Origin of the sequence: Mycoplana rhizolycopersici, assembly GCF_013378445.1 — a bacterium.
Lineage (GTDB): Bacteria > Pseudomonadota > Alphaproteobacteria > Rhizobiales > Rhizobiaceae > Mycoplana > Mycoplana rhizolycopersici.
This window is the reverse complement of the sequence record NZ_JABXYK010000003.1, coordinates 394,567-442,888: the sequence shown is the minus strand read 5'-3', so window position 1 is coordinate 442,888 and position 48,322 is coordinate 394,567. Positions and strand designations below refer to the sequence as shown.

The following is a 48,322-nucleotide window of genomic DNA, read 5'->3' as shown; positions in this document are numbered from 1 at the left end:
GCAAGACACTTAACCGAAACCTGTCGGCTTCAATGTGCCCGCATCTCCTAGAAGAACCTTAGAGCGAGTTCGTCGGTCGCCAGCAGCGCCGCCGCCCTCGTTGGTGAGGCGGTTTCTACGGCCCAACCCGAAACAAGTCAACAGCCCAAATGACAGTTTTTTGAAATTTTTCCCCACACCAAATCCAAAACCCCGGTTTTCCAGCATTCCAACACCCAAAAATTCTCAAACAGGACCAAAACAACGAAATCGGTCGCCGAATACCGGCTCAAAGCACGCCCGTAATCCGGCGCCAGAACGCGAAAAGGGCGCCGGCGGTATCCCGCGGCGCCCTTTCCAGGTCTTCACCCATCCATCAGCGGACAGGTCAGGCCTTGATCTTCAGCTGGGCCATGATCCTCTCGAGGTAGCCGAGCAGGACCGCCGAGATGACGAAGGCGAGATGCATGAAGGTCAGCCACATCAGCTGCATGTCGGTATATTGCTGGGCATTCAGGAACACCTGCAAAAGGTGGATCGACGAGATGGCCACGATCGACGAGGCCACCTTGATCTTCAAGCTGCCGGAATCGAGCTTGCCGAGGAAGGAAACGTCGGCTTCGGCCTCGTCGAAGCGGCTGACGAAATTCTCGTAGCCGGAGATCATCACCATCAGGATAAGGCTTGCCACCAGCGCGGCGTCGATCAGCCCCAGCATGGCAAGGATCATGTCCGCGTCGTCGAAGACGAAGGCATTCTTAGCGACCTTGATGAGCTTGTAGGCGAAGGACACGGCATAGACCGCAAGCGCTGCCACAAGCCCCAGATAGAACGCGACGAGAATCCATCGGCTGGAGAGGATGATCCGTTCGACCAGGATTTCGAGGGACTTCATGGACGGCTCCGTCTGTGATTTTCGATGTGACGCCAGTGATTAACCAATGGCTCGAAGACCGGCAAGTGGTGCTGGAGACCGTCTCCCGCAAGAGCGGACCGCCGGTTTGCGACGCTTCAGCGGGCAACCGCCCTGGCAAGCAGATCGACGAACGCAGTCCCGGCAACCTCAAGCGGGCCGCTGTTGTCAATGGTGACGCCGTCGACCGGCAGCTCCGGCATGCGCGGCTGGCGCTCCAGGCGTCCGGCGATGGCGTCACCGCTTTCCCGCCCACGCCGCGCCAGGCGTTCGGCGCGAACCTCGGCATGGGCGGTGATGGTCACCACCGTCAACCTCGAAAAGGCGGCGACGAAGGCAGGCAGCGCCTGTCGGCTGCCGTTCACCAGCACCACCCTACCCTGTTCCACTTCCGCCTGCACCTTGGCGGGGACGCCGTAGCAAAGTCCATGCGCCTCCCATGCAACGCAAAAGGCCCCCTCGCCCTTCATCCGGGCAAAGGTCGCCTCGTCGACGCCGATATGGGCCTCACCGCCGGCATCGGCAGGGCGGGTAATGACGCGCCTTGCAAAGACGAAGCGATCGTCACCTGCGAAATGCCGCGCGGCATGGGCCATGACGCTATCCTTGCCCGCCCCGCTCGGTCCGACAACCACGATCACCATGCCCCCTCCCAGCTCAGTTGCCGGCGTGATCCCGCCTGCAGCCGTTTCTACCGCTGCCGTCATGCCACGCGCCGCCCCTGGCGCCAGACGGAACGGACGACCGGAACGCCGTCCGGACGGCGGACGCGGACGAGATCGGCGCGCAGACCGGGGGCAATGCGCCCGCGGTCGTCAAGGCCGACAGTCCGGGCCGGGGTGGCCGAAACCATCGCGATCGCCTTCGGCAGGCCGATCGCCTTGTTCTCGTCAGCGAGAATGAAGGGCGCCTGGATCAGGCTCAGCGGCACGTAGTCGGAGGAGAGCACGTCGAGCACGCCCATGGTGGCGAGATCGCGGGCGGCGATGTTGCCGGAGTGCGACTTGCCACGGACGATGTTCGGCGCGCCCATCAGCACGCTCATGCCGGCGCCGTGCGACGCCTTCGCCGCCTCGACGCTGGTCGGAAACTCGGCAAGGCGGATGCCGTAGCCGATCGCCTCTTCCACATGCTCGAGGGTGGCGTCGTCATGGCTTGCCACGGCGATGCCGCGCGCGGCGCAGTGGGCGGCGATCGCATCGCGATGCGGCTTGGCGTAGCGGGCGGACAGCTCCTGCTGGCGCCGGCAGAACTCCGCGAAGGCCTCGTCGGACAGGCCGCGCTTGGTCTTGTAGTACAGCGTATACTGCTCCATCGTCTGGAACTGGCGCTGGCCGGGGGCGTGATCCATCAGCGAGACGAGACGCACCTGCGGGTCGTTCTCGAACTCGCCGAAGTGTTCGAGCACGTTGTCGGTGGAAACCTCGCAGCGCAGGTGGATCAGATGGTCGGCGCGCAGGCGATCGTCGCGGCTGGCCTCGGCAAGCGCGTCGGCCATGCCGCGCATCTCGCCCTTCTCGAAACCGCCGTCCTCGTCCGAGCCCATGCGCAGGCAGTCGAAGACAGTGGTGATGCCGGAGGAGGCCACCTGGGCGTCATGGGCCTGGATCGCAGCGGTCGTGTTCCAGCGTACGCCGGGACGCGGCGAATAGTGGGCCTCGAGGTGATCGGTGTGCAATTCGACCAGACCGGGCAGCAGGTAGTCGCCGCCCATGTCCTCGCCGGCGACAGTCGGCGTGTCGGAAATCTCGGCGATCAGGCCGTCGCGGATCAGCACCGCGCCGTGGACGATCTCGTCCTCGAGCACGATTTTAGCATTGGTCAGGGTCAGTTCGGTCGACATGTCAGGCGATCTTTCTGTTGGCGGTTCCGCCCGTCAGCGGAAACAGCGAATGCACGATAAAATCTGCGCCGCGGGACGGCTCGCGGAAAAGGGCGAGGCCCGAAATCGCAAGCGGGCGCGCATGGAACTCGGAGAAATGCTGCAACAGCGCCTCCTCCATTGCCGGTGCTTCGGCGGCGGCGACCCGTCCGGTCAGGGTCATGTGGAAGCGGAACGTGTCGAACACGTAAGGGTAGCCCCATTGCACCAGGTTCTGGCGTTCCTCGCTGGAAAGCTCGTCCGGCTTGCGCCGCGCAATGTCCGCCGACGACAGCGGCGCGCGAAAATCCTCGAAACAACGAACGACCTCACCCGCGAAGGCTTGCAGCGGTTCGCATTCATCGGCGGGAATCAGGGCGAAGAAGGAACCGAGGCGGCCGACGACCACCTCGGGAATCTCGAAGCTTTCCATGGCGGCGGCGAAACGGGCAACCTCGGCGACGAGGTCGGCCTCACTGCGGCCTTCGGCGAGCTCGAACGGCGCCTTCAGGGTCGCGTGGAAACCGTAGCGGCGCGGATCGGCCGTCAGGGACGCAAGCGCCGGCGGCTCGAAGCCCGCGACTGCCGGCTGAACCAGCGGCGCACCGTTAAACGCGTTGCGACCGAGCCACCGGGCTGCGGCAAGCGTGAGGCCATCGCTGGCGGCCGGGGTGAAATAAAGGGCATATCGCACAATCAAACTTCCTGTTCAGTTCCGAGGCGCCCAAAGGCGCGACCGCGACCGTAAAAGGGATTCGTGTGGCAGCATCATGCCATTGCCACCAGCGAATTCCATTCCATTCAATGGCGGGCCAATCAACGGTCGGCCGCTCAATGGTGGTTCCGTCCGATCAATCGCGACCGCAGGGCATTCGAAATGCCGTCGAAGACGAATACGACGATCAGGATCAGCACCACCATATAGGCAACGTTCTCCCAGTCCGAATTGGTCCGCATCGCTTCCCACAGTTTCAGGCCGATGCCGCCGGCGCCGACCGCACCGATGATCGTGGCCGAACGCGTATTGGATTCCCAGAAATACAGCGCCTGCGAAACGAACACGGGCAGGACCTGCGGCACCACGCCGAAGCGCTGGACGGCGACGGATGGCGCGCCGACGGACTTGATCCCTTCGCGCTGCTTGTCGTCGATGTTCTCCAGTGCCTCGGAATAGAGCTTTCCTAGCGTTCCGGTATCGGTGAAGAAGATGGCCGACATGCCCGCAAGCGGCCCCGGCCCGAAGGCGCGGGTGAAGAACAGCGCCCAGATCAGCATGTCGACGGAGCGAAGGAAGTCGAAGAAGCGCTTCGTCAGCTGGTTGGAAATCCAGCTGCGGGTGATGTTGCGGGCAGCGACGAAGGCCAGCGGGAAAGCTAGAAGGGTTGCCAGCACCGTTCCGACGAACGCCATTACGATCGTCTGCAGAAGCTTGGTCCAGACGTCGAGATGCTGCCATTCGGAATTGTAGAGGATGTTGTTCCAGGCCAGCGACAGGTTGGAGCGGGCGGGATCGATGCGGTCGCCCCAGGCGATCAGCGAGAACACCTCCGAGACCGACTTGTCGAAGAAGGGCGAGCGCGTGTCGAAGACGAAGTTCGCCCAGCCGAGGAAGCGCTTGCGGATGCTCACCTCGTCCGGCTCGATCTCCGCCCACCCGGCGATGCCAAAGGAGAGAACGACCTTCTCGCCGGGCCGCTTCTGGGTCGCCCATTGAGGCAGGGGCTGGGTTTCGGGTGTCACGGTGCTGCCGTCGATGGCGACGCGCAGGCGTTCGTCGCCGTGCTGCACGGTCACCTCGCCAGGCAGCACCTCGATCCGGGTGGAGCGGCCCATGGTGACCTCGGCACGGGTGACGACGTCCTCCGTGCGCGTCTCGGTCGCAGGCGGAGCCGCCGTGACCGCCTCCGCGGCGGCGCTGCCCAGTGCTGCGCCCGGTGCCATGAAACTGGTCGTCGACTTGGGCGCTGTGGTGCGCGCTGCCGCCGGCACCTCGATAGTGCGGGTCACCGTCTGACGTTCGGCCGTCAGCCAGTCGGGGTTCGGATTTTCGCCAAGCGGCGAGAACCGCGGATAGACGATCTTCATCGTGCCGTGATCGTCCATGCGGATTTCCGGGCGTACCTCGTAGGAGACCCAGTCGGCAAGATAGGTCCCGGCCAGCGACCAGTTGGCATTTCCGAGCACCGCGCCGATGGCAAAGAACCACCAGCAATAGACCCCGTAGAGCACTGCTGCGAGCACGATCAGCGGCATGCGGAACCGCGCCCACAAGGAGGTCCGGAAGATTTCCGGATGCCGGGCCGCGATCTCTTCCATCTCCGACACGTGAAGCTTGGTCATCGTCTCTTTCCTCACTGTGCGAGCTGGAAGGCCTGGTCGCCGACGAGGCGGCGCCTTGCCCAGGCGGATAGCTGGTCGACGGCGACGATGGTGCAGAAGAGCAGGAGCACGATCGCAAGCGTCTTTGCCTGGTGGTTCTGGCCGATCGAAAGGCGGAGCAATTCGCCAATGCCGCCACCGCCAACGGCACCGATGATCGTGGAAGCGCGCACGTTGATCTCGAGTCGCAGCAGGAAGTAGCTGATGAAGTTCGGCATGACCTGCGGAACGATGGCAAACCAGACGCGCTCGATCCAATTGGCGCCGGCCGCCCGCAGCCCCTCCTCCGCCTTCATGTCGGCATTCTCGACGACCTCGAAGAAGAGCTTGCCGAGGGCGCCGATCGTGTGGATCGAAACCGCAATCACGGCCGGCAGCGGCCCGAGCGACAAAACGGCCAGGAAGAAACCTGCAAGCACAACCTCGGGGAAGGCGCGCAGGATCTCCATCGTGCGGCGAACGAAGCCGCGCACGAACCAGTTGGGCATCAGATTTCGGGCGGCGAGGAAGCAGAAGAGGAAGCCGAAGACCGTGCCGACGATGGTGGAGAAGATCGCGATGTTGAGCGTCTCCAGCATCTTGTAGAAGTATTCCGGCACATAGAAGCTGTCGGTGAGATAGTGCCGTCCTTCGGGATAATTGTATTTGAAGCTGCCGTCGTAATAGGGTGACGGCAGGTCGAACAGCGCCCGGAAGATCTCCAGGCCGTCACGCGGGATCATGTCGCCGACGAAATCGAAAAGATGCGGCAGGCGGTCGAAGAACTTGCCGGCATTGGTCTCGTTGGCAAACCAGAGCGAGCCGCCGAAGGCTATGGCGAATAGGCCGAGGCCGAGCCAGGTATAGAGGCGGCGCTTGGCGGCCAGTTCCTGCCAGTGGCGCTCGATCAGCGCACCGCTCTCACTGAAGTCTTTCGGAAGCGTATTCACAGCCATGCCGCCGTCCCGCGTTCGCTTGTATCACTGGAAATGGAGACGCCGGCCAGAGGTCCGGCCGGCGTCCGGATGGGTCACGGTCGGATCAGCCGCCGATCGTCGCCTTGCGGGCGTCGATGATCGGCTTGTAGAAGTCGACATTGACTTCCGTGAACGCGGTGAAGTCGCCGCCCATGACGGCGGAGAAGCAGGCAGCGTCCTTCTTCGGCAGGTCGAGCATGAACTGCTTGAACTTTGCCTTCATGTCGTCGGCCATCGAGGTGCGCACGACGATCGGGCCGTTCGGGATCAGCGGCGACTTCCAGATCTCGACGACATCGTTCATGTCGAGGATGCCCTTCTCGACCATCTTGTGCAGGTTGCCGGAGGTGTAGCCGTCCTTCCATTCGCCAACGCCCGAGCCGAAGGTCGTGCCGGCATCGAAGGTGCCCTTCATGACTTCGAGGACGAGGTTCTCATGGCCGCCGCCGAAGCCGGTCTCGCCGAAATATTCCTTCACCGGCGCGCCGATCGCTTCCGGCAGGGTGACGAGCGGGACGAGATAGCCGGAGGTGGAGTCCGGATCGGCGAAGCCGAGCTTCTTGCCCTTCAGGTCTTCCAGCTTGGTGATTCCGCTGTCCTTGCGGGCGACCATGATCGAGTGATAGCCGGTCGAGCCGTCGGTCTGGACGGTCGTCAGGATCGGCTCGACGGCATCGGCCTTGGCGAGATAGATCTTGGCGAAACCGGAGGCGCCGAGTTCGGCATAGTCCAGCGTGCCGCCGAGCAGGCCCTGGATGACGCCGTCATAGTCGGCAGCCGGGAAGAACGACACTTTCTCGAAGCCGAGTTCGGCCTTCAGTTGGTCGCCGAGGCACTGATAGTTGCGCAGGCGGTCGGCTTCGTTCTCGCCGCCGATGATGCCAACGCGGAATTCCTTCAGGTCTTCCGCCTGGGAGTGGCCGACCAGCGCCAGAAGGGCGACGGCGCCGAAAAGAGCTTTCTTCAACATGGACTTCTCTCCTGTTTGACCGGCCCCCGCCGGCTTTGAGAATGATGGCGGCCCTTGACGCGGGCCGTTCGATCCCGGCAAGGCTCAGATGCCTGCCAGTGCCAGCGGCGTAACGCCGGCGGATTCCTTCACGTTGTCCTGTACGAGCCCGGCACTGCCCTTGATGCTCGTCGAAGTCACGGTCTCGTCGATCTCCGCGCCATCGGCGCCCGTGCCATAGATCGCCCGCACCGCCGCCGCATCGAGGTCGCGCGGGGCACCGTCGAAAACGATCCGGCCGGCCGACATGCCGATGATGCGCTCGCAATAGTTGCGGGCGGTATCGAGCGTGTGCAGGTTGGTGATCACGGTGATGCCCTCGCGCTCGTTGATATCGCGCAGCGCATCCATCACCACCTTGGCGTTCAGCGGATCCAGCGAGGCGATCGGCTCGTCCGCCAGGATCATCTTCGGCTGCTGCATCAGCGCACGCGCGATCGCCACGCGCTGCTGCTGGCCGCCCGAAAGCGTGCCCGCCTTCTGCAGCGCCGTCTGCTCGATGCCGAGGCGCTCCAGTGCTGCGATCGCCATGATGCGCTCCTCGCGGGTGAACATGTTGAGGATACTGAGCGCGGTCGAGCGGTGGTTGAGGCGACCGAGCAGGACGTTGGTCAGCACATCGAGGCGCGGCACCAGGTTGAACTGCTGGAAGATCATGGCGCAGTCGCGCTGCCAGTTGCGCAACGCCGCACCACGCAGCGACGAGACCGCGACATCGCCGAAATGGATCGAGCCCTCGCTCGGGTCGACGAGCCGGTTGATCATCCGCAGCATGGTCGACTTGCCGGCGCCAGAGCGGCCGATAACGCCGACCATCTGACCTTGCGGAATATCGACGCTGACGGCGCTGACTGCGGCCTTGCCGCCGAACCGGCGCGTGACGTTCTTCAGGCGAAACATGGCTTGCCCTCTCGAGGCTTGTTCATTGACACTGCTGCGGCTTTAAAGGCGGTCAATGAATGCGGAATGTCAGTTTCATGTCCGTTTGATAACAATCCACAAAGCGCGGATTGCCAGGGTTTTGCGCGACGTTCAGGCGCCGTATTTGACAAGGAAGGCATCAGCATCGAGTGCACGGAAATCCTCAAGGGCGACACGCAGGCGCGCGTGGTCCCAGTCCCACCAGGCAAGCCTTTCGAAGCGCTCGGCAATATCGCGACCGAAGCGTTCGCGGATCAGCTTCGCAGGAACGCCACCGACGATGGTGTAGGGGGCGACATCCTTCGTCACCACCGCGCCGGAGCCGATGATGGCGCCATTGCCAACGGTAACGCCGGGCAGGACGGTCGAGCCGTGACCGATCCAGACGTCATGGCCGATGGTAACGCGGTGGGCTCGCCGCCAGGCGAAGAAATCCTCTTCCCTGTCGGCGTCCGGCCAGTAGTCGGCGGCGCGATAGGTGAAATGGTGCAGCGTCGCTCGCCACATCGGATGGTTGGTGGCGTTGATGCGGACGGAAGACGCAATGTTGGCGAACTTGCCGATCGTCGCGCACCAGACCGAGCCGTCTTCCATGATGTAGGAATAGTCGCCGAGTTCGGTCTCTGCGATGCGGCAGCGCTCGGAGATCTCCACGAAACGGCCGAGGGTGCAATCGACCACCGATGCCGTGGCGTGGATGAGTGGGGTGCGTTCCGAAAGCCTGGTCATGCGGCGATCTTTCGCGGGGAGAAGGCGGAGACGTCGATGACGCGATCGGCGACCCGGACGCGCACGTCATCGTCATGGAAGATGCCGAGCAGGGCCACGCCCGCCCGCTTCTTCTCCTCGATCATGTCGACGACGATCTCGCGGTTCTTCGCATCCAGCGAAGCCGTCGGCTCGTCGAGAAGGAGGATGCTGTGGTCGGTGATGAAGCCGCGGGCGATGTTGACGCGCTGCTGCTCGCCGCCGGAGAAGGTGGCGGGTGGCAATTGCCAGAGTTCGCGCGGCAGGTTGAGCCGGTCGAGCATGGTTTCCGCCTTCTCCCGGGCGACCGCGGGGATCGCGCCATCCGCGACCAGCGGTTCGGCCACGACGTCGACGGCGGCAACCCGCGGCACGACGCGCAGGAACTGACTGACATAGCCGAGCGTCACCCGGCGGACGGCAAGCACGCTGCGCGGATCAGCAGTCGCCAGATCGACGAACTGACCCTCGTGTTCGACAAGGATCTGGCCGGCGTCGACGCCGTAGTTGCCGTAGACCATCTTCAAGAGCGAACTCTTGCCGATGCCCGAGGGACCGCCAAGGACGACGCATTCGCCGGCCTTGATGGAGAAATTGACGTTGGAGACGACAGGCAGGCGGATACCGTCCCTCAAGTGCATGGTGAAGCTCTTTGCGACTTCGGATACGACGAGTGGCGTCGCCATGATCGATTTCCTTCTAAGCTGGGCGTATTGTCGGAGGCAGCCGGTCAGACCTGCAGGATGGAGGAGACGAGAAGCTGGGTGTAGGCTTCGCGCGGATCGTCGAGGACGCGGTCGGTCAGGCCGTGCTCGATTACGTGTCCGTCCTTCATCACCATCATCCGGTGCGACAGAAGACGCGCGACGGCGAGGTCGTGGGTGACGATGATCGCCGACAGGCCGAGGTCGTGGACCAGGCCGCGAACGAGGTCGAGCAGGCGCGCCTGCACCGAAACATCAAGACCGCCGGTGGGCTCATCCATGAAGACGAGGCGGGGTGCGGTGACGAGATTGCGGGCGATCTGCAAGCGCTGGCGCATGCCGCCGGAAAAGGCGCGCGGCTGGTCGTCGATGCGGTCGATGCCGATCTCGACGCGACGCAGCCAGTCGCCGGCCGTCTCGCGGATGTTGCCGTAGTGGCGTTCGCCGACCGCCATCAGCCGCTCGCCGACATTGGCGCCGGCCGAGACCGTCATGCGCAGCCCGTCGGCGGGGTTCTGGTGGACGAAGCCCCAGTCGGTGCGCATCAGGAAGCGGCGCTCGGCCTCGCCCATGCGGGCGAGATCGCGCATCTGGCCGTCGCGTGTGCGGTATTCGATGGTGCCGGAGGTCGGCATCAGCCGGGTGGCGAGGCAGTTCAGCAGCGTCGTCTTTCCGGAGCCGGACTCGCCGACGATGGCCAGCACTTCGCCCGGCCAGAGGTCGAAGGAGACGTTCTGGCAACCGATACGGGCGCCGTAGAATTTCGAGATGTCGCGGGCTCTAAGAAGCGGTGCGTCGGTCATTGGGCAGCCCCCTTGTTGTAGGCCAGCATCGTGCCGCAGTGGCCGTGGTCGCGGCGATCCTCGCAATGGTCTGTGTCGGAGCAGACGAACATCCGCCCGCCGCGGTCGTCGAGCACCACTTCATCGAGATAGACGTTCTCCGCGCCGCAGAGCGCACAGGGCTTGTCAAAGCTCTGGACCTCGAACGGATGATCCTCGAAGTCGAGACTGACGACTTCGGTGAAGGGGGGCACAGCGTAGATGCGCTTCTCGCGGCCCGCACCGAACAACTGGAGCGCCTCCGACATGTGCATCTTCGGATTGTCGAATTTCGGCGTCGGCGACGGGTCCATGACGTAGCGGCCCTCGACCTTTACCGGATAGGCATAGGTTGTCGCGATATGGCCGTTCCTGGCGATGTCCTCGTAAAGCTTCACATGCATGAGGCCGTATTCTTCCAGCGCATGCATCTTGCGGGTCTCGGTCTCGCGCGGCTCGAGGAAGCGCAGGGGCTCGGGGATCGGGACCTGGTAGACGAGCGTCTGGCCGGTCGTCAGCCTTTCCTCGGGGATACGGTGGCGCGTCTGGATGATCGTCGCCTCGCGGGTCTTCGTCGTCACCGCGACATCGGCGACCTTCTGGAAGAAGGCGCGGATGGAGACCGCGTTCGTGGTGTCGTCCGCCCCCTGGTCGATGACCTTCAGAACGTCCTCCGGCCCGAGGATCGCCGCCGTCACCTGTACGCCGCCGGTGCCCCAGCCATAGGGCATCGGCATTTCGCGCGAGGCAAACGGCACCTGATAGCCGGGGATGGCGATCGCCTTTAGGATCGCGCGGCGGATCATGCGCTTCGTCTGCTCGTCGAGATAGGCGAAGTTGTAGGTCGCCAGTTCGCTTGCTGCCGTTGTCATTCTGCGGCCTCCGGAATGTCGCTATCGGTTTTGTCGCCGCGTGCCGCTTCATATTCCCGGCGCATGCGGCGGACGAGATCGAGTTCAGCCTGGAAGTCCACGTAATGCGGCAGTTTCAGATGCTCGACGAAGCCGGTCGCCTGCACATTGTCGGAATGCGAGATGACGAATTCCTCGTCCTGCGCCGGTGCCACGACATCCTCGCCGAATTCGCCTGCCCTCAGCGCCCGGTCGACGAGCGACATGGCCATCGCCTTCCTCTCGCTCTGCCCGAAGACGAGGCCATAGCCGCGGGTGAACTGCGGGGGGGTCTTCGCGGAGCCCTTGAACTGGGCGATCATCTGGCACTCCGTCACCTGGATACGGCCAAGCGAGACGGAGAAGCCAAGTTCCGGCATGTCCAGCTCGACTTCCACCTCGCCGATGCGCACTTCCCCAACGAAGGGGTGGGTGCGGGCATAGCCGCGCTGGGTGGAATAGCCGAGCGACAGAAGGAAGCCCTCGTCGCCACGGGCGAGCGCCTGCAGGCGCAGGTCGCGGGGCATCGGGAACTCAAGCGGCTCGCGGGTCAGGTCGCCGGGAACGTGCCCTTCCGGCAGCGCGCCGTCATCCTCGACCAGATCCTCACCCGCCAGGATATCGGCAACGCGCATGATGGGCTCCTGCCCGCCCTCGCGCTGCAGGGCCTCGTCGACAGGGGCATCGTGCAGCAGCGACGGATCAAGCAGCCGGTGGGTATAGTCGAAGGTCGGGCCGAGCAGCTGGCCGCCCGGCAGGTCCTTGTAGGTGGCAGAAACGCGGCGCTCGACCTGCATCTCGGCGGTCTCGAGTGGAACCGAATAGCCGAAGCGCGGCAGGGTGGTGCGATAGGCGCGCAGGATGAAGATCGCCTCGATCATGTCGCCGCGCGACTGGCGGATGGCGAGTGCAGCGATGGCGCGGTCGTAGAGCGAGGCCTCCGCCATCACCCGGTCGACGGCGAGACCGAGCTGGGCGACGATCTGCTCGATGGTGATCGACGGTAGCGCGCGATCGCCGCGGCGACGGTCGGCGAGCAGACGGTGGGCGTTGGCGATGGCGGCCTCGCCACCCTTGACGGCAACATACATGGGCTCAGGCCTCCCTGTTGTTGATAACGGTGGTGCGTGGCAGGCAGAGAATGCGGTCGCCGGCTACGAGGATCAGGTCCACTCCGCGTGGGAACATCGCCCGGTTGGCTCCGGCCAGTGCGACGAAGGTGTCCGGTAGGCCCTGCGGGCCGACCATCGCCTCGTCGCGGATGCCGGGGCCGGTCAGCACCAGCGGCCGGCCGCCCTCGAGGCTTTCGATCTCGATCACCAGTGTCGCCGAACGGTCCGGATATTCCTGGGTGCCCTGCGCAAACAGGCCGAAGCCCGGAACGACGGCGCCCTTTTCGACGAAGGCGAAGCGGGCGTCCTGCTTCTCTGCGGTCACGGCGGCACCGGCATGGAACGACAGCCAACCGGGCAACTTCGACTTGGCAAGCTGCGGCGTCAGCCAGACCGGAGTGTCATGGTCGCATAACGTGAGCGCGATCGCGCCCGCTGCCGCTCCGAGCGGCTGCGGTGGCCTTGCCGTTGCGGCAATCGTCCCGATCGTGCCCGGCCGGGCCATGCAGTCCATCACCGTGCGGAAAACCGACTGGGCGGCGAATACCGGTTCGGCGAAAGCGCCGGAAAAAATCTGGGTGTCGGGCATCAGTCGTCTCCCCTGACCATGGTGAAGAAATCGACACGGGTGGCGGCCGTCTCCCGGATCCGCTGCGCGTCTTCAGCCTCGATGCGTGCCGACACCTTGGAAAGCAGACGCTCGACTGTCGGCGCATGCTCGGGCAATTGAAGGAGCGCGTCGAAGATCGCCGCAAGCCGCGCCTTCTCGCCGTCGGTGCCGAGCGACTGCCCATGACCGACGGTGCCACCCTCAAGGCGGACGCTGGCGCGCGTGGCCGTCACTTCACCGAGGTTGAAGGGCGCGCCGCCGCCACCGATGCGGCCGCGGACCATGACAAGCCCCGTCTCCGGCCCGCGAACCGGCACGGCCTCGGGCCGCTGCGGCAGGCCGTTCCAGGCCTGCTCCAGCTCAAGCCGTGTCGCCTTCGCCAGCACCCCCATCGCCTGCCTGCGCCTTTCCGGCCCGGTGCCCGGATGCGGCTGGTGTCCGTCTGGTGCCATTGCAAATCTCCCAATGCGCTCTCGAAATTTGTCTATTGATCTAGACAACTAGACATCGTATGGTCTGGTCATACCGGGTCAAAATGACAGGCATGTGACGAGTCATGCCACAGGAGCGGAAATGATCGAGCGGCGATCGGGCGTGGCGCTATGGCGGCAGATCGCCGACAGGATACGCCTTGCGATCAACAGCGGCGACTACGACGCAACGGGCATGATGCCGGCGGAGACGGTTCTCGCCGAACGCTTCGGCGTCAACCGCCATACGGTGCGCAGCGCCCTTGCCGCCCTTGCCGAAGAAGGCATGGTGCGAGCCGTGCAGGGTGTGGGCACCATGATCGAACGCCGCGACCGCCTGACGTTTCCGATCTCGCGGCGCACCCGATTTTCGCAAGGGCTCGGCGATCAGGCGCGGGAGATCGAGGGGCGGCTTGTTCGCCAGGGGGTGGAACGGGCCTCCCCCGCCGTTGCCGCAGCGCTCGGGATTGCGACGGGAACCGACTGCGTGCGCCTGGAGACCTTGGCCCTTGCCGACGGCAAGCCTATCTCGCTCGCCACAAGCCATTTTCCGGCAGCACGGTTCGAGGGCATAGGCGATCAATACCGAAAGACCGGATCGATCACCAAATCGCTTTCGGCGCTGGGCGTGGCCGATTATGTGCGTCGCTCAACGGAGATTTCGGCCGTTCATGCCGAGGGCGAGGATGTCCGCCTGCTCAAGCTTTCCCCCGGGGCCATCCTTCTCGTCACGACGGCGATCAATGCGGATGCGGGAGGCCAGGCGATCCAGTACTCGCGTTCGCGGTTTGCGGCCGACCGGGTCAAGTTCTTCGTGGAAAGCTGAAATGAAAAAGGGCGGAGCCAGCGCCCCGCCCTTTCATCTTCATTCGTCTGTGATGGTTCAGACGCGCCGCGACCAGCCAAACAGCAGCGAGACGACCAGCAGCACCAGGAAGACGAAGAACAGAATCTGTGCGATGCCTGCCGATGCGCCTGCTATGCCGCCAAAGCCCAGCACGCCAGCGATCAACGCGATGACCAGAAACACAACAGCGTAGTAAAGCATACCAGCAACTCCTTTTTTATCATCGACAGGAGAACGAGGCTGCCGAAAAAAAGTTCCGTTGCAGAGAATTTCTATCGAGCGCGCCGACATTTACTCACATAGCAAAGAAAAACACCGCTGCGCATGAGCGCAACGGCGTCTTTCGGGCATGCCATAGGCATGAAGGTCTTAGTGGTGACGGGACCAATCGTCGATTTCGCGCTCGGCCTCATCCTTCGCCATACCGTAGCGCTGCTGAAGCTTGCCAGACAGTTCGACCCGGCGTCCCTTGATTACGTCGAGGTCGTCATCCGTGAGCTTGCCCCACTTCGCCTGGGCCTTGCCCTTGTACTCGTTCCACTTGCCTTCAATGATGTCCCAATTCATGTGAATCTCCTTTCGGCTTGTGTTGCCGATAGACAAACGCACCCGGCCAACGAACGTTCCGCCGTGCAGGCGGGTAAATTCAACTGCTGGCGATTGTTGCGAAAATTCGCACCACCCCTGGAACAATCGTTCATGACGCGCATTTTCCTGCCAACGGATTTAGCTGCGTTTTCGCAGGGAGGTGCTTGATGCTTGGAACGATTCTTCTCATTGTCCTTATTCTGCTTCTGATCGGGGCATTGCCGAACTGGGGCTACAGCAGCGGCTGGGGTTACGGGCCATCCGGTGGTATCGGCCTGATCGTCGTCATTCTGCTGATCCTGCTCCTCATGGGGCGCATTTGACCGATTTTCGCCTTTGAAGAGGACTAGACATTATGAGAAATCTTATCGTTGCCGGCGTCATCGCTCTTTCCGCCTTGGGCGTCAGCTCGTGCACCCAGACTGAGAAGGGTGCCACCATCGGCGCCGCGTCTGGCGCGATCATCGGCGGTGCTGCGACCAACAGGGTCGGCGGCGCTGCAGTCGGCGCCGTTGCAGGCGGCGCCATCGGTGCCCTGATCGGCAACGCCAGCGAGCCCGGCCGCTGCATCTACCGCGATCGATACGGACGGCGCTATGAAGCTCCCTGCCGCTGAGCAACATCCCACTGAACTCAGAAACGGGCCGCTGGCCCGTTTCTTTGCGTGTTTCGTCACACGGCGCGTTCCGTCAGGTCGGCTTGGCCTTCCGCTCGGCCTCGTCCAGCTTGTCCAGCAGATCGAGCAACTGCTCCGGCAGCGGCTCGGTTTCGATCGAATCGTAATAGGATCTCAGCTTGCGACCAACGATGCCGTTAGAATCGAGAGCGCTCGTCGTACCATCCGATTTTCGGCCGCGCGTAGCGGGCTTGGTCATCGCTATCTGCTCCTTCGCGCCGGTCCACCAACTTTGTTTGGCCCCAAAGTCAGCCTATCCATTGGGGTTTGATTTCGCACCAAAATCGTTTCCGTGAAATGAATTTACAGGAAACTGACCGATTTCGGTACCAATTCAGGGAGAAGTATATGTCGCTATCCACCCGTATTGCACCCCATTTGCCGTTGTTGCGGCGCTTTTCGCGTGCGGTAACCGGTTCGCAGACCTCAGGAGATGCATATGTGGCAGCGATGCTGGAAGCGCTCGTCGAAGACATAACGCTTTATCCCGAGCGATCGAATGACCGCATCAGCATCTTCAGGCTCTATTGCTCGCTGTTCGACAAGGTGCAGGTGCACATTCCGCCGAGTTCGGAATCGCCCTTCGGCTGGGAACGCCAGGCCGCCGCCAACCTTGCCCATGTCACGCCGCTGGCCCGCAAGGCCTTTCTCCTCGTTGCCGTAGAAGGCTTCGAGCTGGCCGAATGCGCCGACATCCTCGGCATTTCGGAGGAGGAGGCGAAGGCGGCCCTGCACCAGGCGTCGCGCGAAATCTCCGAGCAGGTCGCAACCGACATCCTCATCATCGAGGACGAACCGCTGATCGCCATGGACATCGAGGACATGGTCACCGCGATCGGCCACCGCGTCACCGGCATCGCGCGCACTCATTCCGAAGCGATCGAACTGTACCGGCGCTCGCCGCCCGGCATGGTCCTGGCCGACATCCAGCTTGCCGACGGCAGCTCGGGCATCGACGCGGTCAACGACATCCTGAAGACGAGCACCATTCCGGTGATCTTCATCACCGCCTTCCCGGAGCGGCTCCTGACCGGCGAGCGGCCCGAGCCGGCGTTCCTCGTGACCAAGCCGTTCAATCCGGACATGGTCAAGGCGCTGATCAGCCAGGCGCTGTTCTTTGATGAGCATTCGCGGCTGGCCAAAAGCGCCTGACGCCGTCCTCGAAAATCCAGATGCAAAAGGGCGGGCCGCCACGCGGCCCGCCCTTTTTCATTTTCCGTCACGTCGAACCGCGCGTGTCACGGCGGACGGCAGACTTTACCGATCGAGGATCAGGCCTGTGCGGCGGTGATGATGATCTCGACCAGATATTCCGGGCCGGCCAGCTTGGATTCACCCGTGGCGCGTGCCGGTGCGTTGCCCTGCGGCACCCAGGCGTCCCAGACGGCGTTCATCTTCTGGAAATCGGCCATGTCGGCCAGCCAGATCTGAGCGGAAAGGATGCGGGTCTTGTCCGAGCCGGCGAGCGCCAGCAGCCGGTCGATCTCGGCCAGAACCTGCTTCGTCTGCGTCGTGACGTCGGCACCCGGTTCACCCACCTGGCCGGCCAGGTAGATGGTGCCGTTGTGCACGACTGCGCCGCTCATGCGGGCGCCGGTTTCAAAGCGAGTAATGGTCATCGGTTCGTTCCTGTCTTTGGTGTTCGAGCCCTGTGGCCGGCCAAACAGAGGCGGCAGCCACCCGCCGGCGGGTATCTGGAGCGGCATCAGGTCTATACGATTGCCGCAGGCGCATTGCCAGCATGATTGTGCCAGCGGAAATTGTGCCTGCGCTGTGCGCTCCCCAGAGCCGTCCTATCGGTCCTGTCCCCACAGCACAGAAAGCTGTCTCAGGCTCGCGGCAATGACGTCTGCGACCGGTGCATCGATGTCGACCGTCACCACGCCCGGCTCGCCGGACGGGTCCTCAAGGGCGGCGAGTTGACTGTCGAGCAGGCTCGCCGGCATGAAATGGCCCCTCCTCTCCCCCATCCGCGCCAGCAGAAGCGCGCGGCTGCCGCTCAGGAACACGAAGGAAAGACCGGTTTCGGCGCCCGACCGCAGGCGGTCGCGGTAGGTGCGCTTCAAGGCGGAGCAGGAGACGACGATCCCCTGCCCCGATGCCGCGGCGTCGCGCATCCGCTCGCCGATCCGCTCCAGCCAGGGCCAGCGGTCCGCATCCGTGAGCGGGATGCCCTTCGACATCTTGTCGATATTGGCCTGCGGATGCAGCTGGTCGCCTTCGAGGAAGGAATAGCCGAGGCTTGCGGCAAGACCTTCCGCGACGGAAGTCTTGCCGCAACCGGATACGCCCATCACGACGATCGCCCTGCCGCGCTTCACGAACGAGGTCCTCAGGCGCGCTTGCGCCGCTCGAGGCGGGCCTTGATCGCCTCCACGTCGACGCGCGGCGTGGCGGCAAACAGTGTCTTGGTATAGCTGTGCTGCGGATCGTTGAAGACCTGGTCGCGGCTGCCGTATTCGACCGCCTCGCCGAAGTACATCACCATCACGTCGTCGGAGATGTGGCGCACCACCGAAAGGTCGTGGCTGATGAAGACATAGGTGAGGTGGAACTCTTCCTGCAGGTCGGCGAGAAGGTTGAGCACCTGCGCCTGGACCGACAGATCGAGCGCCGAGACCGGCTCGTCCAGCACCAGAAGGCGCGGGTTGAGCATCAGGGCGCGAGCGATCGCCACGCGCTGGCGCTGGCCACCGGAGAACATGTGCGGGTAGCGGCTATAGTGCTTTTCCTCAAGCCCCACCTTCTTCAGCATCGCCATCGCCCTGTCACGGCGCTCCGCGGCGGGTATCTTGGTGTTGATGATGAGCGGTTCGGTCAGGATGTCGCCGATTTTCTTGCGCGGGTTCAGCGAACCGTAGGGGTTCTGGAAGACGATCTGCACCTTGCTGCGCATGTCGGACGACAGCGGCTCGGCGGCGATGTCCACCTTTTGCCCGTCGATCAGCATCTCGCCGGAGGTAACCGGGTCGATCATCGTGACCATGCGGGCAAGCGTCGACTTGCCGCAGCCGCTTTCGCCGACGATCGAGAGCGTCTTGCCCTGCTCGACCTTGAAGCTCACGCCTTTGACCGCATGGACGGTCTTGCCCTTCTTAAGAAGGCTTCCGGGGATGTGGTAGTCGCGCTTGAGATTGCGCGCCTCGAGAACGGGGGTCATCGAACGGCTCCCTCGAAGATCTGTTGATCGGTGAGCTTTTCCGTGATCGTCGGCAGGCGGCCGCCCACGGCATTTTCCGGCAGGGCGGACAGCAGCGCCTTCGTGTAGACGCTCTTCGGACTCTCGAAGAGCGAGAGCACGTCGGCCTCCTCGATCTTCCTGCCCTTGTACTGCACGATCACGCGATCGGCGGTCTCGGCGACTACGCCCATGTCGTGCGTGATCATGATGAGGCCCATGCCGTGCTCGGCCTGCAGCTTCATCAGAAGGTCGAGGATCTGCTTCTGGATCGTCACGTCGAGCGCCGTCGTCGGCTCGTCGGCGATGAGAAGCTTCGGATTGCAGGCAAGCGCTGTCGCGATCATCACGCGCTGGCACTGGCCGCCCGACATCTGGTGCGGATAGTGGCCGAGGCGCTCCTCCGGGTTCGGAATGCCGACCAGCTGGAACAGCTCGATCGCCCGGTCCCATCGCGCCTTGCGATCGAGATCGGTATGCACGCGCAACACCTCCTCGATCTGGTAGCCGACGGTAAAGCAGGGATTGAGGCTGGCGACCGGCTCCTGGAAGATCATGGAGATCTCCTTGCCGATGATCTTGCGTCGGTCGCGGTCGCTCATGGCCTGCAGGTCGCGACCGTTGAACAGGAGCTTGTCGGCGGTGACCTTGGCGGTCCAGGGCAGAAGACCCATGGCGGCAAGCATGGAAACGGACTTGCCCGAGCCGGATTCGCCGACGATGGCGAGCACCTCGCCCTCATCGACTTTCAGCGAGACACCGTCCACAGCCCGGAAGGGGCCGGAGGCCGTCTGGAACTCGACGACCAGGTTCTGGATTTCGAGGAGCGACATCACGACCTCTTCAATTTTGGATCAAGAGCATCGCGCAGGCCGTCGCCCATCAGGTTGATGGCAAGCACGGTGATGAGAATGGCAAGGCCCGGGAACGTGACGACCCACCAGGCGCGCTGGATGAATTCGCGCGCTTCGGCAAGCATTGTGCCCCATTCCGGCGTCGGCGGCTGGGCGCCCATGCCGAGGAAGCCGAGGGCTGCCGCGTCGAGGATCGCCGCCGAAAAGGCCAGCGTCGCCTGCACGATCAGCGGCGCCAGGCAGTTCGGCAGAATGGTCAGGAACATCAGCCGCAGAGTGCCCGCACCCGCCACCTTCGAGCCGACCACGTAGTCCTTGGTCCGCTCCGTCATCACGGCCGCACGCGTCAGGCGCACGAAGTGCGGCTGGTTGACGAGCGAAATCGCGATCATCGCATTCAGCAGGCCCGGTCCGAGCACGGCAACCAGCACAAGTGCCAGCAGCAGCGAGGGAAACGCCAGGATGATGTCCATGATGCGCATGATGAAGGTATCGACGCGCCCGCGGAAATAGCCGGCGACGAGACCGATCAGCACGCCCGAGATCACCGACAGCGTCACGACGACAAGGCCGATGAAGAGCGAGAAGCGCGCACCGTAGATCAGGCGCGATAGGATGTCGCGGCCGACTGCGTCGGTGCCGAGGATGTGCCCCCAGTTGCCGCCCGCCTGCCAGACCGGCGGCACCAGCAGCATGTCGCGGTTCTGGACGCTCGGGCTGTGTGGTGCGACGAAGGGCGCGAAGATCGCAACGAACAGGATGATCAGGAAGATCACCAGGCCGATAACTGCGCCCTTGTTGCGCGAGAAATAGAACCAGAATTCGGAGAGGCCAGACGGCGGCGCCTTGCCCTCGGCGAGCTTCGGATCGGCGGCCTTGCTTTCGATTACAGTCATTTCAGCCACCTCCTAGTGCCGGATCCGCGGGTTGATGAACCCGTAGAGCAGATCGACGATCAGGTTCACCAGCATGATGACGCCGGCGATCAGCATCAGGCCGCCCTGCACCACAGCGTAGTCCCGCTTGAACACCGAATCGACCATCCACTTGCCGATGCCCGGCCAGGAGAAGATCGTTTCCGTCAGAATCGCGCCGGCCAGCAGCACGCCGACCTGCAGGCCGATCGTGGTGATGACCGGGATCATGGCGTTGCGCAGCGCATGGACGCCGACGACGCGCAAGGGTGCAAGCCCCTTGGAGCGGGCGGTGCGGACGTAGTCTTCACCCAGCACTTCGAGCATCGCCGAGCGCGTCTGACGGGCGATGACGGCGAGCGGAATCGTCGCCAGCACGATCGTCGGCAGGATCAGGTAGCTGACCGCCGACTTGAAGGCGCCGGCCTGCCCGGACAGCAGGCTGTCGATCAGCATGAAGCCGGTGACGGGCGGGAAGAAATACATCAGCGAGATGCGGCCAGAGACGGGCGTCCAGCCGAGATAGCCGGAGAAGAAGATGATCAGCAGCAGGCCCCACCAGAAGATCGGCATCGAATAGCCGACGAGGGCTGCCCCCATCACCGTCTGGTCGATCCACGAACCGCGCTTCACAGCCGCCAGCACGCCTGCGGGGATCCCGAGGCAGACGGCGAGAATGATGGCGCAGAGCGACAGTTCAAGGGTCGCGGGGAAAAGCTGCATGAAGTCGTCCAGAACCGGACGCTTGGTGACGATCGAACTGCCGAAGTCGCCGGTCAGCAGCCCGCCCAGGTAATCGAGATACTGGGCGTACATCGGCCGGTCGAGACCGAGCTGGTTCATCAGTTCGGCATGGCGTTCGGGAGACATGACCCGTTCGCCGGACATCAACATGACCGGGTCACCGGGAAGAAGTCGGATGAACGAGAAAGCAATGATCGATACCCCGATGAACGTAGGTATCAGGACGGCGAGCCGTCCGAGAATGAAGCGTAGCATGGGAGCCAATCCCTGTTGGAAAAACCGACGGCCCGAATGTCTTCGGGCCGCCGGCAATGCACACTCTTTGTCGGCGTGCTTTTCTTGTTGGTATTTTACTCGGCGATGTCCACACCGTCAAAGCGGTGGATGCCGAGCGGGTCCATCACGAAGCCTGTGACCTTCTTGTTCATCGGCACAGCGACGAGCGAGTGGTCGATGGTGTTCCAGGGGGCTTCCTTCTTGAAGATCACCTGGGCTTCTTCGTAGTACTTCGTGCGCTCCGCAACGTCGGCGGTTGCCTTCGCCTTCGTCATCAGGTCGTCGAACTCCTTGTTGCACCACTGCGCGCGGTTGTTGCCGCCGACGGCGTCGCAACCAAGCAGCGTGTCGAGGAAGTTGTCCGGATCGCCGTTGTCGCCGGTCCAGCCGAGGATGACGGCACCGTCGCGGTTCTTGTCGGAGGAGAGCTTGAGGTATTCGGCCCACTCGTAGGAGACGATCTCGACCTCGACGCCGATCTTGGCAAGGTCGGCCTGCATCAGCTCGGCAGCGCGGCGCGCGTTGAGCATGTAGGGACGAGCGACCGGCATGGCCCAGATCTTCATCTTCAGGCCGGAAACGCCTGCGTCCTCGAGCATCTTCTTGGCTGCTTCCGGATCGTACTTGTCGTCTTCGACGGCGTCATTGTACGACCACATGGTCGGCGGGATCGGGTTCTTGGCAACCGTTGCCGCGCCCTGGAACACAGCATCGACGATGGCCTGCTTGTTGACGGCCATGTTGAGCGCCTTGCGGACCTCGACCTTGTCGAACGGAGCCACCAGCGTGTTGTAGGCGAGGTAGGCGACGTTCAGGCCTTCCTGCTCCAGAACCGTCAGGTTCGGGTCTTCCTTCAGGCCGGAAACGTCAGCGGCGTTCGGATAAGGCATGATATGGCATTCGCCGGCCTTGAGCTTCTGGGCGCGGACGGCGGCGTCGGTCGTGATCGCGAAGACGAGGTCGTCGATCTTCTGCGCGCCGCCCCAGTAGTCCGGGTTGGCCTTGTAGCGGATGGCGGCGTCGGCCTGATAGGCAACGAAGGTGTAGGGGCCGGTGCCGAGCGGCTGCTGGTTCATCAGCTCCATCTTGCCGTCGGCTTCGAGCTTGTCGGCGTACTCCTTCGACAGGATCGAGGCGAAGTCCATGCCGAGATTGGCGAGGAACGGCGCTTCCGGGCGGTTGAGGGTGAACTTGACCGTGAGATCGTCAACCTTCTCGATCGACTTGATCAGTTCCGGGAAGCCCATGCCGGCAAAGTACTCCCAGGACGCGCCCGCGACGTACTTGTTCCACTTGTTGTCTTCCTTGTACTGGCGCTCGAACGAGAAAATGACGTCGTCGGCATTCAATTCGCGCGTCGGCGTAAAGAACTCGGTCGTCTGGAACTTCACGCCCGGACGGAGCTTGAAGGTATAGACGGTGCCGTCGTCGGAAACGGTCCAGCTTTCGGCGAGGCCCGGTTCGATCTCCGTGCTGCCGTGCTTGAATTCAACGAGGCGGTTGTAGACCGTGCGCGACGATGCGTCGAACGTCGTACCAGCGGTATACATGCCGGGATCGAAGCCTTCCGGCGATCCTTCGGAGCAATAGACGAGGGTCTTGGACCAGGCGGCAGACGCCATCATGGACGCAAGCGCGGTCGCCGCGAGGAGAGTAGTCAGCTTTTTCATAGCGAGCTTCCCAGATTTTTACTTTTTGTTTGTTTCGGTCGCGGGTGCGCAAGTCGGGCCCCCGGCCTTGCGCGGATGGAACGATATTTGCCGCGCGATTGCAATAAGCCCGCGAATAAATTTATCCAGATGTAAAACAATAGAGAAAAATCATCCGCAGAAGGTATTTTACGGCCAATTTCATCTGCATCTCGGCCATTGTCGGCCAACGACGCATACCGGGAACGAATTGAACGGATGCAACCGCCGACAGGCTTGGCTGAAATGCGGGCGAACGTGCGAAATTGCTTCCAGAAACTGCCTTTTGCGTGCAGATCAGGCAAATCCTCACGGAAAAATGTGTCCCACCGCAAAAAAACGGGCGCAATACTCTTTGCTCACGCTTATTGCGCGGCTACAGTCCTGCGCCAGATGGTTGGGGAGCCGCGTGGCCGCACTTTCACCGCATCATCGCCGATATGATTTCGAATGCGATTTGGACAAGGCTCTCAATCGTGTCGATTTCTTTCGCCTGTTTCACGGCACGGCGCTGCGTTTCGGCTTCGAACATTTCTGCGTCATTCAGTTGGGGGCGGATCAAGAAGGCGGCAGCCTTTCGAGCAAGCTGGTGCTGCACGACCTGTCCGCCGGTCTCGCGGAAACCTACGACAAGCGGCACCGCTTCCATGAATCCGACGTGGCGAAAAGCCTTTACCGCTCGGCCATACCTACGGTCTGGCGCGCAGGGGACCTGCCGGTCGAGTTGGGCGATGGCGCGACGCACAGCCTGCTCACGCAACTCGGCTTCGAGTTGGCGGCGGTCGTTCCCGTACAGGCCACGTCGGGTGCCCGCCATGCGGTGATCTACCTTGGCGACAACAACGACATCCATCGCCAGCAGCACATGGAACTTTGCTACGAGACCGCTTGCGTCTTCGACTACTTCTCCCGCGCCGTCCTGTCGATCAAGACCGGAACAGGCCTGACGCCGCGTGAGACCGAAATCCTGCGGTGGATATCCTATGGCAAGACGGCGAGCGAGATAGCCCTGATCGTTTCGGTCTCGGAGCACACCGTCAACTCCCACACAGCAACGATCCTGAAGAAGCTCGACGTGGTGAACCGCACGCAGATGGTCGCCAAGGCGATCCGGGAACAGATTATCCAGTAGGCCGGGCCGTCGGGAAAGGTGCACAATTGCAAAACGGGGGGTTGTGGTAGACTGTTTGTTGAACCAGAGTGAAGCAAATATGGCGGGACGCTACCGCGGCTTCCCGACGACGTCGTTCGCTACCAACCAGTCCACATGCAACATATGCAACGGGTTCACGCCCAGTCCGAGTTCGCCATGACCGTCACCGTAAACATCCTGCTCGTTGACGACGACCCCGCCGAGAACGTCATCATGCGCGCCTTGATGCGCAAGGTACCGAACGTCGATGTCAAGCTGCACTATGTCGAGACGGTGGAGGCTGCCCTCAATTTCATTCGTGCCGGCGAACCACGCCTCGACATGATCCTGATGGACAACCGCCTGCACCCCCAGGCGGACTTCCGCGAGACGGTCCCGGAACTGCGCCAGAACGGCTATATCGGCCCGATCGGCGTGATTTCATCGTCGATCGCAGACGCCTACTTCCAGAACATCGACGACTATGGCGTCGACTTCCGCATCGACAAGTCGGAACTGGATCCTACCGCGATCGGCTTCATCATTCAGGAATTCGTCGACAAGGGAATGGGCACCTTTCAGTAGCACCGCACGAAAAAGCCCCGCGACCGGAGGGCACGGGGCTGGCTCAGACCGAAAACAGTTGTCAGGCCGCAGGCTGGCGCTCGGCAGGCGGACCTTCAAGCCCAAGCAGGAAGCCGATCTGCGGACGCGCCTTGACCAGATCGTCAATCGTGTACTGCTGCAGCACATCGAAGAACGCGTTCAGCGCCTTGCGCAGCGCCGCGTTCAGACCGCAGCTGTCGACCAGCGGGCACTCGATTTCGCCGGCCTCGAAACACTCGGCCATGGCGAAGGAATCCTCGGTTACGCGCACGACGTCGAACAGCGTGATCTCGGAGGCGGGCTTGGGGAGACGGACCCCACCGTTGCGGCCGCGCACCGTTTCCACCAGTCCCGCACGCGTCAACGGCTGAAGAATCTTGAACAGGAACAACTCCGAAACGCCATAAGCCCTGGCGATTTCGGGGATGCGGCTCAGCTTTTCGCCGTTCGCAGCGCAGTACATCAGCAGCCGCACGGCATAGTTGGTCTGTTTCGTCAGGCGCATTGCCGGCTCCGAATCCGATAAGGTTGGCTCTACATATAGGCTCTATCAAAGTTTGGAACAATTCCAAAAAACCGGAAAATCAAATTCATGTTATGACCAGCCGCGGCAATTGACTGCCGACCACACCCCGCTAAACGTGACTACGCCAGTTAAGATATAAGGAGGACCGTCCCATGGCAAATTCATGGAAGATCGCACTTGCCTTTGCGCTTGCCGCGGGCACCGCCGCGCCGGCGCTGGCGGATGGGGAAGTAAACATCTATTCCTATCGCCAGCCGGACCTGATCAAGCCGCTGCTCGACCGCTTCACCCAGGAGACCGGGATCGCGACGAACGTGCTTTTCCTCGACAAGGGTCTTGTCGAACGCATCCAGGCGGAAGGCGAGAATTCGCCCGCGGACATCATCCTGACCGTCGACATCAGCCGCCTCACCGAAGCCAAGGACGCCGGCGTCACACAGCCGATCAAGAGCGCCGTCGTGGACACCGATATCCCGGCACAGTATCGCGATCCCGATGGCGCCTGGGTCGGCCTGACCACGCGCGGCCGCGTCGTCTACGCCTCCAAGGACCGCGTCGCGCAGGATACGATCACCTACGAAGAGCTTGCCGACCCGAAGTGGAAGGGCAAGATCTGCATCCGCGATGCACAGCACTCCTATAACGTCGGTCTGATCGCATCGCTCATCGCCCATGAGGGCGAGGCAAAGGCGGAAGAGTGGCTGAAGGGGCTGAAGGCCAACCTTGCCCGCAAACCGGATGGCGGCGACCGTGACCAGGCCAAGGCCATCTTCGCCGGCGAATGCGATATCGCCCTCGGCAATACCTACTATGTCGGTCTGATGATGACCAACGACAAGGAGACGGAGCAGAAGGACTGGGCCAACTCGATCAAGGTCCTGTTCCCCAACTCCAACGATCGCGGCACGCATGTGAACGTCTCGGGCGTCGCCTTGGCGAAGAACGCGCCGAACAAGGAGAATGCTCAGAAGCTGATCGACTTCCTCGCTTCCGGCGAAGCCCAGGAAATCTATGCCGAGCAGGTCTTCGAATATCCTGTCATGCCGGGCAAGGAGCCCACGGACATCGTGAAGTCGTTCGGCACCATCAAGCCGGACACGCTGCCGCTCGCAGAGATCGCCGCCAATCGCAAGAGGGCTTCGGAACTGGTCGACAAGGTCGGCGTGAACGACGGCCCTGCCAACTGATCGATCCAGGCGATTTCCTAAAAAGCGTACGGCGGCCGAAAGGCCGCCGTTTTCTTTTGGTCAGTGGGCCCTGCAATCAAGGCCCTCTATCCAAGCTTACTTCATCGTCGGCATGACGAACTCGGCGCCATCCTTGATACCCGACGGCCAGCGACTCGTGACCGTCTTGGTGCGCGTCCAGAACTTGATCGAATCCGTGCCGTGCTGGTTGAGATCGCCGAAGGAAGACGCCTTCCAGCCGCCGAAGGAGTGGTAGGCAAGCGGAACCGGGATCGGCACGTTGACGCCGACCATGCCGATGTTGATGCGGGAGGCAAAGTCGCGGGCCGCATCGCCGTCGCGGGTGTAGATCGCGACGCCGTTGCCGTATTCGTGCTTCATCGGGAGCGAAAGCGCTTCCTCGTAGTTCTTGGCGCGCACGACCGACAGGACCGGCCCGAAGATCTCGGTCTTGTAGATGTCCATGTCGGGCGTGACGTTGTCGAACAGGCAGCCACCGACGAAGTAGCCGTCCTCATAGCCCTGAAGCTTAAAATCGCGCCCGTCGACGACGAGCTTCGCGCCCTCTTCCACACCGCGGTCGATCAGGCCCTTGATGCGCGCCTGGGCTTCCTTGGTGACGACCGGGCCGAGATCGGCCTTCTCGTCGGTATACGGACCGATGCGCAGGCTCTCGACCATCGGCGTCAGCTTGTCGATCAGGCGATTGGCGGTTTCCTCGCCGACCGGGACGGCGACCGAGATCGCCATGCAGCGTTCGCCGGCGGACCCGTAGCCGGCACCCATCAGCGCGTTTGCGGCCTGGTCGAGGTCGGCATCGGGCATGATGATCATGTGGTTCTTGGCGCCGCCGAAGCACTGGGCGCGCTTGCCGTTCGCCGCCGCGGTGCCATAGACGTAGCGGGCGATCGGCGTGGAGCCGACGAAGGATACCGCGCCAATGTCCGGATGGGTGAGGATCGCGTCGACCGCGCCCTTGTCGCCGTTGACGACGTTGAGAACGCCGGCAGGCAGGCCGGCCTCGATCATCAGCTCCGCAAGGCGGATCGGAACGGAGGGGTCACGTTCGGAAGGCTTGAGGATGAAGGCGTTGCCGCAGGCGATCGCGGGTGCAAACATCCACATCGGAATCATCGCCGGGAAGTTGAACGGCGTGATGCCGGCGCCGATGCCGACGGCCTGGCGGATCGAATACATGTCGATATTCGGGCCGGCGCCTTCGGTGAACTCGCTCTTGGCGAGATGGGGGATGCCGATGACGAACTCGCAGACCTCAAGACCGCGAACGATGTCGCCCTTGGCGTCCTCGATGGTCTTGCCGTGCTCCTTCGAGAGCATCTCGGCCAGGTCGTTCATGTTCTCGTTCAGGAGCTGGACGAACTTCATGAACACGCGGGCGCGGCGCTGCGGATTGGTCGCAGCCCAGGCGGGCTGGGCGGCCTTGGCCACTTCAACGGCGGCGGCGAGCTCGGCATCGTTTGCGAGCGCGACCTTTGCCTGCACTTCGCCGGTGGCGGGGTTGAATACGTCGGCCGTGCGGCCGCTCTTGCCGGCAACGTGCTTGCCGCCGATGAAATGTCCGATCTCACGCATGGGATTTCCTCCAAGTGTTTATGAAAGCATGATCGCACTACAAATTGCTCAACTCAATCGCCTGATGTAAGCAACCGTTGTGCATAAATTATAGCCCAAACCGGGATCGAAGGCGAAATCATGAACTGGGATGACGTTCGCATGTTTCTCGCGGTTGCCCGCACCGGACAACTGCTGGCCGCCTCCCGCCGGCTCGGTGTCAACCACGCGACCCTCAGCCGCCGCGTCAGCGCGCTGGAAAGAGAGATGAAGACGCGGCTTCTGGTGCGGCGCACCAACGGCTGCGACCTCACGGCGGAGGGCGAAGTGTTCCTCCACGCCGCCGAGCGGATGGAGACGGAAATGCTGACCGCCCAGGCCAGCATCGGCCGCATCGATGCGGCGGTTGCCGGCACGGTGCGCATCGGCGCGCCGGACGGCTTCGGCGTGTCGTTCCTGGCGCCGCGTCTCGGCCGGCTGACCGCGCGCCACCCGGAACTGAAAATCCAGCTCGTGCCGGTCCCGCGCTCCTTCTCCCTTTCGCAGCGCGAAGCGGATATCGCCATCACGCTCGAGCGGCCCGATCAGGGCCGGCTCGTCTCGTCCAAGCTGACCGACTATACGCTCGGACTCTATGCAAGTCGCGGCTATCTTGCCGGCAACGGCGAACCCGGCGACGTCGAGGCGCTGAAAGCGCATCGACGCATCGGCTATGTGGAGGACCTGATCTTCACTGCCTCACTCGACTTTACCGGCGAGATTCTGCGCAACTGGAACGCTTCCTTCGAGATATCGAGCGCCACGGGCCAGACGGAAGCCGTGCGTTCCGGTGCCGGCATCGGCATCCTTCACAACTATATCGCCCGGCAGGACCCGGAACTCGTGCGCATCCTCCCGGACACCACGATCCGGCGGGCTTACTGGACCACCTATCATGAAAGTGCCCGGGATCTTGCCCGGGTGCGCACGGTGACAGCCTTCGTCCAGGAACTGGTCGATCAGGAACAGGGAATCTTCGTCTGATGCGGGTCCGGCCGCGTTCCCGCGGCACGAGAGGCAGCACATGACCGGGCCATGGCGAGGACCCGGTCATGTATGTTCAAATCAAGCCTCAGCAGCCCTGCCGAGGCATCACTGCGAAGCCTGAAGCGACGCCATGTCGATGACGAAGCGATAGCGCACGTCCGAGCGCTCCATCCGGTCGAAGGCCTCGTTGATCTGATCCATGCGGATCATTTCGACATCGGGAAGCACGTTCTTGCGAGCGCAGAAGTCGAGAAGCTCCTGCGTCTGGCGGATGCCGCCGATCGGCGAGCCGGCGACGCGACGGCGCCCCAGCAGCATGGGAACGCTGTTGAACGCGCTCATCGGACCGACCTGACCGACGATGACCAGCGTGCCGTCCACATCCAGCAACGGCAGGTAGGGATCGAGATCGTGCTTGACGGGGACGGTATCGACGATCAGGTCGAAGCTGGACTGTGCCGCCTTCATCGCCTCTGCATCCGTCGAGATCAGCAGCTTGTCGGCGCCGAGCGCAAGCGCATCCTCCGCCTTGCCGCTCGAACGGCTGAGCACGGTCACCTCCGCGCCCATCGCCGCGGCAAGCTTGACGGCCATGTGTCCGAGACCGCCGAGCCCGATCACCCCGACACGGCTGCCGGGACCGACGTTCCACGTCCTGAGCGGCGAATAGGTGGTGATGCCGGCGCACAGCAAAGGTGCGGCGCGGGACAGGTCGAGCCCGTCCGGAATGCGGCAGGCGAACTCCTCGCGAACGACGAGGTGCTTGGAGTAACCGCCGCGCGTGATATCGCCTGTGATGCGGTCGGGCGCGTTGTATGTGCCGGTGTTGCCATTCCGGCAAAGCTGCTCCTCGCCGCGCCCGCACTGGTCGCATTCGAGGCAACTGTCGACCATGCAGCCGACCGCGACGTGATCGCCCACCTTGTAGCGGGTCACATCGCTGCCGATCTCGATGACGCGCCCGACGATCTCATGGCCTGGAACCAGCGGATAGACCGTCCAGTGCCAGTCGTTGCGCGCCATATGCAGATCCGAATGGCAGACCCCGGAATAGAGGATCTCCATGACGACGTCGTTCGGGCGCGGAGCGCGGCGCTCGAACGTGAACGGAACGAGCGGCTCCCTGGCGTCGGTCGCGGCAAAACCATAGCTTTTCATGCGGCAATTCCTTCTATTTGCACGAACTGATGACATTGAAACGGAAATCTACGGAGGACGCGGGCCTGACGATTTGCGGGATAGCGTGCCCCCTGGATCTCCAAGTTTTGCAGGACCTCGTTCATGCCGGCGTGTTCGCTTTCCGACAATTCGACGTTCCTGCTCGAAGATTCTCATCGAGGCGGTGAAGCTTGGTCGTCCCGGGGATCAGATCGACGGCATCGGAACGCCCAAGACCTGCGCCATAGCCGAAGTTCAGGCCCATGCAACCGAAGCCAAATTCCGAAACCTGCCGTTGCGGCCAGGAACACGCTTCCTTATCACGCCATCTCTTTCATTTCGGGAATGTATTCATCGCGGGAAAGATCAGGCGGCACCATATTGCGCGTCCGTGACCTTCTCCATCCAGTCAACTGCCTTGCCGTCCAAGGCCTCCTGGATGGCGATATGGGTCATCGCCGTCGTCGGACCAGCGCCATGCCAGTGTTTTTCACCGGGCTCGAACCAGACCACATCGCCCGGCCGGATCTCCTCGATCGGGCCGCCTTCACGCTGTACGCGGCCGTAACCGGCCGTGACGATCAGAACCTGCCCGAGCGGATGCGTGTGCCAGGCGGTGCGCGCGCCGGGCTCGAACGTCACCGCATTGCCTGCCGCCCGCGCGGGCGAACTTGTGGGAAAGAGCGGATCGATGCGTACGGCTCCGGTGAACCAGTCGGATGGTCCCTTGGTCGAAGCCTGGCTTCCTGCGCGGCGAATTTCCATCGGATGCTCCTTCGCGTCCACATGCCCGATCGGCGCGTATGCGCCATTCTCCGAGCCACCATAGCACCTGGCCTTCAACGCGATTAGCCAGTAGAGATCGCATGTACTTATGAGTGAGGCTCATCAATGCTGCGTGAAAACCTGAACGATCTCCTGGCATTCGTGACTGTGGCGCGCGAGCGTAGCTTCACGCGCGCGGCAGCCCGGCTCGGCGTTTCGCAATCGGCGCTGAGCCATGCGATGCGGGGGCTCGAAGGCCGGCTCGGCATCAGCCTTCTCTCGCGCACGACCCGAAGCGTTTCGCCGACCGAAGCCGGCGAACGGCTTCTCTCCAGCATCGCGCCGCTCCTCGAACAGATGGAAGGCGAGATCGTATCGCTCAGCGACCTGCGGGACAAGCCGTCGGGAACGATCCGGATCACCACCTCCGACCATCCGGCCAGGACCATCCTGCTGCCCGTTCTGTAAAAGCTGCTGCCGCTCTATCCCGACATCAAGGTGGAGATCGTCATCGACCACGGGCTGACAAACATCGTGGCGGAGCGCTACGATGCGGGCATTCGCCTCGGCGAGCAGGTCGAGAAAGACATGATCGCGGTCAGGATCGGGCCGGACATACGCTTCGTCGTGGTCGGATCGCCGCACTACATGGCGGGGCGCGAAAAGCCGCAGACGCCGCGCGACCTAACGGCCCACAACTGCATCAACCTTCGCCTGCCGACCTATGGCGGCCTCTATGCCTGGGAATTCGAGAAGGACGGGCAGGCGCTCAACGTTCGCGTCGACGGCCAGATCACCTCCAATCTCGCCGATCAGGCGATCGCCGCCGCCGTGGCCGGCCTCGGCCTCGCCTTTGTGCCGGAAGGTATGGCCCTGCCCCACATCAGGTCCGGCGCGCTTGTCATGCTCCTGGAAGACTGGTGCCCTCACTTTCCGGGCTATCACCTCTATTTCCCCAGCCGCCGCCAGCAATCACCAGCCCTCGCGCTGCTGGCGGACGCCCTGCGCTATCGCAGCGGTTAGAATGAACAGCGATGGCGACGGCCCAAAAAAGCCGCAAGCCGGCCTTCGAAACCAGCCATGCCAGGCAAATATATAGGGACATGGGGAAAAATGGTACGGTTGGAGGGGATCGAACCTTCGACCTCAGGTGCCACAAACCTGCGCTCTAACCAACTGAGCTACAACCGCACTCGAAGCGCCTTGGCGCTTGGGCGTTCACATACGGGCAGGCAGCCGAGATTGCAAGCCCCTAGTTGACCCTTCCATATTAAAAAGGGCCGGACGAGGCGTCCAGCCCTTCCTGCCCCTGGCGTCCGGCGCTACGCTGCAAGCAAGAGCGAGGCAGACGCCTTCCTGATGGGTATGCTCATGCGGCCTTGAAGGTCTTCAGCGTCTTTTCGGCAGCCGACTTGCCGGGCTCGGCAACCTTCTCGGCAACCTTGCGGGTTGCTTCCTGCATGGACTTTGCCTGATCGACGACGACCTCGGCCTGCTTGCGCAGGAAGGCGGTCTGCAGTTCGAACAGTTCGGAAACGGACTTCACGCCGAGCAGCGCTTCCATGTGCGAAAGCGAGCTCTCGGCATTGGTGCGCAGCGCGTCGATTGCGGCAAGGCCGAGTTCGACGGTGCCGGCCTGGGCGTTTTCGAGGGTTGCCTCGACGACCTTCGTCGCGTCTTCGGTGGCGGTCTTCAGCTTGGAATAGGCTTCCTTGCTCTGAACGGCGCCCTTCTCGGCGAATTCGCGGAAGCTATCGGATACCTTGGCCGGGTCGAATGCGGCAAAGGAGAATACGTCATCGGTCTTCTTGACTGCCATTTCAATCGTCCTTGATATGGCCCTCCCGCGGAGGGCCTGATTGGGGAATGAGTTGCTTATATACGATCTTATTGTGCATTGCAACATTTTTGTGCGACGCACAACGTTAACCCTGCCGCCCGAAAGACCGGGATGGTGAGAGCGGCGAAGCTGGACCCGCCGGGTGCCCGACGCTATTAATAAAGCGTTAAGCGTGCGGCGGTGGCCGCCGGGAACCCATGACAGGCTGCCGATGTCCGCTCATCAGTACCCCTTTATAGACGTCGCCGTGCACGAACGGGTGCGCCTTCCGTTCGCCCGTGGCGAAGCGGTGGTGCTGTTTTCGCTCGACATGCAGAGCGTTCTCTGGGCGAACGGCCGCGGCGCCGCGCTCTTCGGGCACATGTCGATCTACGATTTTCTCGACGCCCCCCTGCCCGTCGGCGACGTGGTTTTCCGCCAGCTTGCAGCGGCCGCGCGCCAGCTGCCGCATAGCGGAATCGGGCGCAGCATGCTTTTGCGCATCGGCACCGGATATCGCGGCCTGCCCGTGACCACGCATGTCGAGCGCATCACGCTCCAGCCGGGCCAGGACGCCATCCTCTTCAGCACGCCTTCGGCACGAACGGGCGAGACGACCACCGAACGGGCCGCTTCGCTGCTGGCCGGTTTCGACGATCCGGACACGCATATGGCTGTCCTCGGCGATGACGGGGCCATCGTCGCCGCCTCGCCCGGCTTCGGCCGCCTCGGCATCAGCGAGGAGGCGCGGCGACGGATGGTGGAGGCTGCAAGGCGCGAGACCGACGGGCTCATCAAGCGCCCCGTGCCGACCGGCAAGGGCCTGCTGCCTGCAGCGCTCGGACGCATTTCCGACGAACCGGCGCTCAACCTGCTTTTCGCAGTCGAGACCATTCTCGGCCACATGGACCCGGAACAGGAGATCGTCAGCGCGGCTTCTGCCGACGCGGCCTTGACGTCAGAAGGTGCACCCCTGGCAAGCGACGCCGTGGCGGACGGCATCGCACAGCAGCCGGCAGCCGGCGAGCCGATGCCGGCGCAAGAACCGACTGAAGCCATAGGGACGGCTTCGGTGGAGGAGATCCAATCTCCGGAAGCCGAACCGCTGGCAGACGTTTCGACTGAGCCGCCGGCCAATGACGTTCCTGTGGAGACCCCGGTCGAAGCTGTCGAGAGCGACAGCGAGCCCGCCCCTGCGGCTGCCGACGCCGACATTCCGGCCCAGGCGGCACAGTCTGGGAGCGCAGACGACGCGCATCCGACGCCGGAGAGCCATGTCGAACCGGCTTCCGCCACGCCCGAACGGTCCGGCCGCCCCGTCCGCTTCGTCTGGAAGATCGACGCGGAAGGCGTGTTCAGCGAACTCTCCGACGAGTTCGCCGAGGTCGTCGGTCCGCATGCGGCCGATGTGATCGGCGTGCAGTTTACGGAGGTCGCCCGTCGCTTCGGCTTCGATATGGACGGCGCGATCGCCGAGCAGTTGCACCGGCGCGACACCTGGTCGGGCAAGACGATCCAGTGGCCGATCGAGGGAACGAACCTGCTCGTGCCCGTCGATCTCGCAGCCCTCCCCACCTATTCGCGCAACCGCGAATTCGACGGCTTCCGCGGCTTCGGCATCGTGCGGACCGCGGACGCCGTGGAGGATCCGAACGGCCTCGGCCTCAAGATCGGCGCGCTCGACTTCCCGGACGCAGACGATTTCGGGCAGGCAGACATTTCTTCCGACGACGCGCCGGGCGACCTGGCGTACGCGGCGGCCGGCGAAACCTCACAACCTCCTTCGGTGCTCGACGAATTGCTTGAAGAGGAAATGGAGGGCGAGGCGCCTGCGCACTCCGCCGACATTGGCGAGCCCATCGCGGACAGCCCGGACCATGCCGAGACCGAAGACGATTTCCGTGGCGAGCGTCCTGCCCTTCGCCTCGTCGAACCCGCCGCCCACCGCCCGTCGGAAAAGGTCGTCCAGTTGGACGATCGACGCGGACCCTCCGCCCTGACCAGCGGCGAACAGGCCGCCTTCCGCGAGATCGCCCGCCAGCTCGGCGAGACGTTCGGCAAGCGCCAGCCCGGCGACGTACCGCAGCAGAACCGGCCTGCAGAGCCGAAGGCCGAAGGCGAGCAACTTCCGGCCACCAGGACCCAAGCGGAGGACGCTGTCGAAAATGCCCCGGCGGCGGAGGCCGCCACCGAAGCGCCGGAACCGCCGCAGACCGATGGACAGGCCGCAGACAGCGACGAGATCCCCGGCCTCGAGGTCGGCGAGCATGCTGACGATGCTCCGCCGAAGAGCATGGCGATCACCGCGGCCAGGACGGCCATGGACTACGGGCTGACGGCATCGGTCGTCGACGCCTTGCCGGTGGCACTCCTGATCCATGCGGGCGACCGGATGATCCACGCCAATCCGGAATTCCTCACGCTTACGGGCTTTGCTTCGCTAGACGAGCTGGAGCAGGCCGGCGGAATGGATATCCTGCTGGACCAGCCTGCCGCCGAAGACGAGGCCCAGCCGGGCTCGATGCTGCTGCACCATGCGGACGGCGTCACGGCCACGCCCGTCAGCGCCCGCCTGCAATCCATCCGCTGGGAAAGCGGCACCGCGCTCATGCTGGCGCTGTCGCCAGCCGCATCGCCGGAGCCAGAAGCGCCAGCGGTCGAGCCCGTGGCCGCCGAATCCGCCAACCTTTCGGCGCTTCGCAACGAAGCCAGCGAGTTGCGCTCCATCCTCGAGACCGCGACCGATGGCGTCGTCGTGGTGGACCAGGAAGGTGAGATCCGCTCGATCAACCGCTCGGCCAGCGCGCTCTTCAACTATGACGAGGAGGAGGTGCGCGGAAAGCCGTTCGCCATCCTCTTCGCGCATGAGAGCCAGAAGGCCGTTATCGACTATCTCGCCGGGCTCGCCGGCCATGGCGTGGCGAGCGTGCTGAACGACGGTCGCGAGGTCATCGGCCGGGAGGCCTCCGGCGGCTTCATTCCGCTGTTCATGACGATGGGTCGCCTCTCCTCATCCAGCGGCTATTGCGCGGTCATCCGCGACATCACCCAGTGGAAGCGAACCGAAGAAGAACTGCGCAACGCCAAGCGGGCGGCCGAGACGGCGAACGCCCACAAGAGCGAATTCCTCGCCCGCGTCAGCCACGAGATCCGCACCCCGCTCAACGCCATTATCGGCTTTTCCGACATGATGGCAGGCGAGCGCTTCGGCCCGATCGGCCATCCGCGCTATGTCGAATATGCCAACGACATCGGCCGGTCCGGCCGGCACGTGCTCGACATCGTCAACGACCTGCTCGACATCTCCAAGATCGAGGCGGGCGAGATGGAGCTCGACTTCACCGCTGTCGGCCTGAACGACACCATCTCCGAGGCGGTTGCGCTGGTCCAGCCGCAGGCGAACAGCCAGCGGGTGATCATCCGCACTTCGCTTTCGACGGCGGTTCCGCCAGTCGTGGCGGATCTGCGCTCGATCAAGCAGATCGCCCTCAACATCCTCGCCAACGCGATCCGCTTCACGCCATCCGGCGGCCAGATCGTCGTCTCGACCTCCTACGAGGCGAACGGCAGCGTCGTGCTTCGCATCCGCGACACCGGCGTCGGCATGACACGCAGCGAACTGGAGCAGGCGATGAAGCCGTTCCGGCAGGTGACGACGGGCGCGCGCAAGCGCGGCGACGGCACCGGGCTCGGCCTGCCCCTGACCAAAGCGATGGTCGATGCGAACCGCGCCCATTTCGGCATCAACTCCAGCCCGAACGAGGGGACGCTGGTGGAAGTCACCTTTCCGTCGCCGCGCGTGTTGGCAGTCTGAGGCAATTGCGCTAGTTCAGTTTGGCGCGGAACAGGCCGTCCGGCCGCGATCGGCTCGCACGTCGCTGCGATCGGATTCCTCCACGCCCGAATGAACCTTCCCGCAAGGGAAGGGCGCATGAAAGGACGACAGCGTTGCAGGCAATTTCCCGTTTCGCCCATGTGAGGAAGCGCGTCAAATCGGGGGCCAACACCCATCGCACGCTGGTCGCGACAGCGCTCTTCACCTCGCTTGTCGTGCTGATGCCGCTGATCGCCATCATCACGATCGCCGCCGGCGGCTCGGGCAGCGACTGGCCGCACCTGATCAACAATGTCCTGCCGCGCGCGACGGTGCGCACCTTCCTGCTTCTCGCGGGCGTTGCGACGGCGACGGCAATCACCGGCGTCGTGACCGCATGGCTGACGGCGAGTTGCGAATTTCCGCTGCGGCGGCTGCTGACGGTCGCGCTCGTACTGCCGCTGGCAATCCCCTCCTATCTCTCGGCCTATGCGTTCGGCCAGTTCCTGGACTATACCGGCCCCGTCCAGACCGCGATCCGCACGCTTTTCGGCTTTGCGACGCGGCGGGACTACTGGTTCCCCGAGGTGCGCACCACCGGGGGCGCGGTGCTGGTGCTTGCGAGCGTCCTCTATCCCTATGTGTTTCTTGCCGCACGCGCGATGTTCCTGATGCAGGGCCGCGCCGCCGCCGACGTGGCCCGCACGCTCGGCGCCGGCCCGCTGACCGTCTTCACCAAGGTCCAGATCCCGATGGCGCGGCCGGCGATCATGGTCGGCCTGACGCTCGTCGCCATGGAGACGCTGAACGACATCGGCGCGGTGGAATACCTCGGCGTGCAGACCCTGACATTCTCGATCTTCGATACCTGGCTCAACCGTGGTAGCCTTGCAGGGGCGGCACAGATCGCCTGCGTCATGCTCGTCTTCGTAGCCATGCTGCTCGTGATCGAGCGCGCGGCCCGACGCCGGCAGCGCTTCACCAGCAACAAGACGACTGCGGCGGTGGCCGATTCGACCCGCCTCAGGCTCACCGGCTGGAAGCGCTGGACGGCAGTCGTCGCCTGCCTCCTCCCACCGGCATTCGGCTTTGCCATCCCCGTGCTCGTCCTTGGAAGCTATGCGCTGCAGCGGCTCGACCAGTTCGCCTCGCTGCGCCTTCTCTCCGCGCTCTGGCACAGCGTGCTGATCTCTTTTTCGACCGCATGCGTCGCCGTGCTGCTCGCCTTCCTGCTCGCCTATGCCGCGCGCACGGCGCGCTCGCCGATGACCATCCTTGCCGGGCGCCTCGCCTCGTTCGGCTATGGCGTGCCCGGCACCGTTCTGGCGATGGGCGTTCTCATTCCGCTGGCACGCTTCGACAACGGCGTCGACGCTGTCATGCGGGAGTGGTTCGGCCTCTCGACGGGCCTGCTTCTGACCGGCAGCGGCGTCGCCATCGTATACGCCTGCACCGTCCGATTCCTGACGATGGCGGAAGGCACGATCGACGCCGGCTTCCACAAGCTTTCGCCGCACCTCGACATGGCTTCGCGGACGCTGGGACGCACGAGCGCCCAGACATTGCGTGCCGTCCTGCTGCCGATGATGCGCCCCGCGACGTTGACGGCGGCACTGATGGTGTTCATCGAGGCGATGAAGGAACTATCGGCCACGATCATGCTGCGCCCGTTCAACTTCAATACGCTGGCGACGCTCGTTTACGAGGATGCCTCTCGTGCCAAGGTGGAGGATGCGTCGGTGGCGGCGATGATCATCGTCGCGGCCGGGCTCATTCCCGTTTTCTTCGTCTCACGTTCACTGAACCGCACGAACGGCGGCAAATAAAAAGCGGGCGACCTTTCGGCCGCCCGTCACAATTCTATGCTGTCCAACCAAAGCGTCAGGTTACGACGTCATGCCATGAAGGCGGCAAGGCCGCCGATCGTCCTCACATTGGACGTGCTCAAGTCGCAATGACCATGGCCGTTCGCACCTTAACAAATCCTTACCTGACGAATTTCAAGCCGCACCCGACATTCACTTCTTGGTGAAACTGGTTAATTCCGGCGGCTTGAAATCGTTAACGGCATCAGAGGCTTACGCAAGGGGAGGCAGATCAGTCCTGCAACTGAGGCAGGTTGGCGAACAGTTCCAACGCCTCCGGATTGGCCAGAGCCTCCTTGTTCTTCACCGGTCTCCCGTGCACCACTTCGCGCACGGCGAGTTCGACGATCTTGCCGGATTTGGTGCGCGGGATGTCGGCAACCGCAACGATCCTGGCAGGCACGTGACGCGGCGAGGCGCCGGTGCGGATGCGGGTCCGGATCGCCTTTTCCAACGACTCGTCCAGCACGTGGCCGGGCGAAAGCCGCACGAAGAGAACGACACGCACGTCGTCATCCCAGTCCTGGCCGATGCACAGGGCTTCGGCCACTTCCTCCATCTGCTCTACCTGGTTATAGATCTCGGCGGTGCCGATCCGCACGCCGCCGGGATTGAGCGTGGCGTCCGAGCGGCCATGGATGATGATGCCGCCGTGGCTGGTCCACTCGGCGAAGTCGCCGTGGCACCAGATATTGTCGAAGCGCTCGAAATAGGCCGCGCGATACTTCGCGCCGTCCGGGTCGTTCCAGAACATCACCGGCATCGAGGGAAACGCCTTCGTGCAGACGAGTTCGCCCTTTTCCTGGCGGACCGGCTGGCCCTCCTCGTTCCAGACGTCCATCGCAAGGCCAAGGCCAGGCCCCTGTATTTCCCCGCGCCAGACCGGCTTCAGCGGCACGCCGAGCACGAAGCAGGAGACGATATCGGTTCCCCCGGAGATCGACGCGAGCTGCACGTCGGGCTTGATCCCCTCGTAGACGAAGGTGAAGCCCTCGGGCGACAGCGGCGATCCGGTCGAGGTCAGGAGGCGCAGATCGGAAAGGTCGTGGCTCGTGCGCGGCGTCAGCCCGCCTTTCCTGACCGCGTCGATATACTTCGCCGAGGTGCCGAACACGGCAAAGCCCTCTTCGGCGGCATAATCGAACAGGACGTTGCCGTCGGGATGGAAAGGGGAGCCGTCATAGAGGCAGAGCGTGGCGCCGACGGCGAGGCCGGAGACAAGCCAGTTCCACATCATCCAGCCGCAGGTGGTGAAATAGAAAAGGCGTTCGCCTTCGCGCAGGCCGCAATGATAGCGGTGTTCCTTGAGGTGCTGCAGAAGCGTGCCACCGGCCGAATGGACGATGCACTTCGGCACGCCCGTCGTTCCCGACGAGAACAGGATGTAGAGCGGGTGGGAAAAGGGCAGCCGGCGATAGGCGACGGGCCGGGCCTCGAACGCCGCGATGAAATCGGCAAGCGTCCTGCCCTTTTCGACCGAAGCGGCAACGGCCACCGCGTCGCCGGCATAGGGAATGACCAGAAGCGGCGCGCCGAGCTTTGCCGCGACCGCCTTGACCTTTGCGCGCACGTCCTGGAGCTTGCCGGCATACCAATAGGCGTCGCAAGCAATGAACAGCTTCGGCTCGATCTGGCCGAAGCGATCCAGAACGCCCTGCTCGCCGAAATCGGGCGAGCACGACGACCAGATGGCGCCGAGCGAGGCTGCGGCAAGCATGCAGGCGATGGTCTCGGGCATGTTCGGCATCATGGCCGCGACCCGGTCGCCCTCCCCGATGCCCATGGCGGAAAACGCCTGCTGCAGGCGCGACACGATGGCGTGCAGCTCATCCCAGCTCCAGCGATAGGAGACCTTGTCCTCACCGCGGAACACCAGCGCATCGTCACGCCCGGTCCGGCGCAACAGATTTTCGGCGAAATTCAGCGTCGCATCGGGGAAGAAGTGTGCGTCCAGCATGATGTCGCCGTTGACGAGCGCCCGCTCGCCGCGCGTGCCGATGACCTGACCATCCTCCCAAACGGCAGACCAGAACGCGGCCCGATCCTCCACCGACCAAGCATGAAACTCGTCGTATCCGGAAAACCTGCGACCCGCAGTCTTCGCACAGGCATTCATGAAGAGCGCCATCGGGCTCTTCTCCATGATTTCGCGCGACGGCTCCCAAAGCGGCTTTTGTCCGTTCATTTTGTTCCTCCACTCCAATAGAGCCTGTATATCATGGTGCGTTGCAATATAAAGGCGAGACAACACGCGCAGCCTTGCCGAAAGCGGCATTTCGCGTTCGCATCCATTTGATTTCTTCCGGCCGAAGGCCTATCCCCTTGCGAGGGGCAGGAGACAGAGCATCCGGGGCAACGGACCGACAACGTGATGGGCATTAAAAACAGGTTCCGGGCGAAGCTGCTGCTGCAGCTTTTCGTGGTGATGACGGCGCTCGTGGTCGTGCTGCGCCTGTCGGGGCCGATGCTCATCTCGTCGGAAAGCGTCGAGGAGCAGATCGAAGCGAAGGTCTCCGCCTGGACCGGGGCACAACTCAGCTTCAGCGGCACGCCGACCTTCACTTTCTGGCCGCATCCGCAGATGCGCTTCGAGCATGCCCGGCTGACCGACCCCGCACCGACGGATGGCGACGGGCTGCTATTCACCGCCCAGAGCGTTTCGGTCAATTTCGGCCTGCTCGGTTCACTGTTCGGTACGCCTTCGCTTGGCGAGATGGAGCTCATCCGCCCCGTCTTCCACGTCAGGCGCGACGAACGCGGCGAACTCAACTGGCGCCGGGGCGACGACATTCGCAATGCGCTCGAGAACAGGAGCGCGGGCGCGCAGGAGGCGGCAGTGCCGCTGCCGGAGTTCGGCGATGTCGCCATGCGCGATGGCGCAATCGTGGTCGAAGATTTTCTCCGCGACGAACAATACCGCATCTCCGACCTCGAAGGCAGCATCGACTGGTCCGCGGTTTCCTCGAAACTCGACGTCACCCTGCAGGGGGTGATCAACGGAGAAGTCGCGCGGCTGAAGCTGAGAGCCGGCCAGCCGATGCAGCTTCTCAACGGCCAGAACTCGGCAGTACGCGTGACGCTTGAGTCCGATCCGCTGGCGGTCGATTTCGACGGCACCGCAAACCTGTCCGCAAACGCCTTCGCCGCCGGCCGCATCAAGTTCTCAACCCCATCCTTCGGGCATCTGCTTGCCTGGCAGGGCACACGTTTTTCGCCGGTGGGCCAGCTCGGCGCAGTCTCCCTCGAAGGCCAGCTCAGCACCAACGGCGCCACGGCCCGGGTCGATGGCCTGATGCTCCAGGTTCAGGATTCGCATGCCACCGGCGCCCTCGACGTGAGCCTGCCTCCGAAAGGGACACCCCGCATCGGCGGGACGCTCGCGTTCGACAAAATCGATCTGCGTTCGATGATTGACGCCTATTCACCGCTGCCGGGCGGAGACGACGACTCCTTTCCTGCACCCGTTGCGGCACTTGCGGCGATAGACCTGGACCTGCGCCTGTCCGCACGCGAAGCGCTCCTCGAGCCGGTCGTGCTCGAAGAGCTTGCAGCAGGCATCCGCTCCATCGATGGGAATACATCGCTCGACATCGCCGATGCCGCGCTGCTCGGCGGCAATGTCAGCGGCCACATCTCGGTCGGCGACCAGAAGGGCAGCGCCGGCGGTGAACTGCAATTATCATTACAAAATGCCGACCTCGGTGCGCTGGTTGAATTTTCCGGATTGTCCGGACCGCTGCCGATCGGCCGCGGCAGCGCAGATGTCAGCCTCTTCACCGATCGCTCGGTCTCGGAACTGCAAAGGGGCGACATATCGGGAACCTTCCGGTTCCAATTGGATCAGGGCACGATTGCCAGCTTTGACACGGACTCCTTCGAAGAACAGATGGCGGGAAATGCCGTCTTCAATGCGGGCAAGGCCGCGAACGGTTCGTTCGATTTCAGCGACGGCCTCATCGAGGGACGGATCGAGCGCGGCCTGGCGGAACTCACCAAGGCCACGTTCGACGGGCGCGACAAGCGCCTTTCGCTGTCCGGCGTAATCCCCTACCACAGCAGAAACGTCGCGCTGGCAGGATCGCTCTCCGACCGCGTCCAGTCGGAAGATGCGATCGTGTCGCCGACGATCAATTTCCTCATCGGCGGCTCCTGGCCGGATCCCGTGATCTCGCCCGTATCCGTACTCACGGAAATCCCGGCGAACTGAGGCGGGCCGCCCGGCGAGGGATCTGTTTCAACGGCCGGCGAAGGCAGCCTGCTCGTCGCGCTGGCGCTGAAGTTCGCGCTGCTTGGTGACGATCGAGGCAATGACGACGCCGATCGCCACAAGCGCGATCAACAGCGTGCAGGCCGCGTTGATCTCCGGCGTCACGCCCAGTCGCACCTGGCTGTAGATCTTCATCGGCAGCGTCGTGGCGCCGGGACCGGAGGTGAAGCTGGCGATCACGAGATCGTCGAGCGACAGCGTGAAAGCCAGCACCCAGCCGGAGAAGACCGCAGGCGCAATGATCGGCAGCGTCACCTCGAAGAACGTGCGCAGCGGCGTCGCCCCCAGGTCGAGCGCCGCCTCCTCGATCGAACGATCGAAGGATAGCAGGCGCGACTGCACGACGACCGCGACGAAGCACATCGTCAGCGTTATGTGGGCCAGCGTCACCGTCCAGAAGCCGCGATCGAAGCCGACGGCGACGAACAGCAGCAGGAGCGACAGGCCAGTGATGACCTCGGGCATGACGAGCGGGGCATAGACCATCCCGGAAAACAGCATCCTGCCGCGGAAGCGCGTGTAGCGCACGAGCGAGAGCGCCGCCATGGTCCCGAGAACCGTCGCGACGGTTGCCGACAGGAGGGCGACGCGGATAGTCACCCAGGCGGCATCCATCAGGCCCTGGTTGTTGAACAGCGAGACGTACCATTTGGTCGAAAAGCCCGCCCAGACCGTGACGAGCTTGGACTCGTTGAACGAGAAGATGACCAGCAGAACGATCGGCAGGTACAGGAAAGCGAAGCCCAGCACGACCGAGACGATATTGAAGCGTGACCAGCGTGTCATGGCTTATCTCCCCTTCTCGTCGGCCTTGGCTTGCATGTTCTGGAAGAACACGATCGGAACCACGAGGATCAGCAGGAGCACGGTGGCCACTGCCGCCGAGACCGGCCAGTCACGGTTGGAGTTGAATTCGTTCCACAGCGTCTTGCCGATCATCAGCGTCTGCGAACCGCCAAGCAGATCAGGGATGACGAACTCGCCGACGGCCGGAATGAACACGAGCATGCAGCCCGCCACGACGCCCGCCAGCGACAGCGGGAAGGTGATCTTCCAGAAGGCGGTCATCGGCGGGCAGCCGAGGTCCTGCGCCGCCTCGATCAGCGAGTGGTCCATCTTTTCCAGCGCCGAATAGATCGGCAGGATCATGAAGGGCAGGTAGGAATAGACGATGCCGATATAGATCGCCCAGTTGGTATTGAGAATGATCAGCGGCTCACTGATGACGCCGATGGACAGCAGGGACTGGTTCAAAAGCCCTTCCGGCTTGAGAATGGCGATCCAGGCGTAGACGCGGATAAGAAAGCTCGTCCAGAACGGCAGGATCACCAGCATCAGCAGCGTCGGCCGCCAGGTACGCGGCGCCTGCGCCATGCCGTAGGCGATCGGATAGGCGATCAGCAGCGTCAGCAGCGTCGATATGCCCGCGATCTTGATGCTCGACAGATAGGCGTTGAAATAGAGCGCGTCCTCGGTCAGCCAGACGAAATTGTCGAAGCTCAACTGGCGGATATTGTCGATGATGCCGGAGAGCCCGTCTGCGAGCGAGAAGACCGGCTCGTAGGGCGGCTGGGCGATCGCCGTCGTCGACAGCGATATGCGAAAGACGATGACGAAGGGAATGAGGAAGAAGAGCAGCAGCCAGACATAGGGAACGATGATGACGAGGCGGCTGAAGATGGAGGATCCGAGCGCCTTCATGGTTCAATCCCTCAAGACGACGCCGGCGGTCTCGGCGAAGGAGACCCAGACCTTCTCGTCGTAGCCGATGGGGTTTTCGACCTCGCGCTGTGCGTTCAGCATCGAGGTCTTGACCACCTTGCCGCTCGGAAGCTTGACGTGGAACACGGTCATGTCGCCGAGATAGGCGATATCCCAGATCTCACCTTCGGACGTGTTGACGGCCGGATCGGCGGGTGCGGTGCGGCTGACCTTCAGCTTCTCGGGACGGATGGCGAAAGCCGCGCTCGTGCCGATCGCCGGTGCCGCATCGCTGACGGCCCGAACGGTGAAGTCGCCGCCTGAAAGCTCGACGCGACCGTTGCCGGCGGCCTTCACACTGCCTTCCAGGATGTTCACGTCGCCGATGAAGTCGGCGACGAAGCGGGAATTCGGCGCCTCGTAGATCTCCGCCGGGGTGGCCACCTGGACGACCTTGCCGTGGCTCATCACCGCGATGCGGTCCGCCATCGTCATCGCCTCCTCCTGGTCATGCGTCACCACGACGAAGGTCAGGCCGAGCTGCTGCTGCAGGTCCATCAGTTCGAACTGCGTTTCCTCGCGCAGCTTCTTGTCGAGGGCGCCGAGCGGTTCGTCCAGCAGGAGCACTTTCGGCCGCTTGGCGAGCGAACGGGCGAGCGCCACGCGCTGGCGCTGGCCGCCCGAAAGCTGCTGGGGCTTGCGCTTGGCGAACTGTTCGAGCTTGACGAGCTTGAGCATCTGCTGGACGCGCTCGGCAATCTCCGCCTTGGGCATGCCATCCTGGCGCAGTCCGAAACCGATGTTGCTCTCCACCGTCATGTGCGGGAACAGCGCATAGGACTGGAACATCATATTGACTGGCCTCTTGTAGGGCGGGATGGCTGCGATGTCCTGCCCGTCCAGGATGATCTCGCCGGAGGTGGGGCGCTCGAAGCCTGCGAGCATGCGCAGCAGCGTGGACTTGCCACAGCCGGAAGCGCCGAGAAGCGCGAAGAACTCGCGGTGGTAGATGTCGAGGGTCAGGTTGTCGACGGCGGTGAAATCACCAAACTTCTTCGTGATGTTCCTGAACGAGATGAAAGGCTTGGACTGAGGATCCGCCCATGGCGCGAATGAGCGGCGGATGTTGCCGAGTGATTTCATTGACTGTCCCCGGTTGTTTTTGTTCGATGTCAGCACGATCCCGTCCGGAAGTCGATTTCGACCGCCAATCGTGCACTGGACGCTCAACAGCAAATTGCCCGGAAGGCTATCCGGGCAATTTGTATCTCGTGGATTACTGGCCGGTGACGACCTTGGTCCAGATGCGGGTCACAACCCGCTGCGTCTTCGGATCGTAGGGCAGCTTCGTGTAGAGCTTCTTCATCACGTCTTCCGGAGGATAGATCGCCGGATCGCCAATGATCTCCTTGTCGATGAAGGCCTGCGACGCCTTGTTGCCGTTTGCGTAGAAGATGTAGTTCGAGGCCTTGGCCGCGACTTCCGGCTTCATGATGTAGTTGATGAACTCGTGTGCTTCCTCGACATGCGGGGCATCCGTCGGTATCGCCATCATATCGAACCACATCAGCGCGCCGCCGTCGGGAATCGTGTAGTTCACCTCGACGCCAGCGCCGGCCTCTGCCGCACGGTCGCGCGCCTGCAGGATATCGCCGGACCAGCCGAGCGCCAGGCAGATGTCGCCATTTGCAAGCGCATTGATGTATTCAGAAGAGTGGAACTTGCGGATGAACGGGCGAACCGACTCCAGCAGCGCACCTGCCTTTTCCAGATCGGCGGTGTCCTTGGAGTTCGGGTCGAGGCCCAGGTAGTTCAACGCCGCGGGAACGATCTCGTCGGCCGTGTCCAGCACGTAGATGCCGCAATCCTTGAATTTCGCGGCGATCTCCGGATTGAAGATCACGTCCCAGCCCGGCGCCGCATCGCTGCCCAGGATCTCCTTGGCTTTCTTCACGTTGTAGCCGATGCCGGTCGTGCCCCACATGTAGTCGATGGCGTATTCGTTGCCCGGATCATAGGCTGCGACGCGCTGCGAGACTTCGTCCCACATGTTGGAAAGGTTCGGCAGCTTCGACTTGTCCAGTTTCTGGAAGACGCCGGCCTGGATCTGCCGCTGCAGGAAGTTTCCGGTCGGAACGACCACGTCATAGCCGGTGCCTCCGGCGAGCAGCTTGGTTTCCAGCGTCTCGTTGGAATCGAACACGTCGTAGACGACCTTGATGCCGGTCTCCTTGGTGAAGTCGGCCAGGATGGACTCGTCTATGTAGTCGGACCAGTTGTAGACATTGACAACCCTTTCTTGTGCCTCGGCCTGCACGCCAATCACGGCGCTCAGGGCAATCACGGCGGCGGTCGCCAAAAGGTTACGTCTTTTCATGCATGTAACTCCCAGTTTTATCGGTTCCCCGAGTGGCGGTTCTTTATTGATTATCTTTCTTTTTCAACGCGCGACAAGCTTCATTCTCACGTAAAGCTTTGTCGATTTGATATCACAATCTCACCATTCATATCATATTTGAAGTCGCTTTAATGACGGAAAGCAAGCGGAAATTCATTGAAAATCGAAGAGACTGAGCCCGGCCACCATCTCATCGAGCCCCAGAGGGCGCGTCACGGGCGGCTCGGCACGGGCCAGACAGCCCTGTCGTTCACAGAAGCGGCACGCGGTTCCGGCGGCAACTGGCGGCAGGGCTGCAACTGCCTCGCCATAGATCGTCTCCTTTGCAAGGGACGCCTCGCAACCGACCAGGATCGCGGTGCGCCGTACCCGTTCGCCAAACGCGGCCTGCGGTCCGTCAACAGTCCTCGACAGCGTCAGGAAACCGGCGCCGTCAGGCATCTCTAGGCAATCGACGAGGATCTGCCCCGGCTGGGCAAAGGCCGCATGCACATTGAGCTTGGGGCATCCGCCCCCGAAGCGTGCCTGCGGGAAGCCCTGTGCGCCCGCCCGGCGCAGGCGGTGGCCGGCATTGTCCATCTCCAGCAGGAAGAAGGGGATGGCCACCTGCCCCTGACGCTGCAGTGTTGTCAGCCGGTTTGCCACCTGTTCGAAGGAAACCGCAAAGCGTGCCCGCAACACGTCGAGATCGAAACGCGCGCGCTGGGCGGCGGTAAAGAAAGCGTCGTAGGGCATGATCAGGGCGTGGGCGCCGTATCTGGCGAGCTCAAAGCGGGCGATCCGGCGCGCCTCGCTGCCCGACAGCGCGAGAGCGTCCAGCTCGTGCGCAATCTGCTCGTTCAATGCAAGTTGCGCCACCTCCATTGCCACCTCGCCCAGTTGCCCGTGATGCGAAAGCCGCTCCGACAGGAACAGCCGCATGGAATGGCGATCGAACCGCCGGCGCAGTGTCGGCATCGTATGGATCGGCAGCACGCGCACGACGACACCGTGCTCCTTTCTCAGCCACGCCTTGAGCGCGCCCAGCAAATCGTCGCCCGGAGCAAGCGCGGCATGAAAGGCCTCCGCGGCCACGTCAATGCCGTCGAAATAGTTCGCCCGCTGCTCCAGTGCCTCGCGCACCTCGTCCATCGGCAGGCGTGCGCCGGCGATCGCAGTCGCCCGCCCCTCGCTCGCCAGAAGATCGGCGAGATCGGAAAGGCGCGACGCCTGCTCGCGATAGGCGCGGTAGAGCTTGAGGATACCACTGGCAACGTTCGGCGCAGCTTCCGCCACTTCGACCAGCTCCAGATCACCCGGCAGCTCACCGGAGAGAAGCGGGTCGGCGAACACTTCGCGCAGTTGCCGGA

The 48,322-nt window shown here is 63.2% G+C and carries 47 protein-coding genes, 1 tRNA gene and 1 pseudogene (1 of these 49 cut by a window edge); 12 read left to right on the top strand and 37 right to left on the bottom strand.

Annotation, left to right across the window (positions count from 1 at the left end):
* Positions 1-367: 367 nt before the first annotated feature.
* The 15 genes from HV823_RS07375 to phnG all read right to left on the bottom strand — a co-directional run bounded on the left by HV823_RS07375 (position 368) and on the right by phnG (position 13,354).
* Positions 368-874, bottom strand: a complete 507-nt coding sequence (locus HV823_RS07375) for a TIGR00645 family protein (protein ID WP_176949069.1) — start codon at positions 872-874, stop codon at positions 368-370.
* A 116-nt stretch (positions 875-990) separates the two neighbouring features.
* Positions 991-1,599, bottom strand: coding sequence for a phosphonate metabolism protein/1,5-bisphosphokinase (PRPP-forming) PhnN (gene phnN / locus HV823_RS07370; protein WP_176949068.1), 609 nt, complete (start codon positions 1,597-1,599; stop codon positions 991-993).
* Positions 1,596-2,735, bottom strand: coding sequence for an alpha-D-ribose 1-methylphosphonate 5-triphosphate diphosphatase (locus tag HV823_RS07365; protein ID WP_176949067.1), 1,140 nt, complete (start codon positions 2,733-2,735; stop codon positions 1,596-1,598). The genes phnN and HV823_RS07365 overlap by 4 nt, the downstream gene beginning before the upstream one ends.
* Before the next feature lies 1 nt (position 2,736).
* Positions 2,737-3,447, bottom strand: a complete 711-nt coding sequence (locus HV823_RS07360) for a DUF1045 domain-containing protein (RefSeq protein ID WP_176949066.1) — start codon at positions 3,445-3,447, stop codon at positions 2,737-2,739.
* A 137-nt stretch (positions 3,448-3,584) separates the two neighbouring features.
* On the bottom strand, positions 3,585-5,093 hold the full coding sequence (gene phnE, locus HV823_RS07355) for a phosphonate ABC transporter, permease protein PhnE (RefSeq protein ID WP_176949065.1): 1,509 nt from the start codon (positions 5,091-5,093) through the stop codon (positions 3,585-3,587).
* Positions 5,094-5,104: 11 nt separating this feature from the next.
* Positions 5,105-6,067, bottom strand: a complete 963-nt coding sequence (gene phnE / locus HV823_RS07350) for a phosphonate ABC transporter, permease protein PhnE (RefSeq protein WP_176949064.1) — start codon at positions 6,065-6,067, stop codon at positions 5,105-5,107.
* A gap of 85 nt (positions 6,068-6,152) precedes the next feature.
* Positions 6,153-7,058, bottom strand: coding sequence for a phosphonate ABC transporter substrate-binding protein (phnD, locus tag HV823_RS07345; protein ID WP_176949063.1), 906 nt, complete (start codon positions 7,056-7,058; stop codon positions 6,153-6,155).
* An 84-nt stretch (positions 7,059-7,142) separates the two neighbouring features.
* Positions 7,143-7,997: a phosphonate ABC transporter ATP-binding protein gene (gene phnC / locus HV823_RS07340; RefSeq protein WP_176949062.1), complete on the bottom strand. Its 855-nt coding sequence runs from the start codon at positions 7,995-7,997 to the stop codon at positions 7,143-7,145.
* Between the two features lie 132 nt (positions 7,998-8,129).
* The gene (locus tag HV823_RS07335; RefSeq protein WP_176949061.1) at positions 8,130-8,747 is read right to left on the bottom strand and encodes a DapH/DapD/GlmU-related protein; all 618 of its coding nucleotides are present in this window, start codon (positions 8,745-8,747) and stop codon (positions 8,130-8,132) included.
* Positions 8,744-9,451 carry a phosphonate C-P lyase system protein PhnL gene (gene phnL / locus HV823_RS07330; RefSeq protein WP_176949060.1) on the bottom strand — a complete coding sequence of 236 codons (708 nt, stop codon included), beginning with the start codon at positions 9,449-9,451 and terminating at the stop codon, positions 8,744-8,746. Before phnL ends, HV823_RS07335 begins: the two co-directional genes overlap by 4 nt.
* Before the next feature lie 44 nt (positions 9,452-9,495).
* The gene (phnK, locus tag HV823_RS07325) at positions 9,496-10,272 is read right to left on the bottom strand and encodes a phosphonate C-P lyase system protein PhnK (RefSeq protein ID WP_176949059.1); all 777 of its coding nucleotides are present in this window, start codon (positions 10,270-10,272) and stop codon (positions 9,496-9,498) included.
* A complete protein-coding gene (locus HV823_RS07320; RefSeq protein WP_176949058.1) occupies positions 10,269-11,162 on the bottom strand; it encodes an alpha-D-ribose 1-methylphosphonate 5-phosphate C-P-lyase PhnJ in 894 nt (297 codons plus the stop codon). Before HV823_RS07320 ends, phnK begins: the two co-directional genes overlap by 4 nt.
* The gene (locus tag HV823_RS07315) at positions 11,159-12,271 is read right to left on the bottom strand and encodes a carbon-phosphorus lyase complex subunit (protein ID WP_176949057.1); all 1,113 of its coding nucleotides are present in this window, start codon (positions 12,269-12,271) and stop codon (positions 11,159-11,161) included. The genes HV823_RS07320 and HV823_RS07315 overlap by 4 nt, the downstream gene beginning before the upstream one ends.
* Positions 12,272-12,275: 4 nt before the next feature.
* Positions 12,276-12,884, bottom strand: a complete 609-nt coding sequence (gene phnH / locus HV823_RS07310; RefSeq protein WP_176949083.1) for a phosphonate C-P lyase system protein PhnH — start codon at positions 12,882-12,884, stop codon at positions 12,276-12,278.
* Positions 12,881-13,354, bottom strand: a complete 474-nt coding sequence (phnG, locus tag HV823_RS07305; protein ID WP_176949056.1) for a phosphonate C-P lyase system protein PhnG — start codon at positions 13,352-13,354, stop codon at positions 12,881-12,883. The genes phnH and phnG overlap by 4 nt, the downstream gene beginning before the upstream one ends.
* Before the next feature lie 121 nt (positions 13,355-13,475).
* On the opposite strand from phnG, the gene phnF reads away from it, so the two are divergent.
* On the top strand, positions 13,476-14,198 hold the full coding sequence (gene phnF, locus HV823_RS07300) for a phosphonate metabolism transcriptional regulator PhnF (RefSeq protein WP_176949055.1): 723 nt from the start codon (positions 13,476-13,478) through the stop codon (positions 14,196-14,198).
* Positions 14,199-14,255: 57 nt separating this feature from the next.
* Here the strand turns inward: phnF and HV823_RS07295 are convergent, their stop codons facing one another.
* Together HV823_RS07295 and HV823_RS07290 are read right to left on the bottom strand one after the other, a co-directional pair.
* Entirely contained in the window at positions 14,256-14,420 is a 165-nt protein-coding gene (locus HV823_RS07295; RefSeq protein WP_097142015.1) for a DUF1328 domain-containing protein, read from the bottom strand.
* Between the two features lie 168 nt (positions 14,421-14,588).
* The gene (locus HV823_RS07290) at positions 14,589-14,786 is read right to left on the bottom strand and encodes a CsbD family protein (protein ID WP_097142014.1); all 198 of its coding nucleotides are present in this window, start codon (positions 14,784-14,786) and stop codon (positions 14,589-14,591) included.
* A 188-nt stretch (positions 14,787-14,974) separates the two neighbouring features.
* Between HV823_RS07290 and HV823_RS07285 the strand changes: the two genes are divergently transcribed.
* Together HV823_RS07285 and HV823_RS07280 are read left to right on the top strand one after the other, a co-directional pair.
* The gene (locus tag HV823_RS07285; protein WP_176949054.1) at positions 14,975-15,130 is read left to right on the top strand and encodes a DUF3309 family protein; all 156 of its coding nucleotides are present in this window, start codon (positions 14,975-14,977) and stop codon (positions 15,128-15,130) included.
* A gap of 32 nt (positions 15,131-15,162) precedes the next feature.
* Positions 15,163-15,423 (top strand): glycine zipper domain-containing protein, encoded by a 261-nt coding sequence (locus HV823_RS07280; protein WP_176949053.1) that lies wholly within the window; start codon positions 15,163-15,165, stop codon positions 15,421-15,423.
* Between the two features lie 73 nt (positions 15,424-15,496).
* On the opposite strand, the gene HV823_RS07275 is transcribed toward HV823_RS07280, so the two are convergent.
* Positions 15,497-15,682: a NepR family anti-sigma factor gene (locus HV823_RS07275; RefSeq protein ID WP_176949052.1), complete on the bottom strand. Its 186-nt coding sequence runs from the start codon at positions 15,680-15,682 to the stop codon at positions 15,497-15,499.
* Positions 15,683-15,831: 149 nt separating this feature from the next.
* On the opposite strand from HV823_RS07275, the gene HV823_RS07270 reads away from it, so the two are divergent.
* On the top strand, positions 15,832-16,635 hold the full coding sequence (locus HV823_RS07270) for a response regulator (RefSeq protein ID WP_176949051.1): 804 nt from the start codon (positions 15,832-15,834) through the stop codon (positions 16,633-16,635).
* A gap of 119 nt (positions 16,636-16,754) precedes the next feature.
* On the opposite strand, the gene HV823_RS07265 is transcribed toward HV823_RS07270, so the two are convergent.
* The 7 genes from HV823_RS07265 to HV823_RS07235 form a co-directional block, all read right to left on the bottom strand.
* Entirely contained in the window at positions 16,755-17,102 is a 348-nt protein-coding gene (locus HV823_RS07265) for a RidA family protein (protein WP_176949050.1), read from the bottom strand.
* Between the two features lie 174 nt (positions 17,103-17,276).
* Complete coding sequence (locus HV823_RS07260; protein ID WP_343051796.1) at positions 17,277-17,804, bottom strand: gluconokinase; 528 nt, start codon at positions 17,802-17,804, stop codon at positions 17,277-17,279.
* 11 nt (positions 17,805-17,815) lie between these two features.
* Entirely contained in the window at positions 17,816-18,643 is an 828-nt protein-coding gene (locus HV823_RS07255; protein WP_176949049.1) for a dipeptide ABC transporter ATP-binding protein, read from the bottom strand.
* On the bottom strand, positions 18,640-19,494 hold the full coding sequence (locus HV823_RS07250) for an ABC transporter ATP-binding protein (protein WP_176949048.1): 855 nt from the start codon (positions 19,492-19,494) through the stop codon (positions 18,640-18,642). Before HV823_RS07250 ends, HV823_RS07255 begins: the two co-directional genes overlap by 4 nt.
* Positions 19,494-20,411 carry an ABC transporter permease subunit gene (locus tag HV823_RS07245; protein ID WP_176949047.1) on the bottom strand — a complete coding sequence of 306 codons (918 nt, stop codon included), beginning with the start codon at positions 20,409-20,411 and terminating at the stop codon, positions 19,494-19,496. The genes HV823_RS07250 and HV823_RS07245 overlap by 1 nt, the downstream gene beginning before the upstream one ends.
* 12 nt (positions 20,412-20,423) lie before the next feature.
* Entirely contained in the window at positions 20,424-21,428 is a 1,005-nt protein-coding gene (locus HV823_RS07240; RefSeq protein ID WP_176949046.1) for an ABC transporter permease subunit, read from the bottom strand.
* A gap of 95 nt (positions 21,429-21,523) precedes the next feature.
* Positions 21,524-23,119: an ABC transporter substrate-binding protein gene (locus HV823_RS07235; RefSeq protein WP_176949045.1), complete on the bottom strand. Its 1,596-nt coding sequence runs from the start codon at positions 23,117-23,119 to the stop codon at positions 21,524-21,526.
* A gap of 475 nt (positions 23,120-23,594) precedes the next feature.
* On the opposite strand from HV823_RS07235, the gene HV823_RS07230 reads away from it, so the two are divergent.
* Positions 23,595-24,269, top strand: a complete 675-nt coding sequence (locus tag HV823_RS07230) for a helix-turn-helix transcriptional regulator (RefSeq protein WP_176949044.1) — start codon at positions 23,595-23,597, stop codon at positions 24,267-24,269.
* 177 nt (positions 24,270-24,446) lie between these two features.
* Complete coding sequence (locus HV823_RS07225) at positions 24,447-24,854, top strand: response regulator (RefSeq protein ID WP_176949043.1); 408 nt, start codon at positions 24,447-24,449, stop codon at positions 24,852-24,854.
* Between the two features lie 61 nt (positions 24,855-24,915).
* Here the strand turns inward: HV823_RS07225 and rirA are convergent, their stop codons facing one another.
* On the bottom strand, positions 24,916-25,380 hold the full coding sequence (rirA, locus tag HV823_RS07220) for an iron-responsive transcriptional regulator RirA (RefSeq protein WP_097142000.1): 465 nt from the start codon (positions 25,378-25,380) through the stop codon (positions 24,916-24,918).
* Positions 25,381-25,553: 173 nt separating this feature from the next.
* Here rirA and HV823_RS07215 point away from each other — a divergent pair, with 173 nt between their 5' ends.
* A complete protein-coding gene (locus tag HV823_RS07215) occupies positions 25,554-26,588 on the top strand; it encodes a Fe(3+) ABC transporter substrate-binding protein (RefSeq protein WP_176949042.1) in 1,035 nt (344 codons plus the stop codon).
* 96 nt (positions 26,589-26,684) lie between these two features.
* On the opposite strand, the gene HV823_RS07210 is transcribed toward HV823_RS07215, so the two are convergent.
* Positions 26,685-28,181: a CoA-acylating methylmalonate-semialdehyde dehydrogenase gene (locus tag HV823_RS07210; RefSeq protein WP_176949041.1), complete on the bottom strand. Its 1,497-nt coding sequence runs from the start codon at positions 28,179-28,181 to the stop codon at positions 26,685-26,687.
* A 120-nt stretch (positions 28,182-28,301) separates the two neighbouring features.
* Here HV823_RS07210 and HV823_RS07205 point away from each other — a divergent pair, with 120 nt between their 5' ends.
* Positions 28,302-29,183 (top strand): LysR family transcriptional regulator, encoded by an 882-nt coding sequence (locus HV823_RS07205; protein WP_176949040.1) that lies wholly within the window; start codon positions 28,302-28,304, stop codon positions 29,181-29,183.
* 108 nt (positions 29,184-29,291) lie between these two features.
* Here HV823_RS07205 and HV823_RS07200 read toward each other — a convergent pair whose 3' ends face one another.
* Entirely contained in the window at positions 29,292-30,344 is a 1,053-nt protein-coding gene (locus HV823_RS07200) for an NAD(P)-dependent alcohol dehydrogenase (protein ID WP_176949039.1), read from the bottom strand.
* Positions 30,345-30,710: 366 nt separating this feature from the next.
* Positions 30,711-31,109 carry a (R)-mandelonitrile lyase gene (locus tag HV823_RS07195; protein ID WP_176949038.1) on the bottom strand — a complete coding sequence of 133 codons (399 nt, stop codon included), beginning with the start codon at positions 31,107-31,109 and terminating at the stop codon, positions 30,711-30,713.
* 126 nt (positions 31,110-31,235) lie between these two features.
* On the opposite strand from HV823_RS07195, the pseudogene HV823_RS07190 reads away from it, so the two are divergent.
* Positions 31,236-32,132, top strand: a pseudogene (locus tag HV823_RS07190) (LysR family transcriptional regulator).
* Between the two features lie 91 nt (positions 32,133-32,223).
* On the opposite strand, the gene HV823_RS07185 reads toward HV823_RS07190, so the two are convergent.
* Both HV823_RS07185 and HV823_RS07180 read right to left on the bottom strand, forming a co-directional pair.
* Positions 32,224-32,300, bottom strand: a tRNA-His gene (locus HV823_RS07185).
* A 178-nt stretch (positions 32,301-32,478) separates the two neighbouring features.
* Entirely contained in the window at positions 32,479-32,928 is a 450-nt protein-coding gene (locus HV823_RS07180; protein WP_176949037.1) for a phasin, read from the bottom strand.
* A gap of 232 nt (positions 32,929-33,160) precedes the next feature.
* On the opposite strand from HV823_RS07180, the gene HV823_RS07175 reads away from it, so the two are divergent.
* Positions 33,161-36,742 (top strand): PAS domain S-box protein, encoded by a 3,582-nt coding sequence (locus tag HV823_RS07175; RefSeq protein ID WP_176949036.1) that lies wholly within the window; start codon positions 33,161-33,163, stop codon positions 36,740-36,742.
* A 242-nt stretch (positions 36,743-36,984) separates the two neighbouring features.
* Positions 36,985-38,568 (top strand): ABC transporter permease, encoded by a 1,584-nt coding sequence (locus HV823_RS07170; RefSeq protein WP_176949081.1) that lies wholly within the window; start codon positions 36,985-36,987, stop codon positions 38,566-38,568.
* A gap of 271 nt (positions 38,569-38,839) precedes the next feature.
* Here HV823_RS07170 and HV823_RS07165 read toward each other — a convergent pair whose 3' ends face one another.
* The gene (locus HV823_RS07165; RefSeq protein ID WP_176949035.1) at positions 38,840-40,792 is read right to left on the bottom strand and encodes an acetoacetate--CoA ligase; all 1,953 of its coding nucleotides are present in this window, start codon (positions 40,790-40,792) and stop codon (positions 38,840-38,842) included.
* Positions 40,793-40,978: 186 nt separating this feature from the next.
* Here HV823_RS07165 and HV823_RS07160 point away from each other — a divergent pair, with 186 nt between their 5' ends.
* Positions 40,979-42,814 carry an AsmA family protein gene (locus tag HV823_RS07160; RefSeq protein WP_176949034.1) on the top strand — a complete coding sequence of 612 codons (1,836 nt, stop codon included), beginning with the start codon at positions 40,979-40,981 and terminating at the stop codon, positions 42,812-42,814.
* Positions 42,815-42,841: 27 nt separating this feature from the next.
* On the opposite strand, the gene HV823_RS07155 is transcribed toward HV823_RS07160, so the two are convergent.
* The 5 genes from HV823_RS07155 to HV823_RS07135 all read right to left on the bottom strand — a co-directional run.
* On the bottom strand, positions 42,842-43,660 hold the full coding sequence (locus tag HV823_RS07155; RefSeq protein ID WP_176949033.1) for an ABC transporter permease: 819 nt from the start codon (positions 43,658-43,660) through the stop codon (positions 42,842-42,844).
* 3 nt (positions 43,661-43,663) lie between these two features.
* Positions 43,664-44,575 (bottom strand): ABC transporter permease subunit, encoded by a 912-nt coding sequence (locus HV823_RS07150; protein WP_176949032.1) that lies wholly within the window; start codon positions 44,573-44,575, stop codon positions 43,664-43,666.
* Positions 44,576-44,578: 3 nt separating this feature from the next.
* Positions 44,579-45,718 carry an ABC transporter ATP-binding protein gene (locus HV823_RS07145; RefSeq protein WP_176949031.1) on the bottom strand — a complete coding sequence of 380 codons (1,140 nt, stop codon included), beginning with the start codon at positions 45,716-45,718 and terminating at the stop codon, positions 44,579-44,581.
* Between the two features lie 133 nt (positions 45,719-45,851).
* Positions 45,852-46,952 carry a polyamine ABC transporter substrate-binding protein gene (locus HV823_RS07140; RefSeq protein WP_176949030.1) on the bottom strand — a complete coding sequence of 367 codons (1,101 nt, stop codon included), beginning with the start codon at positions 46,950-46,952 and terminating at the stop codon, positions 45,852-45,854.
* Positions 46,953-47,126: 174 nt separating this feature from the next.
* Positions 47,127-48,322, bottom strand: partial view of a helix-turn-helix domain-containing protein gene (locus HV823_RS07135; RefSeq protein WP_176949029.1) — the 3' portion only. Its footprint extends 220 nt past the window's final position; only the last 1,196 of its 1,416 coding nucleotides appear in the window; its start codon lies off the right edge, out of view — the gene reads right to left on this strand; it ends in the stop codon at positions 47,127-47,129.

What these genes read in the sequence shown, in the direction of transcription:
- HV823_RS07375 (WP_176949069.1), bottom strand. Translation starts at nt 874, where the DNA reads ATGAAGTCCCTCGAAATCCTGGTCGAACGGATCATCCTCTCCAGCCGA.
- phnN (WP_176949068.1), bottom strand. Translation starts at nt 1,599, where the DNA reads ATGACGGCAGCGGTAGAAACGGCTGCAGGCGGGATCACGCCGGCAACT.
- HV823_RS07365 (WP_176949067.1), bottom strand. Translation starts at nt 2,735, where the DNA reads ATGTCGACCGAACTGACCCTGACCAATGCTAAAATCGTGCTCGAGGAC.
- phnE (WP_176949065.1), bottom strand. Translation starts at nt 5,093, where the DNA reads ATGACCAAGCTTCACGTGTCGGAGATGGAAGAGATCGCGGCCCGGCAT.
- phnE (WP_176949064.1), bottom strand. Translation starts at nt 6,067, where the DNA reads ATGGCTGTGAATACGCTTCCGAAAGACTTCAGTGAGAGCGGTGCGCTG.
- phnD (WP_176949063.1), bottom strand. Translation starts at nt 7,058, where the DNA reads ATGTTGAAGAAAGCTCTTTTCGGCGCCGTCGCCCTTCTGGCGCTGGTC.
- phnC (WP_176949062.1), bottom strand. Translation starts at nt 7,997, where the DNA reads ATGTTTCGCCTGAAGAACGTCACGCGCCGGTTCGGCGGCAAGGCCGCA.
- HV823_RS07335 (WP_176949061.1), bottom strand. Translation starts at nt 8,747, where the DNA reads ATGACCAGGCTTTCGGAACGCACCCCACTCATCCACGCCACGGCATCG.
- phnL (WP_176949060.1), bottom strand. Translation starts at nt 9,451, where the DNA reads ATGGCGACGCCACTCGTCGTATCCGAAGTCGCAAAGAGCTTCACCATG.
- phnK (WP_176949059.1), bottom strand. Translation starts at nt 10,272, where the DNA reads ATGACCGACGCACCGCTTCTTAGAGCCCGCGACATCTCGAAATTCTAC.
- HV823_RS07320 (WP_176949058.1), bottom strand. Translation starts at nt 11,162, where the DNA reads ATGACAACGGCAGCAAGCGAACTGGCGACCTACAACTTCGCCTATCTC.
- HV823_RS07315 (WP_176949057.1), bottom strand. Translation starts at nt 12,271, where the DNA reads ATGTATGTTGCCGTCAAGGGTGGCGAGGCCGCCATCGCCAACGCCCAC.
- phnG (WP_176949056.1), bottom strand. Translation starts at nt 13,354, where the DNA reads ATGGCACCAGACGGACACCAGCCGCATCCGGGCACCGGGCCGGAAAGG.
- phnF (WP_176949055.1), top strand. Translation starts at nt 13,476, where the DNA reads ATGATCGAGCGGCGATCGGGCGTGGCGCTATGGCGGCAGATCGCCGAC.
- HV823_RS07295 (WP_097142015.1), bottom strand. Translation starts at nt 14,420, where the DNA reads ATGCTTTACTACGCTGTTGTGTTTCTGGTCATCGCGTTGATCGCTGGC.
- HV823_RS07290 (WP_097142014.1), bottom strand. Translation starts at nt 14,786, where the DNA reads ATGAATTGGGACATCATTGAAGGCAAGTGGAACGAGTACAAGGGCAAG.
- HV823_RS07285 (WP_176949054.1), top strand. Translation starts at nt 14,975, where the DNA reads ATGCTTGGAACGATTCTTCTCATTGTCCTTATTCTGCTTCTGATCGGG.
- HV823_RS07280 (WP_176949053.1), top strand. Translation starts at nt 15,163, where the DNA reads ATGAGAAATCTTATCGTTGCCGGCGTCATCGCTCTTTCCGCCTTGGGC.
- HV823_RS07275 (WP_176949052.1), bottom strand. Translation starts at nt 15,682, where the DNA reads ATGACCAAGCCCGCTACGCGCGGCCGAAAATCGGATGGTACGACGAGC.
- HV823_RS07270 (WP_176949051.1), top strand. Translation starts at nt 15,832, where the DNA reads ATGTCGCTATCCACCCGTATTGCACCCCATTTGCCGTTGTTGCGGCGC.
- HV823_RS07265 (WP_176949050.1), bottom strand. Translation starts at nt 17,102, where the DNA reads ATGACCATTACTCGCTTTGAAACCGGCGCCCGCATGAGCGGCGCAGTC.
- HV823_RS07255 (WP_176949049.1), bottom strand. Translation starts at nt 18,643, where the DNA reads ATGACCCCCGTTCTCGAGGCGCGCAATCTCAAGCGCGACTACCACATC.
- HV823_RS07250 (WP_176949048.1), bottom strand. Translation starts at nt 19,494, where the DNA reads ATGTCGCTCCTCGAAATCCAGAACCTGGTCGTCGAGTTCCAGACGGCC.
- HV823_RS07245 (WP_176949047.1), bottom strand. Translation starts at nt 20,411, where the DNA reads ATGACTGTAATCGAAAGCAAGGCCGCCGATCCGAAGCTCGCCGAGGGC.
- HV823_RS07240 (WP_176949046.1), bottom strand. Translation starts at nt 21,428, where the DNA reads ATGCTACGCTTCATTCTCGGACGGCTCGCCGTCCTGATACCTACGTTC.
- HV823_RS07235 (WP_176949045.1), bottom strand. Translation starts at nt 23,119, where the DNA reads ATGAAAAAGCTGACTACTCTCCTCGCGGCGACCGCGCTTGCGTCCATG.
- HV823_RS07225 (WP_176949043.1), top strand. Translation starts at nt 24,447, where the DNA reads ATGACCGTCACCGTAAACATCCTGCTCGTTGACGACGACCCCGCCGAG.
- rirA (WP_097142000.1), bottom strand. Translation starts at nt 25,380, where the DNA reads ATGCGCCTGACGAAACAGACCAACTATGCCGTGCGGCTGCTGATGTAC.
- HV823_RS07215 (WP_176949042.1), top strand. Translation starts at nt 25,554, where the DNA reads ATGGCAAATTCATGGAAGATCGCACTTGCCTTTGCGCTTGCCGCGGGC.
- HV823_RS07210 (WP_176949041.1), bottom strand. Translation starts at nt 28,181, where the DNA reads ATGCGTGAGATCGGACATTTCATCGGCGGCAAGCACGTTGCCGGCAAG.
- HV823_RS07205 (WP_176949040.1), top strand. Translation starts at nt 28,302, where the DNA reads ATGAACTGGGATGACGTTCGCATGTTTCTCGCGGTTGCCCGCACCGGA.
- HV823_RS07200 (WP_176949039.1), bottom strand. Translation starts at nt 30,344, where the DNA reads ATGAAAAGCTATGGTTTTGCCGCGACCGACGCCAGGGAGCCGCTCGTT.
- HV823_RS07195 (WP_176949038.1), bottom strand. Translation starts at nt 31,109, where the DNA reads ATGGAAATTCGCCGCGCAGGAAGCCAGGCTTCGACCAAGGGACCATCC.
- HV823_RS07180 (WP_176949037.1), bottom strand. Translation starts at nt 32,928, where the DNA reads ATGGCAGTCAAGAAGACCGATGACGTATTCTCCTTTGCCGCATTCGAC.
- HV823_RS07175 (WP_176949036.1), top strand. Translation starts at nt 33,161, where the DNA reads ATGTCCGCTCATCAGTACCCCTTTATAGACGTCGCCGTGCACGAACGG.
- HV823_RS07170 (WP_176949081.1), top strand. Translation starts at nt 36,985, where the DNA reads ATGCCGCTGATCGCCATCATCACGATCGCCGCCGGCGGCTCGGGCAGC.
- HV823_RS07165 (WP_176949035.1), bottom strand. Translation starts at nt 40,792, where the DNA reads ATGAACGGACAAAAGCCGCTTTGGGAGCCGTCGCGCGAAATCATGGAG.
- HV823_RS07160 (WP_176949034.1), top strand. Translation starts at nt 40,979, where the DNA reads ATGGGCATTAAAAACAGGTTCCGGGCGAAGCTGCTGCTGCAGCTTTTC.
- HV823_RS07155 (WP_176949033.1), bottom strand. Translation starts at nt 43,660, where the DNA reads ATGACACGCTGGTCACGCTTCAATATCGTCTCGGTCGTGCTGGGCTTC.
- HV823_RS07150 (WP_176949032.1), bottom strand. Translation starts at nt 44,575, where the DNA reads ATGAAGGCGCTCGGATCCTCCATCTTCAGCCGCCTCGTCATCATCGTT.
- HV823_RS07145 (WP_176949031.1), bottom strand. Translation starts at nt 45,718, where the DNA reads ATGAAATCACTCGGCAACATCCGCCGCTCATTCGCGCCATGGGCGGAT.
- HV823_RS07140 (WP_176949030.1), bottom strand. Translation starts at nt 46,952, where the DNA reads ATGAAAAGACGTAACCTTTTGGCGACCGCCGCCGTGATTGCCCTGAGC.